We start from the raw sequence: 57,671 nt of genomic DNA on the forward strand, positions 1-57,671 counted from the left end.
CTTTCTGTGATTTACTTCAAGAAAAAGGAAAAGGCCGTTTCAAGCAACCAGAAAAAATCGCTAAAGCAATTCAACGTGCAATTACCATGAGTTACCGCCTAGGTGCTCTTGCACAAGAATCAATTAATGTTGTTTTAAGTGTTCTCGTACGAGAAATACGAGCACTTGAAAAAAATATCAAAGAATTAGATAAAGCCATCGAACAAGTAATTGTTGTCATTCCAGAATATCAATGCTTAACCAGTATTCCAGGCGTTGGTAAAGTCTATGCTGCCGGTTTAATCGCTGAAATTGGTCAAATCGAAAGATTTGAAGATCAGACAAAATTGGCAAAATACGCTGGATTAAGTTGGAAAGTGAACCAATCTGGAAACTATCAGTCGCAAAATACACCTCTGACAAAACAAGGAAATCGATATTTTAGATACTACTTAGTTGAAGCTGCCAACTCTGTAAAAAATTATCTTCCTGAATACAAAGCTTTTTATCAAAGTAAATATAAGGAGGTTCCAAAGCATCAACACAAACGTGCACTCGTCCTAACCGCAAGAAAATTTACGCGTCTGGTGGATACGCTACTACGTAAACACCAACTCTATACGCCACCAAGGAGTGTGATAGAGAAATAACAATCCGTTATTGACGCAAATCCTTGAATCAACCCGAAAAAAATTTGATTTTGATCGGGTCTAGTTTCGTGCGCTTCAAAACATATTACTCAATAAAGAAAATCTTAAATTTCATCTTGACTTATCACCATTAGACTAAACTCAGCTATATAATCCAAAACTTGCTACCCAAGCAATGATAACTCGTGGGATGCCGTTAAGAAATCTTGAATAAAGAACTGATGGTACACCTACTTCTACTGTCTCAGCTTTTGCTTCTTCCAAACCTAGACCGACTGGAATAAAATCACATGCATTTTGAGTATTGATAGCAAATAGTGCCGGTAATGCTAATTGGGGAGGAATATTTCCTTTCCCAATCTCTACACCGATCAATGTTCCAATCACTTGGCTAATAACTGCCCCTGGACCAAGCAAAGGAGATAAAAATGGCAGTGAACAAATAAAGCCAATGATTGTTAATCCAACTGCATTTCCTGCTAAAGGTGCCATAATGTTAGCAAATACATTACCGATCCCAGAACCTTGTATCACACCAATCAAAAGGGAAACGAAAGCCATAAAAGGGATCACTGTCCGGATCATCGTATCTACTGCTTCTCTTGCTGATTGATTGAATGTAGCAACTACTTTTCCCGCGCCCATTCCAATTTTTGCTATCCAGTTTTGCTGCTCTGCTTTTTGCTCGGTTATCTTTTTAGAAGTATCATATTTGTACTTTTTATCTGGAGATGCAGTATTTACTGTTTCTTTGTTATCATCAGTTTCCATTAGTGGCTGTATTTGTTCTAACCCTACTGCTGAAACATAAATATCTTCAGTGATATATTGTGCTAATGGGCCACTTTTTCCTGTGGAAACGATATTGATGGTTGGTATCCCTTTTTTAGGATAAATTCCACATCTAAGAGTCCCTCCACAGTCAACGATTGCAAGCGCGATTTCACTATCAGGTATTGATGTTTTGAACCCATTGATAGACTCCATACCTGTCAGTTCTTCTATTTTATCTACGATCATTGGCCTCTCACCTCCACCTGTGACATAGATGAACTTGTGTTTATCTTTTGTCGGCCTAATAATCAAAGGACCTCCATACCCGCCGTTTCCTCTTACGATCTTAATATCACCATACATTTAAAACTCTCCTTTCTCTAATCAACTGAAAGCTCTACTTTTTTGCTAAGAACGATTCCTTGCTGTCTGCATACAAATCCAGTAGTAAAATCAGTTATCCAACCACCAATAAAGTTCATCAGCAGTCCCACAAGCAAGTATCGGATAGCCAGCTCCATCGAATTTAGCCCTAAGGTTTCGATCCCTTGAGCAATCCCCATCCATACAAACAATTCTCCAGGATTAATATGGGGGAATACACCATTGCTCGTATGACAAAATTGAGCTTGAGCAGCATAATAGCTTGGTTTGTAGTATTCTGGAAGGAAACGAGCCATTGTAAATGACATAGGATTTCCCAACATAAAAGCAGATAAGAACGGTAACACAAGGTAACGAGTAAGCGGATTTTTCGCTGATAATTTGGCTACTTTCGTTACTCGGTCTTCACCTAAAAAAGCAATCAGCGTATTCATTGCAACCATCAGCATCAAGACAACTGGTACGATTCCTGTCATCCAGCTTATGAATGTTTCTGCACCTGTTTGGAACAGCCTCATAAATCCCTCAGCAAATTTTGTTATGATATCCATCGTTTGTCACTCCTTTTTTCTTTGATCGTACTTTTCCATATCCGAAAATTATTGAGCATAGCAATAAAAGGCAATGAAGGTTGTTCACTTTTTTCATTTCCTGCCTCTATTCGTAAGTATACTTCTCTGGCATTTTCTAAAGCTGCTTGTGTCAAACGATCTTCCGCTCGAACTGAGGGATGGTAACGATCGATGTAATGGATATCTTCACCCGCATAGACAGGTAATGAATGAAATTTTGCCAAAGATGTAACCCCTTGCATTTTTCTGACTTCTAAAACTTGATCATGATCGTCTATAGCTAGCATAACAATCGTGCCTGAACGGATTTTCCCAGGTCGTTTACCAATCGCTACTTTTCCTTTTCTTCGCAGTTCGCTATATGTTTGATTGAAATGCTTTAGTTGCTTCCAACTGATAACTGCTTGCAGCACATAAGCTGAAGCTGCGAAAACTATGAATAGATACATATCATTCATGAAGTCTCTCTCCTTTACTTTTGATTAGTTTTAAAAATGATTCTTGTGTCGGTGCTAATTCAATAAACTCATCTATTCCCATTTTTATGAGTTCAAATAGGATATCGTATAGCTCAAATAATTCATTCTCAACTTCAGCCGTCATTTCTTCAGGTATGGCAAATAAAAAAATAACTCCATTTCCTCCTGTTTCTGCTAAACCTTGATCAGTTATTAGCCCTACTGATAAAACAATGTGTTGAGATAGCTGGTTGGTTGTGTGAGGAAAAGCAAATTCTTTGTTAACAAATGTGCTTTGCTGATATTCTCTTTTCAAGATCCTTTTTTCAAATTCTTCATCCACATAATAGCCTCTGATCAAAGGAGCGACTAATTTGTTTAAATATTCTTGATACGTCTTTTTTTCTTTCCATATTTGATAGAAAAAAACAGTAGAATGAAACCCGGCTAATCGCTTTTTTTTTGCTTTTTGCCATTGTGCCCTTAACCAAGAGTCATCAAAAAGATTAGTCAAATGGATCACCGGTGTCTCTTCATTTACATTTTTTAACGGAATCGTTGTAAAAACAGCGAAATATTTGTTTAGATCTACTTTTTCATATTGTTCTTCTGAAACATGTGTTATTTGTATATCCCTCCCCAATATCCTTTTGATTTGTCTTTGGATCATTAATGCTGTTCCTTTTCCTGTCGTATGAACAATGGCTACTTTTTTAGAGGAAAAATGCTCTTTTTGATATCGAAATGCTAACTCCAAATACAACGTTAGGTAGCTGATCTCTACTTTAGAGATCTTATGTTGCAAGATAGCTTCTAATGCTTGTATGCATTCGCTAGCGATTTGGTAAGAAAAAGGATACTTTTTTTCTATCTCACCATAAAATAAATCAGTCAATCGATAACGAAAAATTACCCGATTTATCAATAAAGAGAGGTGCTGTTTCATCTCTTGATATAAGAAGGACTCATCCAGATCAATGAGATCTAATCGTCGAATACGCATCATCATGGGGTCGAAATATAAGCGCAAATCAGAGTTAGCTTTCCTTATCATCGTTATACTTGTGTTGATGATGTTCAAAGGAAAACTGATAAAATCTTTTTCATATTGGCTCAAAGTTAGTTCATAGATTTCTTCCAACTGATTGATCAGTTCATTGAATTCTTGGATATATTCAAAACACCCACTGTAACGATTGATGGGCTTCTTCAACAGATAGTTACTAGAGATTCTATTCAAAGAAATACCGATAACTTTCGTTAAAAGGGTGATTTCTTGTTTACTAGCATTCGTCTTCTTCTGAAAATGTTTGATTGCTTGTTTTTCTTCTAGAAACTGTTCTGTTTTCGTCTCTGAAAAGTAGGGAGAAACAAAATAAAATAAAAGTAGTCGTAATTCTAGCTCATCTCCTATTATTCTTAGTCCTTTATTTGGTGTGCCTGTAATCTTTACATCAAAATCATTGATCATCTCTTTTAATGTCTTTAGATCCTTGACCACTGTTCCTCTGCTGACACCGACTTCTTCAGACAAATCATCCATACGTAAGAAATCCTCTGTTTCGATCAGCCTATTTAGTAAATAAGCGATTCTTTTGGATGCCGAATTGAAATCACTGGCTGTTTTCAATTTTCCTTGCATGATCTCATCAAAAAAATCAAAATCATAAATTTCAAGTTCAAAATGTTTGTTTTTTTGGATGATTTTTGCAATACCGGCAATTTCTTCATTCAACTCCCCAATATCTTTTTTTATGGTTTGATTACTGGTTTTGATTTCTTTTTGCACTTCCTGGATTGAAACTTTCTTGTGAGTGACTAGTAATTTCAATAATTGGTACCATCTGTTTACTAGCGTCACGTGCGTCCCCCCTATCCTTTATCCTCTTGTTTTACCTCCTGAAATATTAGTCGTGACTCCAGTGATATAACTTGATCTTTCTGAAAGATAATAGCAGACTAGATCCGCCACTTCTTGCAGCTTACCACTCCTTCCTAGAGGGATCGTACTTGTTCGACTGTAACCGTTTCTCAGCTGTTCGACGCTTATACCTCTCGTATAAGAAAGAGCTTCTTCATATTCTTGTGTTCTCAAACCGGTTTCTTCCAGTATCCCTGGTGCAACACCTACCACACGAACATTCCTCTTTCCTAACTCTTTTGCCCAAGAACGAGTAAAACTGTTCATCGCTGCTTTTGTAGCAGCATAACAGCTCTGTCCTTCTGATCCTTCCAATCCTGATTCAGAAGAAAGATTCACGATCACTCCTGATCCCTTTTGCACCAAGATTCTTCCAACTGCTTGGCTCATCAAATATACACTTTTTTGATTGACAGCGATCATCTTATCAAAAACTTGTTCTGATAATTCATACTTGCTTTTTGGATGATTTCTATCTATTAGAAGAGAAGGAATATTTATTCCTGCATTATTGACTAGACCATCGATCGTCTTGAAATGTTTCATTACTTTATATATCCCTTCTTCTATGTCCGTTTTAGAAGACACATCGACTTTTAAAGATAGTAGGTTTTCATGCTGTATACGGCATTCAGTTACATCAAAATTCGCTACTTGTGCATTCTGCTTCAACAAATTTTCGACGATACTTCTTCCAATTCCTGAGGAACCTCCAGTTACAATTACTACTTTTCCTGCAATATCCAACCAATCCGACATATGTGATCCTCTCCTTCTTTTTTCTTACAAATCCAGTATAAAAGCTCACTAAAAAAAATTAAGACATGAAATTTACAGCTTCAGCTAAAAAATGTGTACTAATGGAAGAGCAAAAAAAATTTTCATCTTTTTGCATAGATTGCTAAAATTCCTGAGCGTTATATAAGCAATGTTTCTCTTTTTGATATATAATTGTTTTATCATTTAAGAAAGGAGAATTCTAATGAAAACTTTAGATGCTATTGCATTAACTTTATTGATTGTGGGAGGGTTGAACTGGCTGTTGGTAGGCTTGTTCGAACTTGATTTAGTAGCTATGATTGCTGGTGGTTCAACAACTATTTTTGCGAAGATCATTTATATCGTCGTAGGTATTTGTGCGATCTACTGCTTGAAATTTTTCCCAATGATTACTAGAAAAGTTGATGAAAGATATTAGAAAGCTATAATTATTAAAAAAGTTATTATCTTCATGAACCTTCCCTTTATTGGGAAGGTTTTTTCATTTTAAACCATCTGCTTTTCTTTGTTTAAGTGATATACTGAATAAAGATAATCTATTTTAGGAGGAGCTATCATGCATAAAGGGATTTACGCAGGCTTGTTGGGAACTGTAATACTTTTTTCTGCCTGTGGATATAAAACAAAGAATTCTGTTAAAGAATCTTCAGCAGCCATTTCAACAACTGAGGTTGGTTCAACTAAAAGTACTTCTACTACTTCCATTACTAATACTTCTACTGGTAATGTAGATTCGCAACATAGCCAATCAAGTATTCAGTCGTTTAGCATTTCTTCAACATCTGAAATGCAAGAAAGCACTGTACCTTCTCTTCCATTAGAAAACTCTGACAAAGCACTTCTATTTCTTATTGCCCACCGTTCCGAATTACAAAGTGACGATATTGTTATTAGCTTTTATCAAAAAATTGATCGAGATTATTTGTTCACAGCTTCCAGCAAACAAATCCGTTCCCAAGGAGGATCTGGAAGCGTTGGTTTTTATCGAGTGTCACCCGAAGGATCGATTACGATGACAGATGCAAATGGAACACCATTTTGATTAGATGATATTATACGGATTTACAGTACTAGCAAGTCATTATTGGTATCATTTTTTCTGAGAAAGTTATACGGAGTATAAATAAGCATTTGCATTAACCTAATAATTCGTTACAGCTATTTCTCTTATGAATATACTCACTTCTCTACTTGCTCTCTTGATAAATTTTTGGTATCTACTTCATTTTCGGTCAACTGAGTTAATGAAATTTATTGTCGGGCGGTTTTCTAGATTCAATTTTTCTATATTTGGATAGAAGAATTTACTTTTTTACCTTTTGACATATTTTCTTCTTATTATTTTAATGATCCCTTTTTCAAATTAGAAAGATAGCCTTTGTATCGTATTAGATGAAATATTCACAAAGCTAACCATTATACTTGCATTTTTTTCAAAATAGAGTTATTACGTAAATAGGGATAAATAAAAAATACTTATTGAAAGGATGATCAAAAATGGCAAATGTACCTAGCATTCGCGACATGTTCCCTGATTTCAATGACGTGTTTAGTCCAGCATTCAATGATTTTTTAGGTGTTTCAAGTTATCCAAAAGTAGATTTAGTCGAAAATGAAAAAGAATACAAACTAACTGCTGATATGCCTGGCTGTGACAAAGAAGACACGACAGTTGAATATTCAGATAATACTTTGACGATCTCCGCCAATCATGAGTCCCATACAGAAGATAAAGAAGATGGCAACTATGTACGGAAAGAAAGACATTCGGTCTCTTACAAACGTTCATTCTATCTTCCTAATGTTGATGAAGAAAAAATCACTGGAACCTTTAAAAACGGTGTGCTGAAATTGGTATTACCTAAAACAGCTTATCAGCCAAAAGAAACAAAAAAAATTGAGTTAAATTAGAACTTATCGCCTCTCGATGAATGAGGGGCGATTTTTATATATTTGGATAAGAACGAGTATGTTTAAATTTTCAAAATGAGCAAAAAAATATTTTGTTTTTACGATAAAGATGTTATGATCTCTCTTGGTAAAAAATATGGGAGTTGATCATTTGATTGTCTTAAGTAAACTTTTGTTTTGGATACCATTTATCATAATGACCAGTGCTTTCTTTTACTTATTCAAAAGGCCTAACAAATACTTACTCTTATCTGCTTGTCCGATGATCTATTTTATCCATAAGATTAGAGGATTTTATTATTACGACTCTGGTATCTCATTGTTTTGCTACGAAATCGGCTTATTAGCTTCGGCCATCTTTTTCATATTTGTGTTAGAATATTTCAGAAAAAAATAAACTTCCAGTCAGTTTTGGCTGGAAGTTTTTTATTTGGTGCAGATCTTTTCAGCTGTTATTCATACAAGTTGATCCATTTTTCTATTATTAAGTACATACCATTGTTACTCTTTGAATGTGGGGGAGAAAAAAATAAAAGGAGCTGGTATTTTGTTAGTTATGAGTAAAGCTTTGTTTTTACTTCCCTGCACGTTCATGTTTATTGTTTTATGTTATTTCAAAAGAAGAAAAAAATGGTGCTGGATCGATGTTCTACTATTCCTTCCCTTTTTCCCGCTTATTTATTTTCTTGAAGAAATATGGGATGATATGGCATGTGATTCTGCTTTTCTTTTTAGTCATTCATTGGGGCTTATGATCTCTCTTACGATCTTTGCCATTGTGCTATTTTTTTTGAATAAAAAATAATGTATTAAAATGTATTAACTCGTTTGTCCCAACTTCCAAAACATATTTTTGAAAGTTGGGTGTTATCTTTTTTGAAGTATAAAAAGATCTCAAATCAATCCACTTTACTTTCTTATTATGTTATTCATAGTAACAAAAGAGAGTATAAAATATTTTGTGTAAATGAAAAAATCCATACAAAAAAGGAAGTCCCTTCTGTAGAATAAAGTTAACGACAACCAATTCACAGAAAAGAGGACTTCCCTATGAATGATTTTACTACAGAAATTGTGCAAACTCTAGTCACTAAAGGCGATTTAAATGAATTATTCCGTTCGCACTTAGAAAAAGCGATAAACACACTCCTACGGACTGAATTAACGGCTTTTTTAGATTACGAAAAATATGATCGCACTGGTTTTAATTCAGGTAATTCGAGAAACGGTTCTTACTTTCGATCAATCAAAACCGAATATGGTGAATTAACATTGGAAATACCTAGAGATCGTAATGGTGAGTTTAAACAACAAACTTTACCAGCCTACAAAAGAACAAACGATACATTGGAAACCACTATTATCCATTTATTCGAAAAAGGTGTTACGATGTCTGAAATTGCTGATTTGATCGAAAAAATGTACGGTCATCACTATACTCCACAAACCATGTCCAACATGACTAAAGTTCTGACTGAAGAAGTAAATGCCTTTAAATCCAGAGCCTTAAATGATAAGTATGTCGCTATTTTTATGGACGCTACTTACATTCCACTAAAACGTCAAACCGTATCCAAAGAAGCGATTTATATTGCCATTGGTATACGAGAAGACGGCACTAAAGAAGTACTGAGTTATGCGATTGCTCCAACTGAATCAACATACGTTTGGAATGAGCTGCTACAGGATATTAACTCCAGAGGAGTTCAAGAAGTCTTGCTTTTTATTACGGACGGCTTAAAAGGCATGAAAGATACTATCCATCAAATTTATCCTAAAGCAAAATATCAGCATTGTTGTATCCATGTATCTCGTAATATCGCTCATAAAGTACGTGTCAAAGACCGAAAAGAAATCTGTGATGACTTTAAGGCTGTTTATCAAGCTAACTCAAAAGAAGAAGCGAATACCTTCTTATCCGGCATGATTGAGAAATGGAAGAAAAACTATCCTAAAGTGACGCAGTCACTCATAGAAAACCAAGACTTATTAACTTTTTATGATTTTCCACCTAGCATTCGTAGAACCATTTACTCAACCAATCTAATCGAGTCTTTCAATAAGCAAATTAAAAGATACAGCCGTAGAAAAGAGCAGTTTCAAAATGAAGAATCACTAGAACGCTTTCTAGTCAGCATTTTTGATACATACAATCAAAAATTTCTAAACAGAAGCCATAAAGGTTTTCAACAGGTAACCGATACATTAGTTTCAATGTTTACTGAGTAACTAATTATTTTGCAGGAGGACAATTTATTTACACAAAATTATTGACGCTCCCTAACAAAATCCCACCTACTTTATCTTATAACTTGATTTTTTGCATAAAAACTAAATAAAGAGTGCGGCATTTCGCACTTTTTTATTATATATTATTTGTCAAATTAAGCGAGACAAAACTTTCCATTTACGTAACTCAAAAAAACTTCTAATGGTGTTTGGTAATTTAGTGATTTTCTAGGGATATGGTTTCTTTTGGACGCAACGGATGAGATGAATCCTTGATTGACTTGGTTGAATTCCATTTCTTTTGGTAGTCCATCTTTTCGGAGGAGTCCGTTTGAATGTTCATTTAATCCCCGTTGGGAAGGCGTTCCTGGGTCTGCGAAATAAATATCAATATCATTCGTATTACTAATACTTTTCCAATTAGAGAATTCTTTTCCACAATCAAAGGTAATTGATTTGAAAAGATTTTTGGGTACGGATTGAAGCCATTCATTAATCGAATTTTCAATATCAACTGCCTTACGGCCTTCTGGTTTCAAGGCGATAATGGCTTTTGAAAGTCGCTCAACGAGTGTGATGACGGCACTTTTATGGTGGATGCCGACAATCGTATCACCCTCTAAATGTCCAAATTCTTCTTCGAAAACGACATAATCTTTTTTACGTTCAGAAATATTTCTTTTGAATGCCTGTTTTCCACGTTTTTCCTTATAACCATTTGGTTTTCGTTTTCCTTGCATCGGTAAATGTAAAACATTGAATTCTCCCGTCTTAAACCGGCGATAGAGGGTACTTACTGAACAAGAGAAGGTTCGCTCTGCACGGCCAATAATGACGTCTGGGGTCCAACCTTCAGTTGATCTTTTTTCAATGTATTCTTTTTCCTCAGCAGGAAAAATGATTTCGGTTCTCCCACAACGTCGCTTATTTTCTTTGTATTGTTCAAAGTATTCAAGTGCTGTTCCACCACATTTGAGAAAGTTATAGACATTGTAAATTGTTTGGCGTCCACGTTTAAGCTGCTTCGCAACGATAGCAACCGGAGTTTCTTGATGAAAATATGCTTCTATCATTACAAGCTCGTTTGGTGTAAGATGGGTATAAGTCATTTATGTTCACTCTCCTTGTATGCTTTAGCGGGTATTACAATTGGAGTGTAACATAAATGGCTTTTTTATTTGTCTCGCTTAATTATACAAACGGCGAAGATATCAATGATGATGGCTCAAGAAAAAAAGTGGAGAAAGTTGGCGGAGACACCCGACCAGAGGCCGAAGCTGCTTTACGAAAAGTTTTATCAGATATTGACGAAACAGGACAATACTTTTTAGGTACGGATACTCGAGTAAAACAATACCTTGATTTTTGGATGGAGGAATACGTTAAACTAAATCTAAAATACAATACCTATGAAAACTACCGATTTACCATCAAAAATCATATAAACGGTTATTTAGGAAAGAAAAAACTTACGGATCTCTCCCCTGCTCTTTTACAAAATTTCATCAATGCTGAATTTAAAAAGGGTTACTCGAAGAAAACAATGACTATTACTCACTCTGTCCTTAAGAATGCGCTGAATATGGCGGTTTATCCTTGGGGATTAATCAAGCAAAATCCTATGCTGTATGTAAAAATACCAAAATATGAAGCACGACCAACGACTAAAAAAGATCTAAAAATCATTTCTCTTGAGGACTTTGATCATATGCTAGAAATTACTCCTGAAGGACATCCTTTCTATATTCCTTTGAATATTGGATTTTATACGGGAATGCGCGTTGGCGAAGTTTGTGGTCTGACGTGGGATGATGTCGATTTTTCAAATGGAACAATTACTGTAGAGAAACAAATGGTAAAGAATGACGGCGCATGGGTATATGGTACGCCAAAGACAAGCAGTTCCAATCGAACGATTTTTATTGGACAAACCTTGCTAGCAATTCTGAAAAAACATAAGAAACAACAATTAGAAAATCGAATGAAGTATGGAAAGCTCTACATTGATTCAAATGCAGTATGTACGAAGGAAGACGGTGAGCTAGTTACGCCAAGTGTAGTGAAATGGAATACTAGGAGGATATCGAATGCACTCTCCCTCTCTTTTAACTTCCATTCTCTCAGACATACTCATGCTACACTTCTTCTCGAAAATGGCGCAAAAATGAAAGAAATCTCTGAACGATTGGGCCACAGCAGAATTTCAATTACGATGGATACTTACTCGCATGTAACAGATAAGATGAGAAATGAAACGGTCGATATCATGGAAAATCTTAGAAAGAATTCTTGATTTTTGCCACCGAAAAAAACCACCGGTGGCAAACCGGTGGCAAATCCATGTAAACATGGTTTATTTTTTACACTGTTTTCAAACAAACCCTTGCTATTTCTTCGGTTCGTCCTCGTCCATTTTCAGAACGGCCATGAAGGCTTCTTGCGGAACTTCGACGGAGCCGATTTGTTTCATCCGCTTCTTCCCTTCTTTTTGTTTCTCTAAGAGTTTACGTTTACGAGAAACATCTCCACCATAACATTTAGCCAAGACGTTTTTACGCAAGGCTTTGATGTCTGAACGGGCAACGATTTTTTGTCCAATAGCTGCTTGGATTGGCACCTCAAATTGTTGGCGTGGGATTAGTTTTTTCAGTTTTTCAACGATTGCTTTTCCACGTTCATAGGCAAAGTCTCGGTGAACGATAAAGCTTAATGCATCGACTTTTTCTCCATTCAGCAAGATGTCCATCTTCACTAACTTGCTTTTTTGATAACCAGACATTTCATAATCCAATGAGGCATAGCCTTTCGTGCTTGATTTCAATTTGTCGAAAAAGTCAAAGACAATTTCAGAAAGCGGAATATTATAGACGACATTTACTCGGTAATCATCTAAATAATCCATCGTAATGAATTCTCCCCGTTTTCGTTGAGAAAGTTCCATTACTGCACCGACAAAATCATTTGGGACCATGATCTGTGCTTTGACGAATGGTTCTTCTACATCCTGAATCGTTACAGGTTCAGGAAAATCTGCCGGGTTATCTACTGTAGCAGTCGTACCATCCGTTTTATTAACATGGTAAATAACGGATGGTGCAGTCGTGATCAATTCTAGATTGAATTCCCGTTCCAAGCGTTCTTGGACGACATCCATATGAAGAAGTCCGAGGAATCCACAGCGGAACCCAAAACCTAATGCTTGAGAGGTTTCTGGTTCGAATTGTAAAGCAGCATCATTCAATTGCAGTTTTTCTAAAGCTTCCCGCAAATCGTTGTAACGAGAAGTATCAATTGGATAAAGACCACAATAAACCATCGGATTCATTTTTCGGTAACCTGGTAAAGCTTCAGCGGCAGGATTGTCTGCTAACGTTACTGTATCCCCTACTCGTGTATCTTGGACAGTTTTGATACTTGCTGTGATATAACCGACATCACCGACCATCAAAAAGTCTCTAGCAACTGCTTTTGGCGAGAAGACCCCGACCTCTGTAACATCAAATGTTTTGCCATTACTCATCAGTTTGATTTTGTCTCCGGGTTTGACCATACCGTCCGTGATCCGGACATTTAGAACAACACCGCGGTAACTATCATAAATAGAGTCAAAGATCAAAGCTTTTAGCGGTGCATCTAAGTCTCCACTTGGTGCAGGAACATATTCCACGATCTGCTCGAGAATATCTTCAATCCCAATCCCTGATTTGGCACTGGCTAATACAGCTTCACTAGCATCGATTCCGATTACGTCTTCGATTTCTTGACGGACACGTTCGGGATCTGCTGCGGGTAGGTCGATTTTATTGATGACTGGCAGGATCTCCAAATCATTGTCTAACGCTAAATAAACATTGGCCAATGTTTGTGCTTCGATTCCTTGTGCTGCATCGACCACTAAAACGGCACCCTCACAGGCAGCAAGGCTTCGAGAGACTTCATAGGTGAAGTCGACGTGCCCTGGGGTGTCAATCAAGTGAAAGATATATGTTTCTCCATTTTTCGCTGTGTAATTGAGTTCTACAGCATTTAATTTAATCGTGATTCCACGTTCACGTTCCAAATCCATCGAGTCTAACAGCTGATCTTGCATTTCGCGAGACGTCACAGTGTGCGTCATTTCTAAAATACGATCGGCCAATGTAGATTTCCCATGGTCGATATGAGCGATGATCGAAAAATTACGAATCTGCTCTTGGCGTTCTTTCATTTTCTTTATATCCATAGCGTCTCCTCTTTTCATATAATCAGCACTTTCCATTATACCAACGAAAAGCAGTAATTTAAAGAGTTTTTAATTAGTCAGCTATAGAAGTTTTTTTTGTAGAATTTTGCTATACTGTTATCAAGCTAATAAATGGAGATGAAAAAATGGATCAAAAAGATTTTAGAGAAAATCTTGAATTAAAACCGGTCACTCAAGAACATATCGATCAATTCAATGAATTGCTTTCCTATGTGTTCCAAGTGACTGAAGCAGACATCGAGGAAAGCGGGTTTGAGAATAAACGAGCTTTTATCCGTTCCAAAAAACCGATTTTGGAAGTATCGAAAGTGTTCGGATGGTTCCACGAAAATAAACTGATCTCTCAAATCGCTATCTATCCTTGTGAAGTCAATATTCACGGTGCACGTTATAAAATGGGTGGTGTGACTGGAGTTGGAACTTATCCAGAATATGCTAACCATGGATTGATGCAAGATCTAATTATCGTTGCATTGGATAATATGCGCAAGAATAAGCAATGGATCTCTTATTTGTATCCTTACAGTATCCCCTACTATCGGCGTAAAGGATGGGAAATCATGTCTGATAAACTTTCCTTTAAAATCAGAGATACACAGCTACCTAAACAAATCCCAGTAAGTGGTATGGTTGAGCGATTACCAGTTGATCATCCAGACGTATTTTCCGTTTATGACAAATTTGCCCAACAAAACCATGGTGCTTTATTCCGCAGTGATTTTCATTGGGAAGAGTATTGGCGTTTCGAAAATGAAGATGAGCGCACAGCCGCTGTCTACTACGATAGCAACCATGAACCAAGAGGTGTTCTGTTCTACTGGGTAGCTGAAGAAATATTTCACGTAAAAGAAATGTTCTATCTTGATCAAGAAGCTCGAAATGGCTTATGGAACTTTATTTCCGCACATTTTTCCATGATCTACTGGGTACATGGAGATATTTATAAAAATGAGCCTTTAGCATTTTTGATTGAAGATAGTCAGATCAAAGAGCAGATCGAACCATATTTTATGGCTCGGATCGTTGATGTAAAAGAATTCCTTCAACGGTTTCCGTTTGTTGGAACAGCTGATGCTTTTCATTTCATCATTGAAGATCCTGTCGCTCCTTGGAATAATGGTGTCTTCGCTTTAACATGGGATGAACAGGGACAAGTCCGTGTCTTAAATGAACCTATAGGAAAATCCGTTCGACTGGATATCCAAACATTGACTTGCTTGATGATGAATTATCGCCGTGCTTCTTATTTGGCAAGAATCGAACGGTTAGAAACAGATGAAGAAACACTGAAGTCACTAGAGCGTATCATTCCAAACATGGAAGCTTACTTTAGCGATTATTTTTGATAAAAAGGATGATGTTTAGATGAAAATTTATTTTGCCGCACCAATGTTTGCTAAAAGTGATTTGTTATATAACCAACAGTTAGTTAAAGAAATCAGAGAGCTCTCTTCTGAGCTTTCGATCTATCTTCCTCAAGAAAATGAAGCAATCAATGACAAAACTGCTTATGCAGACAGTCGAATGATTGCTCTTGCTGACACAGAAAAAGTGTTGGCTAGTGATTTAATGATTGCTTTACTAGATGGGCTGACGATCGATGCCGGGGTAGCATCGGAAATCGGTGTGGCTTATGCGAAAGGCATCCCAGTGATCGGCTTATATACTGATACTCGACAGCAAGGCGGAACCCACCCGAAAAAAATCGCTGCACTACAAGAAACAGCTGAAAATCAATTTCACTACCTGAACTTATATACAATAGGTTTGATCAAATTGAACGGAAAAGTGGTTTCTTCAGAAATTGAGTTGCTTTCAGAAGTAAAAAGATTTTTAGATGGAGGGACTTTCAGTGATTAAAGAAATCAAAAAGGTGCAAATAGCTTTACTTGCTTTTGGTGTATTCGTTGTCTGCTATAATTTTTATGAATTTATCACACAAAAATATTCGACTTCTCAAGGAATCACATTTATCGTGGAATCTTTATTAGGGATTGCATTGATTTTCATGCCACAAGTCATTTTGAAAGTTTTCAAACTTAAAATACCAGCAGCAATCGTTTTGTTTTACTGGTTTTTCTTGTTCATCTCTGTCTTTTTAGGCACAGGGATGCATTTGATCAGTATCATCTCTTTTTGGGACAAAATCTTACATGCGGTGAGTCCAATGGTCCTGACAGCTCTTGGCTATGGATTGATTGGTTACTTGATGAAAGATGCTGAGATATCAAAAACCAGTCCTTGGTTGTTCCTCTTATTCGGCTTTGCGTTTGCTGGACTTTGCGGCGTGTTTTGGGAGTTCTGGGAATTCTTATGCGACCAGTTCTTAGGCATGAATCTTCAACGTTTTGCTGCTTCTGATGGCACACTGTTTGTCGGACGAGCAGCATTGATGGATACGATGGGCGACTTGCTGACAAATACGATAGGTGCTGCCTTAATGGGATTGTTTGCATGGTCTCAAAGTAAAAAAGATGAGCGTTACTTTGAAAGTTATAAATTAGAAAAAGTGAAAAATACCTAATAAAAGAGGTTGTGACAGAAGCGGGCAGCTTCAAGAAATTTCGGCTTATTTTTCGAAGAAACTACTTCTGGAACACTGTTTATTTGAAAAAAGGAGGTCTGACACTAGTTGTGTCAGACCCCTTTTTTCTTTTATAGTCTCAATGGAAGATTAGACGATTTCTTCTAGCTCTTCTGTTTTGAAATGAAGTTGTCCATCAAGTAAAGTAATCGTTACTTTTGATTTAGGCATAACATGTCCTGCAACGATTTCTTTAGCTAGTGGTGTTTCTACTTCCTTAGTGATAAATCGTTTCAATGGTCTTGCACCATATGCTGGTTCATAAGCATTTTCAGCAATCCACGTTTTGGCTTCATCACTGATTGTCAGCAGGATTTCTTGATGTTCCAGACGTTGTGCCAATTGCGCCACCATTTTGTCAACGATTCCTTTCACGTTGTCTAGGCTCAATGGTGTAAATAAAATCGTGTCGTCGATTCGGTTCAAGAATTCTGGTTTGAAGTTTCCACGTAATAGCGTGTTGACTTGTTCAGCCACTGCTTCTGGAATCGTTCCATCAGCAGTCACGCCTTCCAGCAGTAACTGTGAACCGATATTGCTGGTCATGATCAGAACCGTATTTTTGAAATCTACTACTCGCCCTTTTGAATCAGTCAAGCGTCCGTCATCTAGGACTTGTAACAAGATATTGAAGACATCGGGATGCGCTTTTTCGATTTCATCCAACAAGACGATTGTATAAGGATTTCGTCTGACAGCTTCCGTTAATTGACCACCTTCTTCGTAACCTACATAGCCTGGAGGAGCTCCGACTAGACGAGACACAGCATGTTTTTCCATATATTCACTCATATCGATCCGTACCATATGATCTTCTGAGTCAAACAAGTTCTCAGCTAACGCTTTCGCTAATTCGGTTTTTCCGACACCAGTTGGTCCTAGGAAAAGGAAAGAACCTAGAGGACGATTTGGGTCTTGCAATCCAGCCCGTGAACGAATTACCGCGTCACTGACCGCATCAACTGCTTCATCTTGACCAATCACTCGTTTATGAAGTGTTTCATTCAATTTAATTAGTTTTTCTCGTTCACCTTCTACAAGTTTCGTTACGGGGATACCCGTTAATCTGCCAACGACTTGAGCAATCTCATTTTCGGTAACGGACTCTTGAACCATCTTAATCTCGCTGTCTTTTGCTTTAGCTTCTAATTCCTTCAATTCTTTTTCTAATTGAGGTATCGTACCATGACGCAATACAGCAGCGCGTTCTAAATCATAGTTATTTTCTGCATCTTCTAATTCGTGTTTTGCTTTATCGATTTCAGCACGTTTTGCTGAAACAGAATTGACTTCTTCTTTTTCTGTTTCCCACTGCATCTTCATCGCATTTGCTTCTTCACGAAGTTCAGCTAATTCTTCTTGCAAATTTTTCAAGCGTTTTTTACTTGCATCATCTGATTCTTTTTTCAGTGCAGCTTCTTCGATTTCCAACTGCATCAAACGTCTAGTAACTTGATCTAATTCCGTTGGCATAGAGTTCATTTCTACCCGAATCGTTGCACTGGCTTCATCGATCAAATCGATTGCTTTGTCCGGTAAGAACCGATCAGTAATATAACGGTCAGATAAAGTAGCTGCTGCTACTAATGCGTTGTCATGGATGTTAACACCATGGTGGATCTCAAAACGTTCTTTTAATCCACGCAGAATACTGATCGTATCTTCCACTGTTGGTTCTTTGACTAATACCTTTTGAAAGCGACGTTCCAACGCTTTGTCTTTTTCCATATATTGACGGTACTCATCTAAAGTTGTGGCACCGATCAAATGTAATTCACCGCGAGCAAGCATTGGTTTCAACAGATTTCCGGCATCCATACTTCCTTCTGTTTTTCCTGCCCCTACGATATTGTGGATTTCATCGATGAACAAGAGGATACGTCCATCACTTTTTTTGACTTCTTTCAAGACTGCTTTTAGTCTTTCTTCAAATTCACCACGGAATTTTGCTCCAGCGATCAATGCACCCATATCTAATGAAAAAATCGTTTTATCTTTTAAATTTTCAGGCACATCTTTGCGTACGATACGTTGAGCAAGCCCTTCAACGATTGCCGTTTTCCCTACACCGGGTTCTCCTATCAGAACAGGATTATTTTTTGTTTTTCGTGAAAGAATACGGATGACATCACGGATTTCTTCATCACGACCGATGATTGGATCCATTTTTCCGCTTTTGACTTGCTGTACTAAATCAACGCCGTATTTTTCTAATGCTTTGTATTGTTCTTCTTGGTTTTGTGAGGTCACTCTTTCTCCTCCTCTCATCTCTTCGATGTTTTTACGCAATTCTTTTTCAGATAATCCGTTTTTATTCAAATAAACAGTTAACGGATAATTTTTTAATTTCATCAACGCTAAAATAACGACTTCCGTTGAAAGAAACTCGTCGCCGAAGCTTTCACGTATTTGGTCTGCTTCATTCAATAATCGAAAGAAATTCTGGCTGAGGTTTTGTCCATATTGGACGTTTCCACCAGAAACAACTGGATACTCATCCAGTAGACGATCAATTTCATGTTCAAAAGATTCGACATCCAATCCGGCATCCGTATAGAAATTTCGACCAAAATGATTAGATTGTAAAAAGATTTTCCATACATGGGCAATGTCGATATCTTGATGTTTTCGAGTGACCGCAATCTGTTGAGCTTCAGCAATCGCTTCTTGAAGCGTCGTAGTCATTTTCTCAATATTCATACAGGTATACCCTCCTAATTAAAGGTAAGATCACTTATTTCTTTGATCTTTACAAAAACTATTATATCGCTTTGGTCAATTTTGGTCAAAATATACACATAGTTTTTTGACTTTTTTTCTCGACTTATATAAATCTTAAAAAAACAAAATTGATTGTATGTATATAAAAAAAGAGCCAAACAAACGTAAAATTATCTTATCCATAACGTTTTTCTTTGATTTGATAAAAAGGGTAGATCTTATAAAAGACCTACCCTTGATTTTCTTTATTCTCTTTTTTTACTTCTATTATTTCTTCTTTGATCACTCTTCGCCGTTCAGCAATCACATACACAAATCCATAGAGAAATGGCAAGATAAAGGAACTGAAACGATACAGTAAAAGCGAAGAAACTGCGTCAACTGTTCCAACAACTGGTCTGAATAATAACAAATAGACAAATTCAAAGGAACCAATACCAGCAGGCGTAGGAATAACCCCTGAAAGCACTACTGCAAAGCTGATAAACGAAATGGTCAGTAGAAAATCTATTTTAGGATGGTTTTCAATCAGAATCAAATAAGGAAGTACATACCAAAATACAAGTTTTAACATATTCCATAGATAAATCCGCAATAGCGCAGTCCTGTCTTGGATAATGGTTTGGACCGTTTCCCTTAAAGAGTAGATCTGCTGATTGCATGTATCCACCCATTTCCGCAAACGCTCACTTTTAAATAACTTATTCGATAAGCTGACAAAAAATATTTGAACATTCAAGCTGACGGACATCGCCAATAAAAAGGCAACAATCACGATCGTCAAAAGGATACCAGCGATGATAAACCAGATCATTGATGGACCATTAGAATAAAAAAGAGAGAATTGGATGACCAAGCCAGCTAATGCATAAGTGATCACTGCCAGTTTGTACATAATCATATGGAGTGCTGTCACCCCTGCTCCCTGGGATAGCTTCATTCCTTTTTTGTTATAAAAATAAATCTCCGAGATCAGCGTTCCTGTACCAAACGAAACGATTCGGTAAAACGCAATATAGCTAGAGGTCAAGAACCCATCTTTCGTTGTAAAATTCGGCGCGAAAGGTTCAGCAATTTCTTTGATTGAGCGCCCTTCAGCGATTTGGTAAACTGTCCCTAATATAACAGCCGCTGCCAAAACAACAACACTGGTAGACAGCAATTCGGCAAAGATATCTGCAAATGATTGATTGATTAAATAATAAATAATGGCAAAAATCACAATCAGCAAAAGCAGATTCAGAATGATTTTAGTTTTCGTTCCTTTAGACGACATCTCCTGCTCCTTAATGGAAAAAATAAATGAGAATCAAATCAACAAGTACACCTGCAGCGAATCCTATAGTAAACTTCTTTTTCCGAGTTTTATGATGGAAAACTTTTCGAGAGATCAATCCTCCCAAACCACCGCCTAACAGGCTGACAAATATCAAATTATTCTCAGGAACACGCCAGCCGCTAGTTCTAGCCTGATGTTTATCATACCCCATCAGACAAAATAAGTAAAAATTCACAATGAAAAGGTAAAACCACAAAGGATTGTGTAACAATACATCCATTACTCTTCTTCCAACTTTCTGTTAACTACTATTTCTAAGCTTTTTCTTCTTTCTTTGGTGAATAAACTGTTAATCCTTTTGATACAACAGATAATTCAACTGGAAGATCATCTGTCGTGTCTCCATCCGTTCGAGTGCCCACAGATTTTTCCTGCGCTTGGATTTTCATGCGTTTGGCTGTGAAATAAGTAATGCCGGGGATCGTATAGAATTTGCCTCTCATGATTCTAGGCAAATAAAAAATAAATCGGAAAATATCTAAGGAAGGTACGATCGTTACATGAAATTTTCCATCATCTAGGGTCGCTGAGTCGTCAAAATTTGTAAAACCGCCCACGGAGTTAGACATCGTGACTGTCAACAGTTGGGATTTTCCTTTCCAATGCTCCTCGTCTGTTTCTAAATCCAAATGATATTTTTTCTTCTTCAGCAATAACTTAAAAAACTTCTTGATAAAGATCCACGAGCCGTAACGCTGTTTTTCTTCTTGACTGATCCAAACTGCTGTATCTGCTAAGATTCCGATTGTCAGTGTAGAGATAATGACTTCATCATTGACTTGACCATAGTCTATTTTCCGTACATTGCCTTCCAGGATCACGTCAGCAGCTTCTTCTTTTTTGAGGGGAATCTCAAGAACACGTGCAAGGTTGTTGACAGTTCCACCTGGAAGTAATCCGACATGGTATTGAGATAATGTTTTTTGGAACGCTTGGACGATATGATGAATCGTGCCGTCTCCACCTATAATTACTAAAGTATCAGCTTCTATGGCTTCTGCTTTCTTGACTAATTCCGCATCATCAATCGATGGGCCAGTTTCAGCTAGTTCTACATATAATTCTGGCTGCTTTTCTTTTACATAATCTTGAAACCAGCGTGCTAATTTCTCACCCTCATCTTTCCCTGAACTTTTGTTATAAAAAACTAGCAGCTTTTCCATTCTTTACCTCCTATTTACTCTTCAAAAAAGAGGGCGGGACAACCAATTCCATTGTCCTGCCCTTTAGCCTTAGACAGATGACATTCCATCATTGGGACGAACGCCTTGTCATAAGCTGTTCTTTTTCGATTTTAACTCTTTGTGTTCAATTCTGCAATTTTTACAATCACGTCTGTTGCTTTTTCCATTACTTGTAAAGAAACAAATTCGAATCGTCCGTGCATATTTTCTCCTCCGGCAAATAGATTTGGCGTCGGAATACCCATGTAAGAGATTTTTGAACCATCTGTTCCTCCACGAACTGGTTCGATCACTGGAGAGATACCAAGCTCGATCATTGCTTGTTTCGCTAATTCCACGATGCTCATATCTTTTTCAATGATTTCTTTCATGTTGTAATATTGATCATACATATCTACTTTGATTCGTTCTTGATCAAATCGCTGATTCAACTCTTCTTGGATATGTGTGATTTGTGCTTTGCGTGCTTCGAATTTTTCACGATCATGATCGCGAATGATATAACTCATAGAAGCTTCTTCAGGATTCCCATCCAATGCCATCAAATGGAAGAAACCTTCGTATCCTTCCGTTTTTTCTGGAACTTCATCGGCTGGAAGCTGATTATGAAAATCGATTGCTAACTGTAGAGCATTGATCATTGTATCTTTTGCCGTCCCTGGATGTACATTTTTCCCTTGGATCGTAATATTTGCTTGAGCAGCACTAAACGTTTCATACTGCAACTCACCTAAAGGACCACCATCGACTGTATAAGCAAAATCTACATCGAATTGCTCAACATCGAATTTATCCGCTCCGACACCGATTTCTTCATCAGGACCAAAAGCCACTTTGATGGTACCGTGAGGGATAGAAGGATTATTGATCAAGATCTCCATTGCAGTCATGATTTCCGCAATCCCTGATTTGTCATCTGCTCCCAGTAATGTACTGCCATCTGTTGTGATCAATGTGTGGCCTTCATAATTTTTCAAATTTGGAAAATCTTTTGTATTCAATGTATAGCGTTCTTCCGCATCTAGTACGATCGTAGACTCGCCATCATAGTTTTCAATGATTTGTGGATTGACTCCTACTGCATTAAAATCTGCTGTATCCATGTGGGAAATAAATCCAATGGAACGCACTTCATGATCAACATTGCTTGGTAATGTTCCCATAACGAATCCGTTATCTTCATTATAGAAAACATCAGCTAAGCCTAACTCTTCTAATTCTTTTTTCAATTCTTGCGCAAAAGCAACTTGTGTCTGAGTCGATGGAGTCGTTTTGCTTGTTGCATCGGAGCGTGTTTCTGTTTTGACATATCGTAAAAAACGTGGCAAAAGATTTTCGTACATAGTATTCTCTCCTTTTAATTAAATTGAAATGGGTTTGTATTTGTTTCAGAAACGAAAAAGTTAATATCCCAATTTTCTTCTTGTTTCCAAGATTCAAATTTCTCGATAAATCGTTGCTTGCATAACGATTCAATATAATGACCGGGATCAATTGCAATCAACCCAGCGCTTTGCATATCATGAGCCGTATGATAATAGATATCTCCCGTGATATAGACATCTGCTCTTTGGGCGATTGCTTGCGGATAAAATTTTTCACCGCTTCCACCGCAAATCGCAATGCGCTTCACAGAGGATTTTGCATTTTTTGGCTGGACTATTCTCAGTCCATCTAGTTGGAACGCTTCTTTTACTTGTTCTACAAATGCCTCTATAGAAATTTCTTGCGGCAATTCACCTACTCGTCCTAACCCAAACATTTCGACTGGTTCATCTATAGCGAAAAGATCATAAGCAGGTTCCTCATAAGGATGAGCTGACCGCATGGCTTGAATCACTTGTTTTTCGATAGTTTCCGGCAAAATAACCTCAACTTTTGCCTCTTGAACTTGTTCTGTCTTCCCTACTTTCCCAATCGCTGGTTGTGCACCAGCTTCCGGAGTAAATCGACCGTGTCCAATCGAGGTAAAACTTGTACCGGTATAATCACCTTGTGTACCAGCACCAGCTGCAGCTAATACTTCACGCATTTTCTGTGCATGATCCACAGGTACATAAACGGCCAGTTTTTTATAATGAATCTCATGAGTCTTTACTAAATAACTCTCCACTTCAATACCGAGAAGTTCACAAAACCAGTCATTCAGTCCATCCCAAATAATATCCATGTTCGTGTGTGCTGCATAGACGGCAATATCATGTTTCAACAAATCTGCATACATTTTTTCTTGTGGCTGATCAGTAACCAGCCGTTTTACAGGACGAAAGATTGGAGGATGTTTAGCAATCAGCAAATCGATTTTTTTCTTGATTGCTTCTTCGACCACTTCTGGACGAACGTCTAATGTCATCATTACTCGTTGGATTGGCTTATCCAATGTTCCGATATGCAGTCCGACTGGGTCTCCTTCTTCAGCTAGCCACTGAGGACAATAGCTTTCAAACTTTTGGATGAAAGTGCGTCCGCTGATTGTCATGGCTTTAAAACCTCCTCAATCATTTGGATTTCCTGCTCGATTTGTTTTTGACGTGCCTCTTGATTAGCTGCTTGTTTGAGCTGTTCACGGATAGCTTTTCTTTGTTGAAGCTCTCTTGTCCATTTTGATTTGAAGATCTCACTTTTCTCTTCAAGCAGAAATGGCCCGAACATCAGCTCCATTTCATTGTAAGTAACTGGTTTTTGTTCTTTTTCGGCTACAATGATTTCATATATTTTTTTATTTTCTTCAAGTATTTTTTCTGATTGGATTTTATACTGATTTTCTTGCAGCCAAGATCGTAATGTACGCTCTCCGATGTTTGGCTGAAGGATCAAACGTTCTTGTCCGCTTAAGCGTTGATTCAACTTGCCAGCTTCTAGGATATCTCGGATCAGTGAACCTCCCATACCCGCAATCGTGACAGCTGTAATACCATCTTGTGGCTGGATAGCATCTAGACCATTTGCAAGGCGTACGGTGATACGGTCTTCTAATCCATCTTTTTTGACTTGCTTACGTGCTGATTCATAAGGACCTTGAACGACTTCACCAGCAACTGCATATTCGATTTTTCCTCTTAATATCAATGCAACGGGTAAGTAAGCGTGATCTGATCCAATGTCTGCTAAACGAGCGGATTCAGGGACAAAGTCACCCACTGCGGCTAAGCGCTGAGATAAATCTAAATGGTTCATAGCTTCACTCCTTCTAGATAATTATAGCATTTTCCAAATAAAATAAGGAGACTAGGAATAAAAAAATTCCCATATCTCCTTAAAAAATATACCTTTTCGTTCTATAAAACAACATTTTCTTATTTTTGAAAAAATGTTATTGGTTATTTGTTCAATGAAACATCAATAATCGAATCTCCAGGAACTTGCGGTGGGATAGACATCGTCATGATCGGCATCTCAACTAATGTAAATTGGACTTTGTCACCGATTTTCAATTCATTTATGTCCACGCTTATTTTTTCAGCAGTAGCATTTAAGATCACTCCGTCATTGCTGAATGACGTTCCCATATTCGCTGGATCTTCTTTGGCCATGACATCGACGAGTTTCAACTGAAGCGTTTCTTCTTCTGCTTCTACTTGAGTGATACTTTCAATCGTTCCGACAAATATGCTTTGTCTCTCCGTTTTCGTACTGCTTGTTTTTACTGTTTGACCCGCATCAATCGAATCAACAGAACCTGTGTTGCTATCTGCGCTACCGCAGCCTGCTAAAAGAAAAAATAGACCAACTACAGATATACTAGAAAAAATAGCCCTCATAAAAAATCCTCCGTTTAAGTTTCTGCATTACTTGTTGCGGTGATTGTCTCCGGTCATTTCTGTCCATATAATGATTCGCTGACCTGCTTTTACTACTAGGTCAAATGTCAGTTGGACTTGTCAACTGTTCAACCATTGCGTCGGTTGCGACCAGTCATTTCGATTTCTTTTGTCAAATAACGTATGCGTTCCATTATCCGTTTCGCTTTTAGCGGCTCTTCATCTCCACGTTGAGTGACGGACAAATGCTGTTCCAATTCATCCATTGTAAAATTCGATGAGAAGAAGGTTGGTAACTGTTCCTGCATCCGATATTGAAGGATAACACCGAATACTTCGTCTCGTATCCAACTACTCATCGCATCTGCACCAATGTCATCGATCATCAAAATAGGTGAACGTTTCACTGCATCTAACTTTTCTGCCACTTGATCTTTTCCGATTGCCTGTTTCATCTCAACGGCAAATGTCGGAAAATGGACTAGCGTCGTGGTGAATCCAGCAATCGCTAATTCTCTCGCTGTTGCTCCTAATAAATATGTTTTTCCAATACCAAAACTTCCTACTAGATACAGTCCTTTATGATACCCTTTTGGATCAGCAGTATATTTCTCTACAAAATCTAGGGCTTCTAAGCTCGCATATCCTCGTCCATCTGTACGTTCAAAGTTTTCAAAAGAAGCCGATTGAATATCTTTTGGCATATCCATTGCTTTTACTCGGCTTCTGATTTCTTCTTGTCTTTGCCGTGCTAACAATGCTTCCGTTGGTACATAAGTGACATCCACATAATGAAAATTCAACGTCAGCTTCGGCTCATAGCCGGGAGCGATCATCGTTGGATCGTTTTTTTGATATTTACGCTTTTCTTGCACGAATTCATACAATTTAGCGTAACTTTTTTCAATATCCGCTTGTGTCAATTCTTCTTGGTGTGCGCTTAGAAAAGCTTGAACATCCGCATCATTTAAGACTTCAGCGATCATTTCAGCATACTTTTCTTGATAATTGCGTTTGCTGATGATCCTCTTCAATTCTTTGCCTACGTCTTCCACTAGATATCACCCTCCTTTTTTGCCAGGTATTCTTTAAAACGGCGGTCAATCTCTGCTTTTTTCTCGCTGCTGATCTGTTTTTCATCTTTTGGCTGGTTGACCCAATCAGGAAGCTTTTCCCGTCGAACATTTCGCTTGCCAGTTTGATAATTTGTTTGCTTCTTTTGTTTTGATTGTTTTGCTTGATTACTTATTTGCCGAATGTGCTGGATCGCTTCTTCTGCTGTGGCGATTTTCTTTTGTGCCCATTCATTTGCCACTGTATTTACATAACTGGCATTTAAGCTAGCATTATTCTTGATCACTAGTACATAATTCAGCAAAACATTGATCACGCTACTGGAAAGACCTGATTGAGAAACAAGATCTTGCAGTAACCAGTTTTCTTGTTTAGAAACATATCCGCCTTTTTCTGACTTGATTGCTTCCAGATATTTCATCGGTGGAATGCTCTGTGCTTCTTTTATCAGCTGAAGCGCTGCGTTTGTCAAATGTTCGTTTGACGAGGGTTCATTACTGTTTTCAGAAACCGCAACTGTTTCTTTTGTTTGCTTCACCGGACGTCTCTGCATTGCCAAAATGGCTTTTTGCAGTTCTTTTTCAGATACTTTTTGTTCACTAAAGTCATAAGATTGACTGATCAGTTCGCCAAGTGTCAATTCATCGAAACCGTAAAGCTGATGATACATGTCGACTTGTTTGATGATTGGATCATCAAGACTTGCAATATGTTTTTTTGCCAGCCAATCATTCAAAAACTGCCAATCGAATGTCGAATCTGCTTCAAGTAATGCTACTGATTCAGATTCTTCAAAAGATTTATTCAGCGATTCGATGTTTTCTTGATTAGCAGCGTACACTGCTTCATTGAAGCGATAAACATCTAAAAATTTTTTTGTGATTTTTTGATATCCCTCTGCTGTATGCCTTTTAGGTTCAAAGAATTGGGTAAGCTTCTGGAATCGTCGTTCACCAACTTTTTCCAGAAGAAGAAAAGCCAGAACAGAGTCTTTGAAAAATGCTTTAGGAATGAGTGGTTCTAACAGCTCATAAATAAAACGAGGTCCCAGATCACTATCTTCTTTAAAATAAACATCCAGTAAGCCGATTCCTTCTAGCTTTTTTCTTGCATCATAAAATTGCGGGATACCGCAGCCTAGACTACTAAGCAGATCTGCATGCATCCCTTCAGGACCTTTGCCAGATTCTTGAGAGATTTCTGATAACAGGGTGAAATAGATACTCAAGGCTTCTCCGCCGATTAGTGGCTGATAAAGATACAGCAAGGCGTTCTTGCTGTCTTCTCTCAGCGGAGCCGCTTTTCTTCCTTGGTAAATATTTTTTGGTTGAAGCTCTTTCCAAGCATTTTCCAAGGAAATGCCTCCTTTTTGTTTCTTAATTGTTTTCTTTATTATTCTCTTTATTATTTTCTTTTGCTTTATCCACGATATCTTGCAACTCTTTTAAGAAAACAGACATATCTTTGAACTGGCGATAAACACTTGCAAAACGAATATAAGCGATTTCGTCTAAATCAACTAAATCTTCCATCACATATTCACCAATTAGATTCGTCGATACTTCGTTTTCTCCGAGACTGCGTACGCGGTTTTCGACATGGTTGACGATTTGTTCCATTTGTTCCATAGCTACAGGTCTTTTTTCTGCTGAACGGATGAGTCCTCTTAAAATTTTATCGCGATTGAACTCTTCGCGTTCCCCGTTTTTCTTGATTACTAATAACGGAGCAGCTTCAATTCGTTCAAATGTAGTGAATCGGAACGAACAATTCTCACATTCGCGACGGCGACGGATCGCACGTCCATCATCTGCTTGACGGCTGTCGATTACTCGTGAATTATTATGTTGACATCTGGGACATCTCATTTTGTCTCACCTCTTGCATCGCATTTTATATAAAGGATGTGTCTTTCTTTACAACTAGTTGTATTATAACACGAAACAAATCACAAACGCGACTGTCCTACCCAAAAAACACGGATATAAGAACAATTTTTTCTACTTTCATGCGTAATTGTGTCCCCTGTCCTTACTAAATTTCAATTTTCCAATACTGATCACCTTGATTACTGAGAAATAACTTACACAAAAGCTGATTTAGTCATCTAGCACAAAAAACTTGAAGCAGATGAACACCTTCTCATCTGCTTCAAGTCACATCTCGATTTTTTACTATTTTATAACTTCTCTTCGATTCCTGTATAGTGTTTCATTCGCTGTTCCTCGATTTTTTGCTCATCGGGAATGTGGTCACTTTCTGGGAGCGGTGTTTTACTACGATCAGGTGTCGGATTTTTTCGTTCTTGAGTCAAATCTTGCCGCTTCGCTTCTTCTTCTGCCTGCTGGTCTTCTATTTCATCGATTCTTGCTTGGTACTGCTTTTCTTTTTCTTCTGCTGTTTCTGATTGCGTACGACCTTCATCGATTAGATTTTCTTTATTGAGCATCTCGCCGATTTTTTCTTTTGCGTTACCTACGACTTTATCCTTTTGATTTTTTAATGATCCCATCGCTATCCCTCACTTTCTATATACTCAGGATAGCAAAATTGACACAGATACTCAAAGAAAGCGATTAGCAAAAAGCCAATTTTCGATTTGTCCCACAAGTATTTCTTTTGTTCCATTGTTGTCGAACAAAATATCCGCACGCTGCTTTTTTTCTTCGATTGGAAGTTGACTACTAATTCTCTGCTGCGCTTGTTCTAGCGTCAGTTGATTACGTTTCATCAAACGCTGAAGCTGAGTTTCTGGCGTAGTATAAACGACAGCTACTGCATCCATATAGTGGTCATAATGACCTTCGTAGAGCAATGGGATATCTACAATTACTAAAGGATGATTGGAACTTAGAGAGGCGATTTGATCTTTTATCGCTTTTCGGATAAACGGATCTAATAGCTGATCAAGTTTTTGCCGTTTTTCCTTTGATGGAAAAACAATCATCCCAAGTTTCCCTCGATCTAGTTGCCCATCAGGCTGCAATACCTCTTGGCCAAACACTGATACAATTTTCCTCAGAGCAAGCGTTCCAGGCTCAACAGTTTCTCTGGCAATCACATCGCCATCGATCAAAGGAAATCCATGAGACTGAAAGACTTTGGCTGCCGTACTTTTACCGGTAGCTATTCCACCCGTCAAACCTAAAACAAATCCTACTTTGCGATTTTTAGCCTTTGACAATTCGGACAATAGTGCGTCCCCCTTTGTGCCACTTTTGTTTTCACGATCGGCGTTCCACAACGTATACATGGTTTGCCAGTTTGCTGATAGACATGCAGTGCTACTTGAAATCCGCCTGATTCTCCTAATGCATTCAAATAACTGCGAATCGTGGTACCTCCGGCTTCTATTGCACGATCCAAAACATCAATGATCGATAGACGTAATTGTTCTACCTCTTTGGGGCGCAGTGTGTTCGCCGGTTGTTCTGGATGGATCTTCGCTTCCCATAATGCTTCATCTACATAAATATTACCTAGACCAGTCACTAGACGTTGGTCTAGCAGCAATGGCTTGATTGCTTTGTGGGACTTTTTCAGTCCATTTGCGAAATCTGCTAATAAGAAGCTATCTGGCAAAGGCTCAGGTCCCAATTTCATGATTCCTCGGTAAGTTGCACTTGCTCCTTTTTCGACGATTGTCATACGACCAAATTTTCGTACATCGTTGTAGCGAAGTTGGCTTCCATCCTCAAAAAAGAAAAGTACATGCGTATGTTTATCGATTGGTGTATTTTCTTTCGTAAATTGATATTTTCCTTCCATTCGCAAGTGTGAGATCAGTTCACAATGATCGAGATGAAAAATTAAAAACTTCCCTCTACGTCCAATGGATTGGATGGTTTCGCCAACAAGAGAAGCCTCAAAGATGGGTGTCTCTGGTTGCTCGATGATCTTGGGCCACAAGACCTGAACTTTTTGAATCGTTTTTCCTACTACTAACCGTTCCAATCCTTTACGAACGGTTTCTACTTCTGGTAATTCTGGCATTTTTTCTTTTCACCTTCATTATATTGCTCTGTCTTAAACAATGTTTATTTTGCTTCGTACCACGTTTTTCCCCAACTGCTGTCAGTGATCAGTGGTACATGAAGAGAAACAGCTTGTTCCATAACTTCCTTCACCAATTTATCTAATGATTCAAGTTCTTTTTCCGGTACCTCGAAGACAAGTTCATCATGAACTTGTAACAGCATCGTAGCTTGAAGACCTGTTTCTTTTAATCGTTTATCCAATTCGATCATCGCGATTTTCAAAATATCAGCAGCACTTCCTTGGATTGGTGTATTGATAGCTGTTCGTTCCGCAAAAGAACGGATATTGTAATTTCTTGAATTGATGTCTGGCAGATATCGACGGCGGTGATACAGCGTTTCGACGTAGCCTTGGTCTTTTGCTTCGCGTACGATTCTTTCCATATATTCTTTGACACCTGGGTATTTTTCAAAGTACGTATCGATGTATTGCTGTGCTGCTTTTCGGCTGATTCCTAGATTTTGTGAAAGTCCGTAATCAGAGATGCCATACACGATACCAAAATTCACTGCTTTTGCCTGCCTACGCATATTTGGTGTGACATCCTCTGCCTTTTCGATTCCAAATACACGCATCGCTGTGCTGGCATGGATATCTTGACCTTCTAGGAAGGCAGCTTTCAAATGTTCATCATTTGAGATATGCGCAAGTACGCGTAACTCGATTTGTGAATAGTCAGAAGAATAAATCAGCCAGTCTTTTTCTCTAGGAACAAATGCCTGACGTATCTTTCTCCCTTCATCTAATCGAATCGGGATGTTCTGCAAATTAGGATCAACAGAGCTTAATCGTCCTGTTTGGGTCAATGTCTGGACATAACGGGTATGCACTTTTCCATCTGATTGGATCACTTTCAGCAGTCCCTCGACATAGGTAGATTGAATTTTTGCAATTTGACGATAGGTGAGGATATCCTCTACGATTGGTGCTTGTTCACGAAGCTGTTCCAGTACATCTACGGCTGTGGAATATCCAGTTTTTGTTTTTTTGATAACGGGTAATCCCATTTTTTCAAATAAGATCACTCCTAATTGCTTTGGTGAATTCAAATTGAATTCTTCGCCGGCTTCTTCGTAGATTTTTTGTTCGATCTCTCTTAAGCGAGCAGAGAACTCGCCCTTCATTTCTTGTAAGCGAGTCGCATCTACTTTGATCCCGCTTATTTCCATCTCTGCCAAAATGATAGACAATGGCAGTTCCATTTTCCGGAAAAGATCTTCTTGGTTTTTTTCTGCCAGTTCTTGGCTCAATTTTGGTGTCAACGCATTGATTGCAGCTACTTTTCGCGCTAAATGAGCAAAAAAGAGTTCCTCTTCTTCTGGTAAACCTTTTTTCGCCCCTTTGCCGTATACAGCTTCATCTGATTGGATATCGTTGTATCCGTAATGAGCAGCTATTCCTTCGATATCTGTGCTTTTTTCATTCGTATCGAGAAGGTATGCACCTAGCAAGACATCAAAATCGATTCCTTTCGTTTTTCCAGTATAGCGGTTTAAAGCAACATAAGTTCGTTTCGCATCATATACTTTTTTCAGCCGAGTCGGATCAGTGATCCAAGAATGGAACGCTCGGTTTTCGAATACAGATAGATCGTTCGTGACATAAATTTTCTTTTCTGTCCCCCACGCTACTCCGACGATTTCCTCTGTATGATAATTGTCGCCCATCATTTCCACGTACAACGCCATATCCGTAGTAAACATTTCCTCTTTGAATTCATGAACGACTTCAAACAAAATATCATCCATTTTTACTTCTTCTTCTACGATATTCAATTTAGAAAGGAACTGATTGAAATCCATTTCTTTATAAAACGGAACGAGTTTATCGAGATTTTTCCCTTCATACTTCAATGAGTCGATAGAGACATCCACAGGCGCTGAAGTATTGATGGTCGCCAATTTTTTCGATAAGAAAGCCTGCTCTTTGTCATTTATCAGATTTTCTTTCATTTTGCTTTGCTTCATTTCATCGATATGTTCATAAATTCCTTCGACTGAGCCATATTGTTTCAATAGCTTGATAGCTGTTTTTTCACCGATTTTAGTCACACCGGGGATATTGTCAGAGGCATCTCCGGCTAGTCCCTTCATGTCAATAATCTGTTTTGGCGTCAACCCATCATATTTTTCCGCTACATGTTCTGGTGTATAGCTTTCGATATCGCTGACACCTTTTACAGTGATATCCACTTTTACTTCTTTACTAGCTAATTGAGTCAAATCCCGATCACCTGAAAGCACGACGACATCAAATTGATCTTTGTCTACTTTTTCTGCCAAAGTACCGATAATATCATCTGCTTCATAATTGGGCAATTCGTAATACTGTACCCCTAGTCCTGTCAACAAATCACGTATATATGGCATTTGTTCTTTGAATTCGCCAGGTGTTTTGGATCTTCCACCTTTGTACTCCGCATACATTTCTGTCCGAAAAGTCGTTTTTCCTGCATCGAACGCAACCAGAACATGAGTCGGTTGCTCTTTTTGCATAACATTTTCAAACATCGTATTGAATGCATAGATTGCATTTGTATGAAGACCGTTTCTATTTTTGAAACGTTCAAGAGAATTGTGAAGCGCAAAGAATGCGCGAAAAGCCACACTGTTCCCATCAACGAGTAATAATTTATTTTTTGTCATCTTCTTAACTCCTTACTGTAAAGTTCTTATTCATTCTAACAAAGAATCCTGCGGAATGCGAAAAGAAAAAGCGGGACCATACCAAATAATTCGGTATAGCCCCAACTGATGAATTTTTTTTTTTTTTAGTTGTTCCGTCCAAAGATTCTCAGAAACGCCAAGAACAAGTTGATAAAGTCCAAATACAGCTTCAATGCCATGAATACAGCAATTCCACTATGTGCTGTTCCGTTTGTCTGGACATAGATATTACGGATGCTTTGGTTATCATAAGCTGTAATCCCTGCAAAGATGACGACTAACAGTAGGGAGATGAACAGCTCAACTACGCTACTTCTCAAAATGAAGATGTTCAAGACTAGTGCAATGATCACTCCGATTAAAGCTGCCTGTCCTGCTCTTCCAACCCCGCTAAGATCTCTTTTTGTTGTTACTCCGACAACAGACATCCCCATGAACATCAAAGTAGCTGTCAAGAAAGCTTGCGTTACTGTTCCAATATCGTAGTATGCAAGAGTAACCGCTAATGTTATGCCATTCAAAAGAGAGTAGGCAATAAATCCACCGATTGCTAAGCTCGGATTCTTTTGTGCTTTTACGCCTAGAACCATTACTAAAATCAGTTCAACGATCCACAGACCCACAAAGCCTAGTGGAAAATTATTGATAAAAGTTGCTAATTGCAAAGGAAATACCCAAAGAGCCAAGTAAGAAGTGACTGCACTAAGGGCAAGTCCCATACCTAAAAATCCATAAACTTTTGCATAAAAACGATTGATACCTGACATTGATGTACTTGGATTATTCATTCAATTCACCTTCACTTTCGATTGCTATTTCCAATTCAGGAACTTGTGGCGGTTGGACCATAACGACAGCATCCAACACACGATCTTCGTTCGTATTCTCCGCTTCTACAGAAATCGTCACCACATCCTTCATCTTATCTACTTTTATGACCTCAAACTGAAAAGTCAGTGTTTCATAATGGAAAACCGGTTCAATAAAATTGACAGAAAAATTGACAACATGTGATCCTGGTCCAGGAAGATGCTTTGAAATTGCACTTGTGATGATCCCCATCAGCATCACTGATGGAACGATTGGCTGTTGATATTCTGTTTTTTGTGCAAAGTCATGTTGGATATACAAAGGATTTGCATCATTCGTCAATCCCAAATACAGCAAAAGCTGGTTATCTTCAATAGATTCTGTTAAGGATAACGAGTCGCCTTCCTCGATTTCATTTATTGTTTTTCCTAGTTTTCTCGGCTTACCTATGTTCAAGATAGAAACCCTCCAGTTTATTTTTAATCATACATTATTGTACCAAAAGTAGCGTAAAAGGCAAGTTCTGCTCCCTTGATTTAACAGATTCCTATAGTTTACAGAGGTCGTGAAAAAGCTGTCCTGCATCAAATAATAAGAACAGCCAAGAAAAAACAGCTTCTCATGTTTTTGATTTGATTGGGCTTATTACCGCAGATGCAAGCTTTTGAACACCGTTTATCATAAGTTGCAAAAAAGGGGGCTTGGCAAGATTTTTGCCACTCCCCCTCTTTCTATTTTTATAAGGACACTGCAGTAATTGTATTACAGTACATTTTTCGTCGTGCTGCTTAAAAGTTTTTCATACGCTTGTTCAAATTTTTGAACATCTCCAGCACCCATGAAGATTACTACTGCATCATGATAATCTAACAATGGAGATACATTATTTTCTTTGATGACTTCTCCACCTTTTTTGATTTTCGCTCCAAGGTCTTCAATCTTAACGTTTCCTTGTTCTTCCCGAGCCGAACCAAAAATATCGCATAAGTAAACTTTATCAGCTAAATCAAGTGCTTCTGCAAATTCATCCATCAATGCAATCGTACGCGTAAACGTATGGGGTTGGAAAACTGCAATTATTTCTTTATCTGGATATTTTTGGCGTGCGCCATCAATCGTTGCTTTGATCTCTGCAGGGTGATGCGCATAATCATCGACTACGGTCATGTCTGCTACGATCTTTTCACTGAATCGACGTTTTACTCCTGGGAAAGTCAGCATTTCTTCTGCAACTTCTTTCAGATCCAGTTTTTCGAAATAAGCTACTGCAATAACACCTAAAGCATTTAAGATATTGTGTTTACCGAATGCTGGTACAGTGAAGTGCCCAACAAATTCATCCCCATGATAGACATCAAAAGCAGAACCAGAAGTTGTGCGTTCGATGTTTCGTGCTTGGATATCATCGTTTTCTGTGACACCATAATAATAAATCGGCACATTTGCTTTTAATTTGCGTAAATAAGCATCGTCACCATACGCAAAAATAGCTTTTTTCACTTGTCCAGCCATTGTTTGGAAAGCTGTAAATACATCGTCGATACTTGTATAATAATCCGGATGATCAAAATCGATATTGGTCATGATTGCATAGTCTGGTGAATAGGCAAGGAAATGACGGCGATATTCACAGGCCTCAAATGAAAAGAATTCCGCTTGCGGATCACCATGTCCTGTTCCATCTCCAATTAGATAACTTGTTGGACGGACACCACTCAATACATGAGAGAGCAGTCCAGTCGTACTTGTTTTTCCGTGAGAGCCTGTTACAGCGATACTCGTATAATTTTGGATAAAATGACCAATAAAGTCGTGATAGCGAATCACTTCCAAACCTAATTCTTTTGCTCGCTGGATTTCTTCATGTGAATCAGGAAATGCATTTCCTGCAATGATCGTCATCCCTGGTTTTACATTATCTGCGTTAAATGGCAGAATCGTGATATTTGCTTTTTCTAAATCTCTTTGTGTAAAGAAATATTTTTCAATGTCTGATCCTTGGACATTTAGACCTTGTTCATGTAAAACAAGAGCCAAGGAGCTCATTCCTGAACCTTTGATACCAACAAAATGATACAATTTATTTTGATTTTCCATTTGAATCCTCTTCTCTTATCTAGCGTCCATTCTTTTAGCTATTACATTCAACACGCTCCTCATTATCTTATAAACGATTGAAAATTTCAACCAAATTTATTTGGAAAGGAGGATTCGCTTGCTAAAATGGTCAAGTACGAGAAAAATCCGTTTTTATTGACTCTTTAATTCTGGTGTAAGAAGACCAAACTTCCTCTGATATATCAATGTGAGGAATAAAATCTTTTCCTTTCGGACCATAGCCGTTCTCATCGTCATGGAGACGTTCCATTTCTCCTAATACTAGCGCATGGAAATATTCCTTAGGCCATTGATGATTCAGTTCTTTTGCTGTAAAGATGATCTCTTCAGAAAAGTGAAGGATTTCCGGCACAAATGGCACAGCATTCGCGAAAATAGTTTGTTCATTTTGCCATACTTTCTCAAAAGTTGCTCGAGTCCTGCGTTGCAGTGTCGGATCATTCATCAATAAGATTTTTTCTGGTACAGCTCCTAAGGAATGAAGAATCTCCAGTGAAAAAGTGGCGTTCTCTCCAGAATTTGTAGACTTCGATTCTATCAGAAAAGCCTTATCGGGCAAATCATAGACTTCTTTTAGATACTGACGACAGATTTCACTTTCACTCATGCCATCTTCAAAATGAAATCCTTGCTTTTCAAAATTCTCATAAAGGATTCTAGTCGCATGCCCCACCCCTCCGACCAAAAACAATTGATCTACTTGGCCATTTAAATACATTTGTGCTGCTTTATCAGCTAAGATAGGAAGACAGTTTCCAGCTAAAATAAGTGTAGGTGCCGTCAGTTCCTCAAAATTTCCCTCTTCAGGTGCGGCTAAAAAATTTAATAGCTGATTCCAGTCTTTTAGATTCCTCTGCTCACTTTTTTCCAAAGGCCTTCTATCCTTTCATCTGATTTTTTGTGCTTCATTAAAGTCTTCTCTTTTTGTCTCAATCCATTTGATTTCTCCATGACATCTTCCACAACGATATTTGCGTACATCGATTCTTCTCTTGCGGCAGATCGTGGCAGAACAATCTTGGCATCGATAATACTCCATCTTTATCTGTTTCTTCGTCAAGGCTGGTGCATAGCGCAACCCTCCTGTTTTTTTCAAAAGATACTTGAAATCCATATCTTTATGCTGATACCCTCTTCCAGCTAGATGAAGATGATAATGGCAAAGTTCATGTTTGATGATTCCTGCAATCGTCTCTTCGTCTGACTCTTCAAATAGCTTCGCATTAAAATCTAAATGATGATCGTTTAAATGATAGCGCCCGCCAGTTGTACGTAAGCGTGGATTGAACATTGCTTGGTGCTTGAAAGGAAGCTGGAAGCTTTTTAATGATATCTCTTCTACTAACTGCTGCAGTTCTTCTTGTGTCAATTTTTGTTACTCCTCATTGTTACTCTTCATAAGGGGAAAGCATCGTCAAACTGATTCTGCCTTTTTTCGTATCGACTTGTTCTATCCAAACTGTTACGATATCTCCTACTGACACGACATCTGTAGGATGCTTGACGAATTTTTTGCTGAGTTTCGATATATGGACAAGTCCGTCTTGCTTCACACCGATATCAACAAATGCGCCGAAGTCAATGACATTACGGACCGTTCCAGTCAATTCCATCCCTGGTTTCAAGTCTTCCATACTCAATACATCTGTACGTAATAAGGGCGCTGGCATCTCATCACGCATATCTCGTCCAGGTTGTGTCAGCCCAGCTAAAATATCGGCTAACGTTTCTTCTCCGACTGATAGGCTTTCAGCCAGTTTCTCTACGGATAATCGTGTCAATTTTTCTACTGCTTCTTCTGTACCAAGCTCTTTTTCTGAAAGTTGGACTGAAGTTAATATTTCTTTTGCAATAGAATAACTTTCGGGATGGATACCTGTGTTGTCCAAAATGTTTTTCCCACCAGGGACTCGCAAGAATCCGATTGCTTGTTCATATGCTTTTGGTCCTAAGCGTGGCACTTTTTTCAATTGAGTTCGTGCGGTGAATTCTCCGTTTTCTTCACGATAAATGACAATGTTTTGGGCAGTTGTTTTATTCAATCCTGATATATGCTGCAAGAGCTGCGGGCTTGCTGTATTCACATCCACACCTACTTGGTTAACCGCTGTTTCCACAACAAAATCCAATTGTTCAGCCAAACGTTTTTGAGAAACGTCATGTTGGTACTGGCCTACTCCGACAGCTTTAGGATCGATTTTGACTAATTCAGCTAAAGGATCTTGCAGGCGACGGGCAATAGAAACAGCACTTCTTTCTTCAACTTGTAGATGCGGAAATTCTTTTCGTGCAATTTCGCTAGCGGAGTAAACAGAAGCGCCTGCTTCGTTGACGATAGCGTAATAGGTTTTATGGTCGGCGGATTTCAACTGCTCAGCCACAAAAAGTTCAGATTCCCGACTGGCTGTACCATTTCCGATAGCTACCATATCTACTTGATATTTATTAATTAATTGGATAAAAGCTGGTCCAGCAGCTTCTCTTTTTGCTTGCGCTGCAGGTTTATGAGGATAAATAACTTCGATTGCTAAAACTTTCCCTGTCGCATCTACGACTGCTAGTTTACATCCAGTACGATAAGCCGGATCAAATCCCAGGACAACTTTACCTTTTAGTGGCGGTTGCAACAAAAGATTACGGAGGTTTTCGCCGAAAATAGCGATTGCTTGCTCATCTGCCTTTTCAGTCAATTCATTGCGCAGTTCTCGCTCGATTGCTGGCTGAATAAAGCGTTTATAACTATCCTGATAGGCTTCTCTGACGAATGAAGAAGAAGGAGAGGCAGGATTTTTGACTATTTGGCGATCCAAGTAAGCTAAAATTGCTGCTTCATCTACTTGAAAGAATACTTTCAGAATATCTTCTTTTTCTCCACGATTAGTAGCTAATATTCGATGAGAAACCATTTTATGGACGGGTTCTGCAAAGTCATAATACATTTCATATACGCCTTTTTCATCTGCTTGCTCATCCTTGACATTGCTGACATACATACCTTTGTTATACGTATAAGACCGAATCCAAGTCCGAAATTTTGCATTATCGCTGACTTGTTCAGCAATAATCTCATGAGCACCGTGCAACGCTTCTTCGGCAGAAGAGACTTCTTTTTCTTTGTCAATATATTTTTCTGCTTCAGATTGCACCTCTCCATCTGTAAGCTGCATCAGCCACTTCGCGAGTGGTTCAAGTCCTTTTTCTTTAGCAATCGTTGCTTTTGTCCGTCGTTTTTGTTTGTATGGACGATACAAATCTTCCACTTGTTGCATTTTCACGGCTTGGGTGATTTCTGCTTCTAACTCGGGAGTCAGTTTCCCTTGTTCATCGATTAGCCGAATCACTTCAGTTTTACGTTTTTCTAAGTTTTCAAGATAGGCATACCGCTCTTCGATTTCACGAATCTGGACTTCATCAAGACTTCCAGTCATTTCTTTTCGGTAACGCGCGATAAAAGGAACAGTGTTTCCTTCATTTAACAAATTAAGTACAGTAGTCAACTGCTTAGGACGATAGTCTGAAAGTTCTTTTTGTACAAGCTGAATGATCGTCTGGTTCAAATTTTCCGTCATTAAAATGCCTCTTTTCTGCTAAAAATTGCTTCTTTATTCTATCATACTTTTTATCCTGGGTTAAACTACTGAAAGAAACAATATTCTCTATAAAAATAAAAAGAGCCGCAACAAAGTCACAGCTCCTTCATTCTTTCCATTAGTCAGATTCCATGCCAAGGTCCTTCGTTGTTCTGATATTCAATATCTTGAAGAATACCTTCCTTGTCAAAAACAACCCCATGCAATGACCCTCCGAATACAGCCCCACCGTCCATTCCGATTTTATGATCCTGAATCCAGAGGTCTGTTGTCTGCATATCTCCATGGAGCATTGGTGTAATCGTATGTCCAAATACAATTGTCTTACCTGTATTGTTTTTCCCTTCATGAAATGGTTCCCTTATCCAAATAAAGTCTCTTAGACTTGTCTTACGCCAGTCTTTCTTTGTCAAATCCACACCGGCATGGACAAAAAGATAATTTTCCCATTCATAATACAAGGGGCGCTGGACTAAAAATTTAATCAGTTCTGAATATCTCGATTGGATCATCATCGAGATTTCAGTTGGGGAGTATTCCTCCGATGCCCCTGGGTGAATCAGGCTTTCAAACGTTTCTTTTCCACCATTTCTCATATAAGGCGCATACCAGTCCTCCGGTGATTGCAGAAATTGCAAAAAATATTCTTCATGGTTTCCCCGGAGGTAAATGGCTCCTGTTTCTTCGACTAATTGCTTTCCTAATAAAAAACATTCTTTTGTACGAGGACCTCGATCATTGAGATCCCCTAATAAAACAAGCTGATGGATCTTTGGATCATAATAGTGAATAAGTTTTTCAAAAAGCTCATGTTTGCCATGGACATCCCCAATAGCATAAATCAATGATTTCATGTGGATCACCATCCTCAACGCTAGTATAGCGCATATTGGAAATGGTCGACAATCAAAACTATTGTTTTCTATTTAATTAAAGCTGTAAACCGCAGTTCTGCTTCTTCTGGAGAGATTCCATGGTCTTGAACATAGCGATTGCGCGGATGTTTCGCACACTCTATGCTACATGCTCCTAAATGTTTTTCTTCATTTTCAATGGAAGCAAGAATCTGACGATTGCACTCAGGATTGCTACAATTGATATATCGTTCACATGGTGTTCCGTCAAACCAGTCGCGACCGACGATTTGTTTATCTACTTGGTTGATATCGACAGCGATCCGTTCATCAAACACATACATCTTGCCGTCCCATAATTCTCCTTGGACTTCAGGATCCTTACCATAAGTAGCAATACCGCCATGCAGCTGTCCGACATCTTTGAATCCTTCACGGACAAGCCAACCAGAAAACTTCTCGCAACGAATGCCACCAGTACAGTAGGTCACTACCCGTTTTTCCATAAATTCTTCTTTGTGCTCGCGGATCCAGTCTGGAAGCTCTCGAAAACTGCGTATATCTGGGCGTACAGCCCCTCGAAAATGTCCCAAGTCATATTCATAATCATTCCGTGCATCAATCACCACTGTCTGTTCATCTAAAATAGCTTCTTTAAATTCTTGCGGTGAAAGATAGGCACCTGTCACTTGGTTTGGATCAATGTCCTCTTCTAGCTTTAAACTTACAAGCTCTGGACGGTATCTTACAAACATCTTCTTAAAGGCATGTCCTTCGCTTGGATCGATCTTGAACATCGTATCAGCAAATCGAGGATCAGCTTTCATTGCTTTCATATAGGCAGTCGTGTTTTCAACGGTTCCAGACACAGTACCATTTATTCCTTCTTCAGCTACTAGAATACGACCTTTAAGATCCAAAGATTTGCAAAAGGCTAAATGATTTTTGGCAAATTCCTCTGGTTCTTCGATTTTTGTATAATTGTAATAAAGCAGTACTTGATAATCCATGTATTTCTTCCTTCCTTCTTTTCGTTCCTAAACAGTATAAAGAAGGCGTTCGCATTTGACGATTTATTTGCTTGTGTATAATTACGCATGGAAAGTTTTTTGTTTACATAATATTATTATTTGAATTAAAAAGACTTCGCTTTCCTGTTTCGCACAGAAAAACAAAGTCTTTATTTCTATTATTTACCTGTAACCGCAAAGTAGTTGCCATCGGGATCAGCAAAGTTAAAGACATATTCTTCTCCAAGCTGTACCATATCACCTAATGTGACTGATTGCGTCTGCATTTTTTTATATAGTCCAAAGATATCTTTACTGTAAAACATCAAAGATGGGGCACTAGTAGCTGTGCCAGGTGAATGGGACTCAACAAATGCTCGATCATATAACAGAAATGAGGTTTGACTGTCCTCAACTCCTACTTCAATTATAAGCGTCCCATCCATTTCTTGACGATCTTTTTCCGCAAAGCCAACTGCTCTCCAAAACGTTGCATTTTTTTCTACATCGTCCACATAAAGCATGATTTTTATTTCATTCGTAAACATCTGTTTCCTCCTAAACGATCTGTTCTAACATTCTCAACTTTGTCAGTTTACCATAGGAAAATGGGAAAATCTACGAAAGCTCTCAACAGAATCGTCCTACTTAAATACGCTTTTCTTTAATAATAAATAAGTTGGTTGTTTTTGTTATTTGCGCTTTCACTTTTCGGAATAAATAATGTGTATTTATATGGAATAAATAAAAAAAGAGGTCGTGACTAAAAACAAGTCACAACCTCTGGTAAACGGTGTTCTCCTGACAACTCCTCGGTCACAAGACACAATATTCAACAAACATGAGAAGCTATTTTTTGAAATTGCTCTTTGTGACTCAGAGTGAAACGGCAGGCTCACGACCTCTTTCTTAAACGGTGTTCAAAAGCTTGCATCTGCGGTAATAAGCTCAACCAAACGTAAAATATGAGGAACTATTTTTGTTTGGCTGTTCTTATTACTTGATGCAGGGCAGCTTTTTCACAACCTCTTATTCACGGTGTTTCAGAAGTAGCTTCTCGGAAATAAGCCGAAATTTCACAAAAATTTGAGAAACTATTTTTAGGAAACTTCTTCTTATTTCTTAAAGCTGACCACTTCTATCACAACCTCTTTTTGACTATGCATTCACATCGATCACTTTAGAATCATCATTGATGACATCGCGATCTAAATCTTTGATGCGTGCACTTGTCACGATACCAGCTACCATGCTACCGCTGACGTTTACTGCTGTACGTGCCATATCGATTAATGGTTCAACAGAGATAACTAACCCAACGATTGCTACTGGCAAGTTCATTGCCCCTAAAACGATCAGTGAAGCAAATGTTGCGCCCCCACCGACTCCAGCTACACCAAAAGAACTGATTGTTACAATTGCCACAAGCATCAAAATAAATTCCAAACTAAAGACATTCACTCCAGCTGCTGGTGCGACGATCGTTGCCAACATAGCTGGATAAACGCCAGCACAGCCGTTTTGTCCAATAGACAAACCAAAACTTGCTGAGAAATTAGCTGTTGCATCATCTACTCCTAAAGCTTTTGTCTGAGTCTCGATATTCAATGGCAAAGCTCCAGCACTTGAACGTGAAGTAAACGCAAAGCTCAATACCGGAAAGGCTTTTTTGAAATAGTTGATTGGATTGACTTTTGCACCAATCAAAATCAGTGAGTGGACAATCAAAACAGCAAGCAATGCTACGTAAGAAGCAACGACAAATTTACCTAAATTGACGATAGCTGCAAAATCACTTGTTGCCAAAACGTTTGTCATCAAAGCAAATACTCCATAAGGTGTCAAACGCAAAACAAGCGTCACGATCCGCATAATGATTTTATACAGACTGTCGACTAAATCTGAAAAGAATGCTGCTTCTTTTGGCGCTTTTCTTTTCACGCCTAGATAAGCGATTCCGACAAATGCCGCGAAAATAACGACTCCAATCGTACTTGTTGCACGACTACCTGCTAAATCAGCAAAAACGTTTTTAGGGATAAAGGATAAAATCTGCTGTGGAATCGATAAGTTTTCAACTGTTTCCTGACGTGTTGCCAGTTCAGAGATTCGTGCTGTTTCTGCAGCTCCTTGTGTGAATTTAGCTCCTTGGAGTCCGAACAGCATTGTTGAACCAATTCCGATCAATGCTGCAATAGCTGTTGTTCCAAGTAAAGAAGTCAATACAGTCGCACTAATTTTCCCTAGCTTTTCAGAAACTTTCATTTTTGTGAATGCACCAATGATCGAAATAAACACTAAAGGCATAACTAGCATTTGCAAGAATGATACATATCCTTGACCTACAATCCCGATCCATTCCATTGATTGAGTAACGACTTTGTCGTCTACACCAAAGATCAATTGAAGCAGACCGCCAAAGACGATACCAACTCCTAATGCTGTAAAGACGCGTGTTGAAAATTTTGTATGGCGCTTTTGCATACGATAGAACACATATAATAATGCCGCAAAAACTAGAACCACTAAAACTGTGATGAGTGTTGTCATTTTTCTCCTCCTCATATTATTAATGACAAGTCCATCGAAGGAAGTAAAGGTTCCCGAGAATGATTCTTCAACCATCCTCCTGAAAAAATTTTTTTCAGTGACTTTTATATTTTAGACGATTTTTATCGAAATGACATTCTTTTTGCTTACAATTAGTAATAAAAAAACATACCTGTGATAGCTTTAATCTATCGCAGGTATGTTTTTACTGTCTATTCTTGTTTTTCTGATTGAAAATTCAATTTTACCCCAGGCTGATCTAAGGCGATCTCTGTCACCTCATAAGACATTCGGCGTACGATATCGAATAACGGTGCTACTAGCTCGTCCACTTCTTCTTGTGTGACATCATTTTGACCTTCAATTTTCCGATTGAGGATATGATTGATCTGACTCACACTTCCAGATAAAACATATGTATCAAACACTAAACGGAACTCTAAGCGTGCTCCTACGATGCTATGTTCTTTCGGATAGTTTTCGATCGTTTCTTTTAAAGGCGAGAAGCCTACTTTCAAATCTGTTTCTACTTCTTGGTTCGGCAATCTCATATCATAATGAAATGCTTCTACAACTTCTTTTTGTCTTCTGATTTCCATATAATTTTATCACTCCTTTATGAAAATTATAACATATCTCCTTTGAAAGGGGATACTACTTTTTAATGATGCTCTGCAAGGTAAGGATTTCATTCAGATTTCCTACCACATAATCTGCCGGGATCTCACCCAGAAAATGATCGATGTCGTAAAGACAAGTAGCGACTCCTGCATTTTTCCCTGCTTCGATATCTAAACGACGATCGCCGATCATCATCGTGTCTGTTCTTTCTAAATGAAAAGTATCGATCAAATAATTTAAAGATGCTGGATCAGGTTTACGAGGAAAGTCCTGATCGATCCCTACTACTTCCTCAATCAGATGTGCCAATCGATGTTCTTTTAACAGGCCCCATGTTGATTCTGTCAAACGGTGGGTCAGGATGAAATGACGACCGCCGTTGTCTTTTAGCATTTCCAGTACTTGTTTCGTTTCTGGAAATGGACGGGAAACTTCCGTACTTTCTTTTTCATATCGGTGAAATAATTCATTAAACTCTCTGGCATTCAAGTTTGATTCATTGATCAAATAACTAGTAGAATACTTTTTCATTTTGAAGTAGATTTCTTTTTTGTCCATACTGATACCAAAATCTTTTAGTGCTTGCCATGCACCATCTACCATTGCGGGATACGTATCAAACAATGTACCATCAAAGTCCCATATATAATTTTTCATGTTCCTTTTGTTCCATTCCTTTGCTTCTTTTTTCTATCTCTCACTTTTAGATAAAGGTGTTCTTTAAAGTATTTTTTTGTCCAGAATTGTCAAATCATCTGCTAATGTATACTGGATTGGTTGTGCATTTGGGATATCGATCGTATCCATTTGATCTTCAGGAACATCTTCTAAATATTTTGTCAGTGCTCGGATGCTATTACCATGACCCACAACTAGTAAATCTTGCCGATCTTTTAGTTTTGGTGCTAGATGATCTTGCCATAAGGGAATGATCCGATTCACTGTCATTTCCAGACTTTCTCCGTATGGGATCAAATGCGGATCCAAGTGATCATATCTGCGGTCAAATCTATTTTCTGCGGTTAACGGCGGAACTTCCGTATATCCTCTGCGCCATGTTTTTACTTGATCTTTTCCGTATATTTCTTTCATCTTATCTTTGTTTTTACCCACAAGATCCCCATAATGCCGTTCATTTAGACGCCATGTTTTTATTATAGGAAGCCATAACTGACCCATTTCTTCTAGTGCGACTTGTCCGGTAAGAATCGCACGTTTCAAAACAGAGGTATAAACGGCATCGAATTGAAGTCCGGCTTCAAGCATTTTTTGACCGGCAACTGCTGCTTGTTCTTTTCCTTTTTCTGTTAAGGCGACATCTAGCCATCCTGTCCAGTAATTTTCAAAATTTGCTTCGCTTTCGCCATGACGTAATAATACTAATTTCATTCTTTTCTCCCTTAAACATTCGTTTCGAATTTTATACCACATGTTTTGCATGTCACACGTATTCGTCCTTTTCCTTTAGGTGCACGCTGCTTTTGATGACAATTCGGGCACTCAAAAAAAGTATAACTTTTTCGATCCATTTTGACTTGCTTTTTGTTTTTTATCTGATGATATTTTTCTTTGACTCTATCAAGATATTTCAAATAACGTTGATTCTCATTTAGTCTGGGGTAGATTTTTTTTGATAGGAAACGAAATATCATCCATCCGAAAAAGACGATGAACAACAATTGTCCGATTCTATAGGGCAACCAACGACTTAGCAAACTAAAGACAAGCGCAGCGATCAATAGACCGCGATTCAACTGATCAAATTTCGCATATCTTCCCTGCATAAGTTTGTGATAGTTCTGCTGAAATCGTATTAGCCTTTCTAACCATGTTTGCATCATATTATCTCCTCCATCATCTAATATTTATTATGACAAAAAAATCCAAAAAGAAAAAGCCTTAATTGGCCTTTTCCATTGCAACTTGGTGAAGGACATTCCGATTTCTGGTAAAGTCAATCACAATCACTTTCTTTTTATCTTCTCTGTTGACTACTCGAAATGTGTCCGTCAATGGAAGAAACAGCTTCTTAGATGGTAGCTGTTGCATACGTATAAAACGATGGATCATCGTAATCAATTGAGGAAATTGAATAGACGTGTGAAGCAGACCTGGATATTTTTTCAACAGCTGTGTCGTTTTGATCAGATTCCGTTTTTTACTGATCACTTTTAAAAAGCTTTTTAGAATCTTTTGCTGACGTCTAAAAATAGAAAAAGAATTTTCGTCATCTATTTGATAACGCATTTGTTTTTGCAGTTCTGCTGCAGTCAGATGGATCTTCCCATCGTTTGTATCGATCATTAAACCTTCTGGAAACAGTTCAACCACTGCTCGATCCCAAGATTCAAGAGAAAGCTCGATATAATCTTTTACTGGTAATTCCAATTCTACCTTAAAAAAGTGCAAAACAGCCGACAGCCCTTCTGCTTGATAGATTTCTCCTAATGTTAGCCCCTCTAGATGGAACTCTGGTGAAAAATGCAGCAATGTTTTATTTTCCTGCAATTGAACATATAGAAATGTAGATCGCTCAATCAGAGTATCTTTTAAAACAACTAAAAAATTCATTTTTCTCCCCCTTTTTTCATCATTTGTGAACTACTCACCACTTAGCTAAACCTGACGGTTCTTAACGCTTGAAGTGGGAGCTTCTTGGGAATAGAGCATACTTGATAGCGTATTTCTTTACTAACAGCGGTGTCTCTTATTTACCAAGCTATCCCCGTAGTTCCTACGGTTCTTGATGATTGGATCTAAGCCAATCCCATAGAATGTAGTCTTAGACCTTCGGTCAGAATATTGATACTAGCATTGATATCACGATCATGATGAGTATGACGAACAGGACAAGTCCATTCTCGAATTTCAAGAGATTTCTTGCCATCTTTATGTCCGCACTCTGAACAAATCTGACTAGACGGAAACCATTTATCTACTTTGATGATTTTTCGTCCATACCAGTCAGCCTTGTATTGTAATTTAGTCACAAACTTTGACCAAGAAACATCAGAAATACTTTTAGCTAATTTATGATTTCGCAACATACCTTTTGTGTTTAAGTCTTCAATACAGATAATATCGTGATTTTTGATCATTTCTGTACTCAACTTATTCAGAAAATCAGTACGTTGATTCATTACTTTTTCATGCAATCTAGCTACTTTGCGTTTTTGTTTTTGATAATTTTTAGCTTCAAATAGATTGGTACCTTTATTTTTAGCCAATAAAGCACGCCTAGACAATTTGCGTTGTTCACGCTTTAGTTTCTTTTCCATTTTGGACGTGAATTTATTATTATCAATTTTTTGTCCATCAGAAAGAATCGCAAAGTCCATAATACCTAAGTCAATACCAATTGTGGAATTAGTTTTAGGTAATTCGATAATTTCTTCTTTACACAACAAAGAAATATAGTATTTACCGCTAGAATGACGTGATATTGTAGCGGATTTGATAATCCCTTTTGGTTGTCTATGAAGCTTAATTCTTACTAATGACTTCAATTTAGGAACTTTGATGAATTTACTATCAATCAAAGCAACTGTACCATTTTGATTATTCGTTGTATAACTCTGAACAGGATTTTTCTTACTTTTGAAACGTGGAAATCCAACGGATTTATCCCGAAAAAAATTCTTGTATGCTTTATCTAAATTAAGTTGGGCATTGGCTAAAGCAAGGCTATCAATTTCTTTCAAAAACGGAAATTCTTTCTTGTATTTAGCTGGTGTCGGAAAAGTCATTTTTTTAGAAGAATCATTTTTAACTTCTTCATACGCCTTTTTTCGGTCATCAAGCATTAGATTGTAGACCTTACGGACACAACCAAAAGATTTGGCAAAGAAGATTTCTTGTTCCTCTGTTGGATAGATTCTGAATTTGTATGCTTTTAGTTGTTCCATAAAGTTCACCTACTTTCTATTTATGATTGTTTCCTTGATTTTGGATATACTTCTTAATCACATCAATTGGTGCGCCACCAGTTGTCAGAAGACAAAAACTTTTAGACCAGAACATTTCTTTCCAAAGAAATTGTTTGACTCTTGGAAAGTCACGTTTTATCAATCTTGAGCTGGCACTTTTATAGGCATTGATGAATTTTGTCAATTCTGTTTTAGGTTGAGCTTTGAACATAATATGAACGTGGTCTTTATCATGATTCCACTCCACTAAAGTAATGTGATACGATTCTGAAATTCTTTCAAAAGTAGTTTTGGCATAATCAGATATTTCATCATCAATCACTTGTCTACGATATTTCGTTACTAAAACAAGGTGGTAATAAAGAAGAAATACTGAATGATTATTTGTATCTAATTCCATGTTATATCAACTCATTTCTTGTATAGACTGATTGTAACATGGAACAAAATAAAAAGGCAATACGCCTTAGTTGTCGGTCTTCGAGTTACCAACGGTAACCCTCATACCGAACGGCATTCATCACCCACCTATAGAGGATGGGCGACTTCTGCCTAATTCTGTTAAAATAGCATATTTTGAAAAGAAAGTCTGATGCTTAGAGTAGAATTTCATAAAAATTTACTATTTCATAAGTATTCACGAGAAAAATACAAACAAAAAAGCGGAAATAACGCTCATCCGCCTTCTTGTTTGTGTTTATTTCCTCTTCAAACGCTTGTCTATGATTCAGACTTTTCTCTATCGTTATTTTCATCTAAAAGTTCTTGCATTCCGATAATTTCTCGATATTGATGAATCTTAGTGATACCAATGACTTTGTCTACATCAATACTAAAACAAATACCATTACCTGGAATATCGATGTTGATGCCTTGACCAATCGCATCCATTACTTTATTCGTCAAACTATCGGGTACTAATGTCAACACAATATCTTTTTCTGGCGAAATGTCCAAACCTAAAAATTTCCCTGAATCATGTACACCAGAACCTCTTCCATGTAAGATCGTTCCGCCTGCTGCACCTGCTTCTTTTGAAAAGTCGATAACATCTTCGCCCATTCCTCCGTCAACGATCGTCACAATCATGTGAAGATTCAATGCTACAAGATCTTTCATTTGCTTTCCCCCAATTTTTGCAATCTTTCTTTTTCGATTCTGTCTTTTTCATCTTTTCGTTTATAAATATATCCTAGTACTAAAGTGGATAATATTGGTGTCAATGCAATCATTGCAACCACACCAAACCCGTCAATGATCGGATCTCTTCCTTCAATTTGTGCAGCGATTGCCACGCTCATTGATAAAATAAATGTCGAACACATCGGGCCCGTTGCTACTCCACCGTTATCAAAAGCCATTGCTAAAAAGATCTTGTCCACTTTTCGTCCTAAAATAAATGCTAGCCCGTATCCTGGGATCAAGAAATAATAAAGAGAGAATCCGACGAGCAAACGCCACATAGACAATCCTACTGCTGCGCCGATCCCAATTGAAATTACCATCAGCATGATTTTCGATCGGATTCTCCCCTCGCTCAATTCTTCAACCTGTTTGATCATTACATGAATCGCCGGCTCAGCAAACCCTACTAAGAACCCCATTAAAAAGCCAAGGGGAACCAGTATATAATTGTAAGGCAATCCCGCAATAGCACTGCCTAAATGCTGTCCTACCGGTACATAAGCCATATTGACTCCGTGCAGGAAAAGGATCAACCCAATAGTCGTTATCAAGAAACCTTTCATAATGTCAAAGAAACGCTTTTTGCGCATACGAAAACTAATGATATTCATTAAAACAAATAGGATTACGATAGGTGCCACTGCCAAAATGACTTCCATGGTAACGATTTCGATTCCATCTATCACTTGCTGCCAGAAACTCATTGGAAGATCACCCCCAAAATCATCACGGCAAGAATCGGCCCTAACGAAGCAATACCGACCATTCCAAAACTGTCATTTTCATTTTTCTTTTGTTTGATCATACTAGTCATCCCTCCGGCAAGGGCCAAGATAAATGGAACAGTTACTGGACCAGTAGTCACTCCCCCCGAATCAAAAGCAATCGGCATAAATTCGGAACTGGTGAAAAATGAGGCGATCAAAACGCCTATGTAGCCTATAGCCATCAATTGATAATAGGATAGCTTGAATACGACCCGAAGCAGCGCAAAGGCTAGAAATACTCCAGTGCCGACGCTGACGATCCCAATCAGCAACACTCTGCCAATCTCTCCGTCAGATATATCATATACTTGTTGTCCCAAAACTTGCACGGAAGGTTCAGCAATCGTGATCACGATCCCGATAGCAAATCCCAAACTGACCAAAACGGTCAAACTTTTCTTTTTGATCATATATTTCCCTACTAGATCTCCGACTTCCATCATAGAATAATCTGCTCCAAACAAAAAGAGCGTCATTCCGATCATCATGATTGCCGCACCAACCAGAAATGAAGCGAGGTCTTCTCCTTCTAACGGTGCAAAAACAAACGTTAAAATGACAATCAGGACAGTCATCGGCAATATAGCAGCAATCACTTCTTTAAAATTTTTTAGCATGTATCCTCCTCCTTTACTCTTTAAGTTTACCTTAAAATGAAAGAGTTTTCGAGCACAAACTTAAAACGTTATCATTTAATTTTTCTCAACATAAAATAACACACGTCCCAAAAGTATCTTTTTACTTGGAAAAATGACTTTGAAGGAACGCGCTTATTGTGTTTTTTTATTTTACAGAGCCGATCATTCCTTGAACGAATTGCTTTTGCAAAACAAAAAATACGATGGCAGTTGGTAAAGTAGCGATGACTAATCCAGCCATGATCATTCCATAGTCTGGTGTATAGGAAGCACCCATAGCAGATAAAACAAGCGGAACCGTCCGTTTATCAGGAGATTGCAAAGCTACTAAGGGCCATAAATAATTGTTCCAGCTACTCATGAATGTGATGATTGCAGCCGCGGCATAGGTATTTTTAGCCGTCGGCATATACACTCTAAAAAAAATACTTAGTTCTTTTAGACCGTCTAATCGAGCGGCTTCTACTAGATCTTTTGGAAAAGATTTAACATTTTGTCGAAAGAAGAAGATCAAAAAAGCAGTGCTAACAGATGGCAGGATGACAACCAAGAAACTGTTGATTCCCAAAACCGTTCCGTTCAATTGTGAAAACATTCGATATAAAGGGATCATCAATGCCGCAAAAGGAACCATCATCGATAGCAGTAGAATATTGAAAATTAGGTCTTTTCGTTTACTTTGATAAATCTCAAATCCATATCCTGCCATTGACGAAATCAGCAATGCAAACACAGTGGTCACCAAAGCGATCATCGCTGAATTCCAAAGGGAACGAGTAAAATTCAGCTCATTGGAAAACAAATTTTGAAAATTGATGATCAAGTTACTGCCAATCTTTATTTTTCCCGATGTGATATCCACGGGTGTATTCGTCATTCCCAAAACCATCCAGACAAAAGGGAAAATGGAAATAAATGATAGGATGCTTAATGCTGTATACTTTAATACTGACCCAATTGTCGAACGAAGTTCTAATGCTTGTTTTTTGACGTTGGGGCGTTCGATTGTTTCTTTTTCTACCATATTTTTCATCGACTTTCTCCTCCTACTTTCGTTTGGATTATCGACAATATCACAATAAAGGAAACAATAACAAAGGAAACTGCTGCCGCATATCCAAAATTAGGCGTGAATTTATAACTCAAATTATAGATGTATTGAGATAGGGTGGTCGTTGCATTTGCTGGTCCCCCGCCAGTAATATTTTGTACTTCATCAAAAAGCTGCAATGTCCCGATCGTCGAAGTAATGGAAGTAAACAAAATGATTGGTTTTAAATTTGGGATCGTCACTTTGATAAACTGCTGCCATTTAGAAGCACCGTCAATAGATGCTGCTTCATAAATCTCCGAATCAATATTTTGCATGCCTGAAAGGAAAAAAATCATATTGTATCCAGTCCAACGCCAAGTGATCGAAAGAATGATCAGAACTCTCGCCCAAATTGGATGAGTCAACCAGCCAATCGGTGTGTCAATCATACCAATGCCCAACAACAAGTTGTTTACAAGGCCAGATTGAGAAAATAGACTTTTCATGATCAGAGAATAACTGACCATCGAAGTGATACATGGAAGAAAGATAGCGGTTCGAAACAACCCTTTATATTTCAACTTTTTATCATTTAAAAGGTTGGAAATAAAAAGTGCTAGAAACAACATGATCGGTACTTGTACAAGTAAATACAGGAATGTATTAAAAAAAGCTTTTTTAAAAGTTGCATCTGTCAACATCCGCTGATAATTACCTAACCCGTTAAATGTCATATTGACAGGGGGACCACTTTGAAAAGACGTGATCAAAGCCAAAACCATCGGAATAAAAACCATGATTGATATCAAAATGACTGGCAAGATTAAAAAAGCATGCCCGTTTTTGAATAAATCTTTCTGCTTCATTCTTTTCCCTCCAATTCTATCATTGATTATCTACATGAAAAGACAAGAAAGACAATATCTGTAAGGCAGACGTGATCTTTTTTGTCTTTTCGTTTGTCTGATGAAAAAGCGAAGAAATTCACTTTTTTACCACCGATCAATTAGCCAATTGTGCTTCTACTTGTTTTTGTGTATCTGCTAGTACCTTGTCTGTCTCTTCTCCATTGATGATTCGATGAAGAGCTTCAGCTACGACTGCTTCAATTGCATAGGTCTCATGTCCGTAATTCACTTCTGGTATTTCAGATGTCCATGTTGAAAAATCGTCAAAGATCTTTTGACCACTGTAAAATTCAGAAGCTTCTTGATAAGCTTCTTGTTCATTCGCGCTAAGCATCGTAGATACTAGTCCGATTTCTTTCGCAAGAGTGCCCATCAGTTCTTCATTCGAAGCAAACGTTGCTTCTAGGAAATCTTTCGCTGAATCTTCTCCAGCTACTCCTTTGATCACATACCAGCCAGCGCCGCCAAGGTTAGAAGCTTGCGCTTTTTGCAGATTTTCTGGAAGTGCAGGTATTGGTGCAATCTTCCATTTTCCAGATTGGTTTTCTGCTCCTTGGATCGTTGAAGAATACCAAGCGCCAGTTGGGCTAGAAGCTACTGCTCCTGATTGTATCGCAGTTACTCCAGCATTCCAGTCAGAGGTTTGTTCGACTAGATCTTCTTTCAAAAGAGTGGCAAACAATTCAAGACCATACTTTAAAGATGCATTGTCTTGGATCGTGACTGTCTCCCCATCTTCAGATGTATACCATTCTCCTGCCTGTTGCATAATCATCCTTACTCGACCAAGGTCAGAAGGATTGACTTCAGCGATTTTCTTTCCCGTCTTTTCTTTGACATCTCGCGCTACTTGAATATACTCGTCCCACTTCAGATTCTCCATATCCTCTTCTGTATAACCTGCTTCTGCCATCAGATCCGTACGATAGAAGTTTGCTGTTACGCCCGAATCGAAAGGAACACCGTATATTTTATCTCCTACTTTGTTTACCGCAAATTTATACGGTGCAAAATGATCTTCCTTTACAATAGCAGACAAATTAGCGAATGCATCTGGATAAGAAGTCAAATAGCCTTGTATCCTATAATCTTCAATCAAGACGATATTGGGCAATCCTTCTGTATTCCCGCTCGCTAAAGCGGTGTTCAGTTTCTGAACGATATCATCCTGAGACATCGTAACAACTTCTATCTCTGTTTCTTCGTTCTCATAAACTTTTTTTGCTTCATTCACTGCTTTGATATTGAATGTCTCATCCCACGCCCAGACAGTGACTTTTTCTTCTTTGTCTGCTGTACTACTAGCACTTCCGCATCCTGTTAAGAAACCTGATGCTGCCGCTAAACAAACGACTCCAGCAATTAACTTTCTGATGTTCATTTTTATCCGCTCCTTTTCCATCCATTAGTTGTTTACGTTTGCTACATTCATCATACCAAAATTTGAAAACGGTTTCTTTATTATTCAGATACTTCAAAAATTTCTCCTAAAATAATAAAAAAATACAAATCAACTATGACAAAAGGAATAATCTTAGCATCTAGACCAAAGATCGAAATGGTGAGGTTTCTTTAAAATAAAAATATCCTTGCATTTTCTCCTAGAAATAAGTATTTTTAAATTACAAGACTATTCTTAAGGCGGGTAAAAAAATGCCAATACGCGTAATTCTTATCGATGATGAACAGACGATTTTAGATGGAATGAAACAGTTGATCAATTGGTCTGAGCACGGGTTTCAATTAATAGGGACTTTTTCCAGTCCGCTGAAAGCGCTTGATTTTTCTTTGGTACATGCAATCGATATCGTGGTCACAGATGTAATGATGCCTGAATTAAATGGAATCGAATTATCGCGGCTATTAAAACAGCAACAACCTGAAACACAGATCCTTATCCTCTCTAGCTATGATGAATTTGATATGGTTAAAGATTCTTTTAAAGAAGGCGTCGCTGATTATCTTTTAAAGCCTCGATTGAGTCCTGATTTTTTTCTAAATTCCTTAACTGCCGTTTCACAAAAAATCAAAAAAAAGCCCAACAAAAGCCCAATCACCAATCGTTATGAGCAGATCTGCGAGAATCTTTCACAGCAGATTGCTGGACAAACTCGTCCATTGCTTGACCCTCTTCTTTTTGAACACACCTTGTTTTTCTGTTATATACCGAAAAACGGCCATTCAGTTCAAAACAAGGCTCTAAACAAAAACAGTCGATCACCCATTCATTGATGGATAGCGACGATTCGTTTACTATTTATCCTGTTTCTACCTTTTCGGAAGAATCCGGCTATGTAATCAATACTGATTCCAAAGATACACTTAGGAAGTTTGTTCAAAAGTTTCGTCAAGAAGTTTTTCCAGGTGATTTTTTTGTTGTTTCTGATTCTTTTGCAATCCAAGATATCAATGAAATATTCCAAGAGATCAGAAATTGCACCAAAGGACAACGTTTCTATCATAAGGGAAAGAACCTTGCTTATCAGCATGAACTTCTTCCGTTATTAACCAACCACGAGCAGCAAGCAAGTAGTTATTTAACAAAAATCGTTCATAAAGACTACGCTTTAGCTGTCAAAGAACTTGAGAATTTCTTCACGACGATATTGGAACAGCCTATTGATCCAGCTTATTTGAAACATGAGGCAATCAATCGTTTCTATGCATTACTCAACGCTTTGGCTGACGAGCATGTTGGGAATGAAGAACTTTCTTTGCTCAAGATCGCCCTTCCTTCTTTATTAGCCGATGCTGAGTATTTCGAAGATTTTTCTATTCTTGTCAAAGAAACACTTGAGAAACTCACCCACTTTTCTGCAAATGCAAAAAAAGACAATTTCGATATCTTGACTTTGATCTACGAGTTCGTCCAGGAAAATTATGAGAAAGAAATCAATTTACAACTTTTATCCGAAAAATATCATTTTTCATATAGCTATCTCTCAGCCATCTTTACTGAAAAATTTGGTATCAACTTTTCAAAATATCTAAAAAAAGTCCGTATCAGTAAAGCCAAGCTCTTTTTGACGGAAACACGGCTTACTTTGACGGAAATCTGTGAGAAAGTCGGCTATACCGAACTGGGTTATTTCTCCAGAGTTTTTAAAGAAGAGACAGGAATGACACCTTCTCAATACCGTAAAGGAACTTTTGTAAAATGAGAAAAAAAATCAAAGAGCATGAACTCTTTGCCAAACTTCTGTTCATTTTGTTCATCGGTCTTTTTCTGCAAGCCATCGTCATTTCTTTGTTTATTTATCATCGATCAAGGGATGCCTATATCCAGCTGTTCAATCAATCGAATGATGTGGTACTAAAAAAGATTCAATCTGAATTTGAAAGTTTGAATGATACAATCGAGAATACATTAGCCGCTTTTGATTCTAATCCAGCTGTCAAAAGCTATTTTTCCAATGATCCAGCCCAACATATGGAACAGCTTCAGCAACTAAGAACAATCCAAAAAATGAATGACTCTCTTTCAAAAATCCATCCAATGATCGATTACGATGTATTGATCTTTGGAGAAAATGGAAGAACTTTTGTCGGAAACGACATGCTCACTGCCGTATCTGCCGATTCTTTTTTTCAATCTGCGATTGCTCAGAGAGTGAATGAACGTGCTGCTGATACACAAATGCTTTTTGCACACCACGGATTGACTCTTCGCGATAAGAAAGCACCCAGCGTCTTCTTTGTCAAAAAACTGAAAAATACATTGAATCACGTTTACGGATATGCTGTTTTATCGATCTCATCCAAGCAACTAGCGAATCTTTTTCAATCTGTAGTAAATCCTGAGATATCGAAGATCTCCTTCATGAACGAAGAACAGACGATCATCGCATCAAATGAAGAAAATACAATTGGGAGCCGATCAATGATTTTCAAAAAACTAACAGTAGGTGAAACAACGATTTCAAATGGACAGCAGTTGACCCGTCTTCCTCTGTACCGCCAGGATTGTACATTACTCAGTCAAGTCGATCTTCATTCTTTATCTAACCAAATGGGCGTGATTTTTCCGATTATTTTGTATAATATCGTGACACTTGCTTTTGCTGGCTCATTGGTATTTATGTATTTGGATCGACACACAAAATCGATCTACCGCTTGATTGATTCGCTAAAACGGCTAGAGGAAGATGGCTTAAAAGCTACTGTTCCTGTACAAGGAAGCCATGAAGTCCAATTGCTAGGGAATACGATCAATCAATTGCTAAGTAATGCTCAGCATCATTATGAACAGACGATCCAAGACGAAAAGAAGAAACGTTCGCTTGAAATCCAAACTATGCAAGCACAGATACAGCCCCATTTTATTTATAATACGCTGACTAGCTTGAAATTTTTGATTTGGCAGAAAAAAACAGATGAAGCAGTTCAAGGAATC

59 protein-coding genes (2 of these 59 only partly in view) are annotated in these 57,671 nt (G+C 38.0%); 14 read left to right on the forward strand and 45 right to left on the reverse strand.

Annotated features, from left to right (window positions below; genetic code table 11):
* A protein-coding gene (locus ACIFUW_RS07395) for an IS110 family transposase (RefSeq protein ID WP_002297404.1) crosses the window boundary here: on the forward strand, positions 1–629 show its 3' portion. The gene continues 622 nt to the left of window position 1, outside the view; only the last 629 of its 1,251 coding nucleotides appear in the window; the start codon falls outside the window, past its left edge; it ends in the stop codon at positions 627–629.
* Positions 630–770: 141 nt separating this feature from the next.
* On the opposite strand, the gene srlE is transcribed toward ACIFUW_RS07395, so the two are convergent.
* The 5 genes from srlE to ACIFUW_RS07420 are packed head-to-tail and all read right to left on the reverse strand — an operon-like array spanning position 771 to position 5,497.
* Positions 771–1,766, reverse strand: coding sequence for a PTS glucitol/sorbitol transporter subunit IIB (gene srlE, locus ACIFUW_RS07400; RefSeq protein WP_002296760.1), 996 nt, complete (start codon positions 1,764–1,766; stop codon positions 771–773).
* Between the two features lie 17 nt (positions 1,767–1,783).
* Positions 1,784–2,338 (reverse strand): PTS glucitol/sorbitol transporter subunit IIC, encoded by a 555-nt coding sequence (srlA, locus tag ACIFUW_RS07405; protein WP_002289423.1) that lies wholly within the window; start codon positions 2,336–2,338, stop codon positions 1,784–1,786.
* Positions 2,326–2,817 carry a transcriptional regulator GutM gene (locus ACIFUW_RS07410; RefSeq protein WP_002289422.1) on the reverse strand — a complete coding sequence of 164 codons (492 nt, stop codon included), beginning with the start codon at positions 2,815–2,817 and terminating at the stop codon, positions 2,326–2,328. The genes srlA and ACIFUW_RS07410 overlap by 13 nt, the downstream gene beginning before the upstream one ends.
* On the reverse strand, positions 2,810–4,678 hold the full coding sequence (locus ACIFUW_RS07415; protein ID WP_002289421.1) for a BglG family transcription antiterminator: 1,869 nt from the start codon (positions 4,676–4,678) through the stop codon (positions 2,810–2,812). The genes ACIFUW_RS07410 and ACIFUW_RS07415 overlap by 8 nt, the downstream gene beginning before the upstream one ends.
* An 18-nt stretch (positions 4,679–4,696) precedes the next feature.
* Positions 4,697–5,497 (reverse strand): SDR family oxidoreductase, encoded by an 801-nt coding sequence (locus ACIFUW_RS07420; protein ID WP_002289420.1) that lies wholly within the window; start codon positions 5,495–5,497, stop codon positions 4,697–4,699.
* Positions 5,498–5,720: 223 nt separating this feature from the next.
* Between ACIFUW_RS07420 and ACIFUW_RS07425 the strand changes: the two genes are divergently transcribed.
* The 6 genes from ACIFUW_RS07425 (at position 5,721) to ACIFUW_RS07450 (ending at position 9,658) form a co-directional block, all read left to right on the forward strand.
* Positions 5,721–5,936: a DUF378 domain-containing protein gene (locus ACIFUW_RS07425; protein ID WP_002289418.1), complete on the forward strand. Its 216-nt coding sequence runs from the start codon at positions 5,721–5,723 to the stop codon at positions 5,934–5,936.
* 138 nt (positions 5,937–6,074) lie between these two features.
* Positions 6,075–6,560 (forward strand): hypothetical protein, encoded by a 486-nt coding sequence (locus tag ACIFUW_RS07430; protein ID WP_002303864.1) that lies wholly within the window; start codon positions 6,075–6,077, stop codon positions 6,558–6,560.
* A 455-nt stretch (positions 6,561–7,015) separates the two neighbouring features.
* Positions 7,016–7,429 (forward strand): Hsp20/alpha crystallin family protein, encoded by a 414-nt coding sequence (locus tag ACIFUW_RS07435; protein ID WP_002289415.1) that lies wholly within the window; start codon positions 7,016–7,018, stop codon positions 7,427–7,429.
* Positions 7,430–7,565: 136 nt separating this feature from the next.
* Positions 7,566–7,826, forward strand: a complete 261-nt coding sequence (locus ACIFUW_RS07440; protein WP_002322258.1) for a hypothetical protein — start codon at positions 7,566–7,568, stop codon at positions 7,824–7,826.
* Positions 7,827–7,943: 117 nt separating this feature from the next.
* A complete protein-coding gene (locus ACIFUW_RS07445; protein WP_002321532.1) occupies positions 7,944–8,234 on the forward strand; it encodes a hypothetical protein in 291 nt (96 codons plus the stop codon).
* A 245-nt stretch (positions 8,235–8,479) separates the two neighbouring features.
* On the forward strand, positions 8,480–9,658 hold the full coding sequence (locus tag ACIFUW_RS07450; RefSeq protein WP_000997695.1) for an IS256-like element ISEf1 family transposase: 1,179 nt from the start codon (positions 8,480–8,482) through the stop codon (positions 9,656–9,658).
* Between the two features lie 155 nt (positions 9,659–9,813).
* On the opposite strand, the gene ACIFUW_RS07455 is transcribed toward ACIFUW_RS07450, so the two are convergent.
* Positions 9,814–10,767 carry an IS30 family transposase gene (locus ACIFUW_RS07455; RefSeq protein ID WP_000222572.1) on the reverse strand — a complete coding sequence of 318 codons (954 nt, stop codon included), beginning with the start codon at positions 10,765–10,767 and terminating at the stop codon, positions 9,814–9,816.
* A gap of 56 nt (positions 10,768–10,823) precedes the next feature.
* On the opposite strand from ACIFUW_RS07455, the gene ACIFUW_RS07460 reads away from it, so the two are divergent.
* A complete protein-coding gene (locus tag ACIFUW_RS07460; RefSeq protein WP_002288357.1) occupies positions 10,824–11,951 on the forward strand; it encodes a tyrosine-type recombinase/integrase in 1,128 nt (375 codons plus the stop codon).
* A 93-nt stretch (positions 11,952–12,044) separates the two neighbouring features.
* Here ACIFUW_RS07460 and lepA read toward each other — a convergent pair whose 3' ends face one another.
* Entirely contained in the window at positions 12,045–13,880 is a 1,836-nt protein-coding gene (gene lepA, locus ACIFUW_RS07465; RefSeq protein WP_002288355.1) for a translation elongation factor 4, read from the reverse strand.
* 146 nt (positions 13,881–14,026) lie between these two features.
* Between lepA and ACIFUW_RS07470 the strand changes: the two genes are divergently transcribed.
* The 3 genes from ACIFUW_RS07470 to ACIFUW_RS07480 are packed head-to-tail and all read left to right on the forward strand — an operon-like array spanning position 14,027 to position 16,425.
* Positions 14,027–15,247, forward strand: coding sequence for a GNAT family N-acetyltransferase (locus ACIFUW_RS07470; RefSeq protein WP_002288353.1), 1,221 nt, complete (start codon positions 14,027–14,029; stop codon positions 15,245–15,247).
* Positions 15,248–15,266: 19 nt separating this feature from the next.
* A complete protein-coding gene (locus ACIFUW_RS07475; protein ID WP_002288352.1) occupies positions 15,267–15,761 on the forward strand; it encodes a nucleoside 2-deoxyribosyltransferase in 495 nt (164 codons plus the stop codon).
* Entirely contained in the window at positions 15,739–16,425 is a 687-nt protein-coding gene (locus tag ACIFUW_RS07480; RefSeq protein WP_002321495.1) for a hypothetical protein, read from the forward strand. Before ACIFUW_RS07475 ends, ACIFUW_RS07480 begins: the two co-directional genes overlap by 23 nt.
* Positions 16,426–16,575: 150 nt before the next feature.
* On the opposite strand, the gene clpB is transcribed toward ACIFUW_RS07480, so the two are convergent.
* From clpB to ACIFUW_RS07670, 38 genes are all read right to left on the reverse strand, one after another.
* Complete coding sequence (gene clpB / locus ACIFUW_RS07485) at positions 16,576–19,185, reverse strand: ATP-dependent chaperone ClpB (RefSeq protein ID WP_002288348.1); 2,610 nt, start codon at positions 19,183–19,185, stop codon at positions 16,576–16,578.
* A gap of 250 nt (positions 19,186–19,435) precedes the next feature.
* Entirely contained in the window at positions 19,436–20,482 is a 1,047-nt protein-coding gene (locus ACIFUW_RS07490) for a lysylphosphatidylglycerol synthase transmembrane domain-containing protein (RefSeq protein WP_002288347.1), read from the reverse strand.
* Between the two features lie 10 nt (positions 20,483–20,492).
* The gene (locus tag ACIFUW_RS07495) at positions 20,493–20,765 is read right to left on the reverse strand and encodes a DUF1294 domain-containing protein (protein ID WP_002288344.1); all 273 of its coding nucleotides are present in this window, start codon (positions 20,763–20,765) and stop codon (positions 20,493–20,495) included.
* Between the two features lie 34 nt (positions 20,766–20,799).
* Positions 20,800–21,708: a diacylglycerol/lipid kinase family protein gene (locus tag ACIFUW_RS07500; RefSeq protein ID WP_002288343.1), complete on the reverse strand. Its 909-nt coding sequence runs from the start codon at positions 21,706–21,708 to the stop codon at positions 20,800–20,802.
* A gap of 131 nt (positions 21,709–21,839) precedes the next feature.
* The gene (gene pepT, locus ACIFUW_RS07505; protein ID WP_002288340.1) at positions 21,840–23,072 is read right to left on the reverse strand and encodes a peptidase T; all 1,233 of its coding nucleotides are present in this window, start codon (positions 23,070–23,072) and stop codon (positions 21,840–21,842) included.
* Positions 23,073–23,086: 14 nt separating this feature from the next.
* Positions 23,087–24,208, reverse strand: a complete 1,122-nt coding sequence (locus ACIFUW_RS07510; protein WP_002288338.1) for a Nif3-like dinuclear metal center hexameric protein — start codon at positions 24,206–24,208, stop codon at positions 23,087–23,089.
* A complete protein-coding gene (locus tag ACIFUW_RS07515) occupies positions 24,205–24,906 on the reverse strand; it encodes a tRNA (adenine(22)-N(1))-methyltransferase (protein WP_002288335.1) in 702 nt (233 codons plus the stop codon). The genes ACIFUW_RS07510 and ACIFUW_RS07515 overlap by 4 nt, the downstream gene beginning before the upstream one ends.
* A 143-nt stretch (positions 24,907–25,049) precedes the next feature.
* Positions 25,050–25,490, reverse strand: coding sequence for a lipoprotein (locus tag ACIFUW_RS07520; protein ID WP_002288333.1), 441 nt, complete (start codon positions 25,488–25,490; stop codon positions 25,050–25,052).
* 128 nt (positions 25,491–25,618) lie between these two features.
* A complete protein-coding gene (dnaI, locus tag ACIFUW_RS07525) occupies positions 25,619–26,545 on the reverse strand; it encodes a primosomal protein DnaI (protein ID WP_002288331.1) in 927 nt (308 codons plus the stop codon).
* Complete coding sequence (locus ACIFUW_RS07530; RefSeq protein ID WP_002288329.1) at positions 26,545–27,918, reverse strand: replication initiation and membrane attachment family protein; 1,374 nt, start codon at positions 27,916–27,918, stop codon at positions 26,545–26,547. The genes dnaI and ACIFUW_RS07530 overlap by 1 nt, the downstream gene beginning before the upstream one ends.
* A 22-nt stretch (positions 27,919–27,940) precedes the next feature.
* A complete protein-coding gene (gene nrdR / locus ACIFUW_RS07535; protein WP_002288327.1) occupies positions 27,941–28,432 on the reverse strand; it encodes a transcriptional regulator NrdR in 492 nt (163 codons plus the stop codon).
* A 311-nt stretch (positions 28,433–28,743) separates the two neighbouring features.
* Positions 28,744–29,076 carry a hypothetical protein gene (locus tag ACIFUW_RS07540; protein WP_002288325.1) on the reverse strand — a complete coding sequence of 111 codons (333 nt, stop codon included), beginning with the start codon at positions 29,074–29,076 and terminating at the stop codon, positions 28,744–28,746.
* A 51-nt stretch (positions 29,077–29,127) separates the two neighbouring features.
* Entirely contained in the window at positions 29,128–29,757 is a 630-nt protein-coding gene (gene coaE / locus ACIFUW_RS07545; RefSeq protein WP_002340385.1) for a dephospho-CoA kinase, read from the reverse strand.
* Entirely contained in the window at positions 29,721–30,557 is an 837-nt protein-coding gene (gene mutM / locus ACIFUW_RS07550; RefSeq protein WP_002288323.1) for a DNA-formamidopyrimidine glycosylase, read from the reverse strand. The genes coaE and mutM overlap by 37 nt, the downstream gene beginning before the upstream one ends.
* Before the next feature lie 44 nt (positions 30,558–30,601).
* Positions 30,602–33,247, reverse strand: a complete 2,646-nt coding sequence (gene polA / locus ACIFUW_RS07555; RefSeq protein WP_002296395.1) for a DNA polymerase I — start codon at positions 33,245–33,247, stop codon at positions 30,602–30,604.
* A 125-nt stretch (positions 33,248–33,372) separates the two neighbouring features.
* Positions 33,373–34,056 carry a Bax inhibitor-1/YccA family protein gene (locus ACIFUW_RS07560; protein ID WP_002296397.1) on the reverse strand — a complete coding sequence of 228 codons (684 nt, stop codon included), beginning with the start codon at positions 34,054–34,056 and terminating at the stop codon, positions 33,373–33,375.
* Positions 34,049–34,534 (reverse strand): MaoC/PaaZ C-terminal domain-containing protein, encoded by a 486-nt coding sequence (locus ACIFUW_RS07565; RefSeq protein WP_002296398.1) that lies wholly within the window; start codon positions 34,532–34,534, stop codon positions 34,049–34,051. Before ACIFUW_RS07565 ends, ACIFUW_RS07560 begins: the two co-directional genes overlap by 8 nt.
* Before the next feature lie 306 nt (positions 34,535–34,840).
* Positions 34,841–36,175, reverse strand: coding sequence for a UDP-N-acetylmuramate--L-alanine ligase (gene murC, locus ACIFUW_RS07570; RefSeq protein WP_002296400.1), 1,335 nt, complete (start codon positions 36,173–36,175; stop codon positions 34,841–34,843).
* Between the two features lie 130 nt (positions 36,176–36,305).
* Complete coding sequence (locus ACIFUW_RS07575; RefSeq protein WP_002296401.1) at positions 36,306–37,067, reverse strand: YdcF family protein; 762 nt, start codon at positions 37,065–37,067, stop codon at positions 36,306–36,308.
* A 15-nt stretch (positions 37,068–37,082) separates the two neighbouring features.
* Positions 37,083–37,565: a SprT family protein gene (locus tag ACIFUW_RS07580; protein WP_002296402.1), complete on the reverse strand. Its 483-nt coding sequence runs from the start codon at positions 37,563–37,565 to the stop codon at positions 37,083–37,085.
* 19 nt (positions 37,566–37,584) lie between these two features.
* Complete coding sequence (locus ACIFUW_RS07585; RefSeq protein WP_002296403.1) at positions 37,585–39,765, reverse strand: Tex family protein; 2,181 nt, start codon at positions 39,763–39,765, stop codon at positions 37,585–37,587.
* A 143-nt stretch (positions 39,766–39,908) separates the two neighbouring features.
* Complete coding sequence (locus ACIFUW_RS07590; RefSeq protein WP_002296404.1) at positions 39,909–40,640, reverse strand: metallophosphoesterase; 732 nt, start codon at positions 40,638–40,640, stop codon at positions 39,909–39,911.
* Between the two features lie 68 nt (positions 40,641–40,708).
* The gene (gene trhO / locus ACIFUW_RS07595) at positions 40,709–41,650 is read right to left on the reverse strand and encodes an oxygen-dependent tRNA uridine(34) hydroxylase TrhO (protein WP_002296405.1); all 942 of its coding nucleotides are present in this window, start codon (positions 41,648–41,650) and stop codon (positions 40,709–40,711) included.
* A 179-nt stretch (positions 41,651–41,829) separates the two neighbouring features.
* Entirely contained in the window at positions 41,830–42,198 is a 369-nt protein-coding gene (locus tag ACIFUW_RS07600; RefSeq protein WP_002296407.1) for a lactoylglutathione lyase, read from the reverse strand.
* Positions 42,199–42,808: 610 nt separating this feature from the next.
* On the reverse strand, positions 42,809–44,200 hold the full coding sequence (locus ACIFUW_RS07605; protein WP_002295194.1) for an L-cystine transporter: 1,392 nt from the start codon (positions 44,198–44,200) through the stop codon (positions 42,809–42,811).
* Positions 44,201–44,412: 212 nt separating this feature from the next.
* Entirely contained in the window at positions 44,413–44,799 is a 387-nt protein-coding gene (locus tag ACIFUW_RS07610) for a DUF1149 family protein (RefSeq protein ID WP_002291995.1), read from the reverse strand.
* A 55-nt stretch (positions 44,800–44,854) separates the two neighbouring features.
* Positions 44,855–45,478 carry an HAD-IA family hydrolase gene (locus ACIFUW_RS07615; protein WP_002295196.1) on the reverse strand — a complete coding sequence of 208 codons (624 nt, stop codon included), beginning with the start codon at positions 45,476–45,478 and terminating at the stop codon, positions 44,855–44,857.
* Positions 45,479–45,541: 63 nt separating this feature from the next.
* Positions 45,542–46,210 (reverse strand): 2,3-bisphosphoglycerate-dependent phosphoglycerate mutase, encoded by a 669-nt coding sequence (locus tag ACIFUW_RS07620; protein WP_002295197.1) that lies wholly within the window; start codon positions 46,208–46,210, stop codon positions 45,542–45,544.
* Positions 46,211–46,221: 11 nt separating this feature from the next.
* Positions 46,222–46,662, reverse strand: a complete 441-nt coding sequence (locus ACIFUW_RS07625; RefSeq protein ID WP_002322028.1) for a hypothetical protein — start codon at positions 46,660–46,662, stop codon at positions 46,222–46,224.
* Positions 46,663–46,720: 58 nt separating this feature from the next.
* On the reverse strand, positions 46,721–47,392 hold the full coding sequence (locus tag ACIFUW_RS07630) for a transcriptional regulator (RefSeq protein WP_002295199.1): 672 nt from the start codon (positions 47,390–47,392) through the stop codon (positions 46,721–46,723).
* Positions 47,393–47,577: 185 nt separating this feature from the next.
* Positions 47,578–48,726, reverse strand: a complete 1,149-nt coding sequence (gene tnpB, locus ACIFUW_RS07635) for an IS200/IS605 family element RNA-guided endonuclease TnpB (protein ID WP_342605889.1) — start codon at positions 48,724–48,726, stop codon at positions 47,578–47,580.
* 16 nt (positions 48,727–48,742) lie between these two features.
* On the reverse strand, positions 48,743–49,147 hold the full coding sequence (tnpA, locus tag ACIFUW_RS07640; protein ID WP_002287522.1) for an IS200/IS605-like element ISEfa4 family transposase: 405 nt from the start codon (positions 49,145–49,147) through the stop codon (positions 48,743–48,745).
* 320 nt (positions 49,148–49,467) lie between these two features.
* Positions 49,468–49,866, reverse strand: coding sequence for a P-II family nitrogen regulator (locus ACIFUW_RS07645; RefSeq protein ID WP_002295200.1), 399 nt, complete (start codon positions 49,864–49,866; stop codon positions 49,468–49,470).
* Positions 49,863–50,636 carry a DUF1538 domain-containing protein gene (locus tag ACIFUW_RS07650; RefSeq protein WP_002296408.1) on the reverse strand — a complete coding sequence of 258 codons (774 nt, stop codon included), beginning with the start codon at positions 50,634–50,636 and terminating at the stop codon, positions 49,863–49,865. The genes ACIFUW_RS07645 and ACIFUW_RS07650 overlap by 4 nt, the downstream gene beginning before the upstream one ends.
* Entirely contained in the window at positions 50,633–51,316 is a 684-nt protein-coding gene (locus ACIFUW_RS07655) for a DUF1538 domain-containing protein (RefSeq protein WP_002296409.1), read from the reverse strand. The genes ACIFUW_RS07650 and ACIFUW_RS07655 overlap by 4 nt, the downstream gene beginning before the upstream one ends.
* A 166-nt stretch (positions 51,317–51,482) precedes the next feature.
* Complete coding sequence (locus ACIFUW_RS07660; RefSeq protein ID WP_002289130.1) at positions 51,483–52,370, reverse strand: carbohydrate ABC transporter permease; 888 nt, start codon at positions 52,368–52,370, stop codon at positions 51,483–51,485.
* The gene (locus ACIFUW_RS07665; RefSeq protein WP_002289132.1) at positions 52,367–53,236 is read right to left on the reverse strand and encodes a carbohydrate ABC transporter permease; all 870 of its coding nucleotides are present in this window, start codon (positions 53,234–53,236) and stop codon (positions 52,367–52,369) included. Before ACIFUW_RS07665 ends, ACIFUW_RS07660 begins: the two co-directional genes overlap by 4 nt.
* Positions 53,237–53,372: 136 nt before the next feature.
* Entirely contained in the window at positions 53,373–54,659 is a 1,287-nt protein-coding gene (locus ACIFUW_RS07670; protein ID WP_002289133.1) for an ABC transporter substrate-binding protein, read from the reverse strand.
* Positions 54,660–54,931: 272 nt separating this feature from the next.
* Between ACIFUW_RS07670 and ACIFUW_RS07675 the strand changes: the two genes are divergently transcribed.
* The 3 genes in view from ACIFUW_RS07675 to ACIFUW_RS07685 are tightly spaced (each overlapping or abutting the next) and all read left to right on the forward strand, a layout consistent with a single transcriptional unit that may run on beyond the window.
* Positions 54,932–55,510 carry a response regulator gene (locus ACIFUW_RS07675; RefSeq protein WP_002289134.1) on the forward strand — a complete coding sequence of 193 codons (579 nt, stop codon included), beginning with the start codon at positions 54,932–54,934 and terminating at the stop codon, positions 55,508–55,510.
* Entirely contained in the window at positions 55,510–56,439 is a 930-nt protein-coding gene (locus tag ACIFUW_RS07680) for a helix-turn-helix domain-containing protein (RefSeq protein ID WP_002289135.1), read from the forward strand. The genes ACIFUW_RS07675 and ACIFUW_RS07680 overlap by 1 nt, the downstream gene beginning before the upstream one ends.
* A protein-coding gene (locus tag ACIFUW_RS07685; protein WP_002289136.1) for a cache domain-containing sensor histidine kinase crosses the window boundary here: on the forward strand, positions 56,436–57,671 show its 5' portion. Its footprint extends 501 nt past the window's final position; 1,236 of the gene's 1,737 nt are visible here — the first part of the coding sequence; its start codon is at positions 56,436–56,438; its stop codon lies off the right edge, out of view. Before ACIFUW_RS07680 ends, ACIFUW_RS07685 begins: the two co-directional genes overlap by 4 nt.

This window comes from Enterococcus sp. PLH-Efm8 (genome assembly GCF_053011625.1).

Bases quoted from the DNA above. Each gene is read 5' to 3' on its own strand.
- mutM (WP_002288323.1), bottom strand. From the start codon at position 30,557: ATGCCAGAATTACCAGAAGTAGAAACCGTTCGTAAAGGATTGGAACGG.
- ACIFUW_RS07585 (WP_002296403.1), bottom strand. From the start codon at position 39,765: ATGACGGAAAATTTGAACCAGACGATCATTCAGCTTGTACAAAAAGAA.
- ACIFUW_RS07655 (WP_002296409.1), bottom strand. From the start codon at position 51,316: ATGCTAAAAAATTTTAAAGAAGTGATTGCTGCTATATTGCCGATGACT.
- tnpB (WP_342605889.1), bottom strand. From the start codon at position 48,726: ATGGAACAACTAAAAGCATACAAATTCAGAATCTATCCAACAGAGGAA.
- ACIFUW_RS07680 (WP_002289135.1), top strand. From the start codon at position 55,510: ATGGATAGCGACGATTCGTTTACTATTTATCCTGTTTCTACCTTTTCG.
- ACIFUW_RS07560 (WP_002296397.1), bottom strand. From the start codon at position 34,056: ATGAATAATCCAAGTACATCAATGTCAGGTATCAATCGTTTTTATGCA.
- ACIFUW_RS07420 (WP_002289420.1), bottom strand. From the start codon at position 5,497: ATGTCGGATTGGTTGGATATTGCAGGAAAAGTAGTAATTGTAACTGGA.
- lepA (WP_002288355.1), bottom strand. From the start codon at position 13,880: ATGGATATAAAGAAAATGAAAGAACGCCAAGAGCAGATTCGTAATTTT.
- ACIFUW_RS07470 (WP_002288353.1), top strand. From the start codon at position 14,027: ATGGATCAAAAAGATTTTAGAGAAAATCTTGAATTAAAACCGGTCACT.
- ACIFUW_RS07455 (WP_000222572.1), bottom strand. From the start codon at position 10,767: ATGACTTATACCCATCTTACACCAAACGAGCTTGTAATGATAGAAGCA.
- ACIFUW_RS07650 (WP_002296408.1), bottom strand. From the start codon at position 50,636: ATGAGTTTCTGGCAGCAAGTGATAGATGGAATCGAAATCGTTACCATG.
- pepT (WP_002288340.1), bottom strand. From the start codon at position 23,072: ATGTACGAAAATCTTTTGCCACGTTTTTTACGATATGTCAAAACAGAA.
- ACIFUW_RS07520 (WP_002288333.1), bottom strand. From the start codon at position 25,490: ATGAGGGCTATTTTTTCTAGTATATCTGTAGTTGGTCTATTTTTTCTT.
- ACIFUW_RS07665 (WP_002289132.1), bottom strand. From the start codon at position 53,236: ATGAAGCAGAAAGATTTATTCAAAAACGGGCATGCTTTTTTAATCTTG.
- ACIFUW_RS07480 (WP_002321495.1), top strand. From the start codon at position 15,739: ATGGAGGGACTTTCAGTGATTAAAGAAATCAAAAAGGTGCAAATAGCT.
- ACIFUW_RS07435 (WP_002289415.1), top strand. From the start codon at position 7,016: ATGGCAAATGTACCTAGCATTCGCGACATGTTCCCTGATTTCAATGAC.
- ACIFUW_RS07605 (WP_002295194.1), bottom strand. From the start codon at position 44,200: ATGACAACACTCATCACAGTTTTAGTGGTTCTAGTTTTTGCGGCATTA.
- ACIFUW_RS07460 (WP_002288357.1), top strand. From the start codon at position 10,824: ATGGCTTTTTTATTTGTCTCGCTTAATTATACAAACGGCGAAGATATC.
- tnpA (WP_002287522.1), bottom strand. From the start codon at position 49,147: ATGGAATTAGATACAAATAATCATTCAGTATTTCTTCTTTATTACCAC.
- ACIFUW_RS07475 (WP_002288352.1), top strand. From the start codon at position 15,267: ATGAAAATTTATTTTGCCGCACCAATGTTTGCTAAAAGTGATTTGTTA.
- ACIFUW_RS07450 (WP_000997695.1), top strand. From the start codon at position 8,480: ATGAATGATTTTACTACAGAAATTGTGCAAACTCTAGTCACTAAAGGC.
- ACIFUW_RS07515 (WP_002288335.1), bottom strand. From the start codon at position 24,906: ATGAACCATTTAGATTTATCTCAGCGCTTAGCCGCAGTGGGTGACTTT.
- ACIFUW_RS07440 (WP_002322258.1), top strand. From the start codon at position 7,566: ATGGGAGTTGATCATTTGATTGTCTTAAGTAAACTTTTGTTTTGGATA.
- ACIFUW_RS07495 (WP_002288344.1), bottom strand. From the start codon at position 20,765: ATGGATGTATTGTTACACAATCCTTTGTGGTTTTACCTTTTCATTGTG.
- ACIFUW_RS07425 (WP_002289418.1), top strand. From the start codon at position 5,721: ATGAAAACTTTAGATGCTATTGCATTAACTTTATTGATTGTGGGAGGG.
- trhO (WP_002296405.1), bottom strand. From the start codon at position 41,650: ATGGATTATCAAGTACTGCTTTATTACAATTATACAAAAATCGAAGAA.
- ACIFUW_RS07620 (WP_002295197.1), bottom strand. From the start codon at position 46,210: ATGAAATTAGTATTATTACGTCATGGCGAAAGCGAAGCAAATTTTGAA.
- srlE (WP_002296760.1), bottom strand. From the start codon at position 1,766: ATGTATGGTGATATTAAGATCGTAAGAGGAAACGGCGGGTATGGAGGT.
- murC (WP_002296400.1), bottom strand. From the start codon at position 36,175: ATGGAAAATCAAAATAAATTGTATCATTTTGTTGGTATCAAAGGTTCA.
- ACIFUW_RS07615 (WP_002295196.1), bottom strand. From the start codon at position 45,478: ATGAAAAATTATATATGGGACTTTGATGGTACATTGTTTGATACGTAT.
- ACIFUW_RS07430 (WP_002303864.1), top strand. From the start codon at position 6,075: ATGCATAAAGGGATTTACGCAGGCTTGTTGGGAACTGTAATACTTTTT.
- ACIFUW_RS07610 (WP_002291995.1), bottom strand. From the start codon at position 44,799: ATGGAAATCAGAAGACAAAAAGAAGTTGTAGAAGCATTTCATTATGAT.
- ACIFUW_RS07675 (WP_002289134.1), top strand. From the start codon at position 54,932: ATGCCAATACGCGTAATTCTTATCGATGATGAACAGACGATTTTAGAT.
- ACIFUW_RS07500 (WP_002288343.1), bottom strand. From the start codon at position 21,708: ATGGAAAAGCTGCTAGTTTTTTATAACAAAAGTTCAGGGAAAGATGAG.
- srlA (WP_002289423.1), bottom strand. From the start codon at position 2,338: ATGGATATCATAACAAAATTTGCTGAGGGATTTATGAGGCTGTTCCAA.
- ACIFUW_RS07625 (WP_002322028.1), bottom strand. From the start codon at position 46,662: ATGATGCAAACATGGTTAGAAAGGCTAATACGATTTCAGCAGAACTAT.
- polA (WP_002296395.1), bottom strand. From the start codon at position 33,247: ATGACAAAAAATAAATTATTACTCGTTGATGGGAACAGTGTGGCTTTT.
- ACIFUW_RS07660 (WP_002289130.1), bottom strand. From the start codon at position 52,370: ATGAAAAATATGGTAGAAAAAGAAACAATCGAACGCCCCAACGTCAAA.
- ACIFUW_RS07410 (WP_002289422.1), bottom strand. From the start codon at position 2,817: ATGAATGATATGTATCTATTCATAGTTTTCGCAGCTTCAGCTTATGTG.
- ACIFUW_RS07490 (WP_002288347.1), bottom strand. From the start codon at position 20,482: ATGTCGTCTAAAGGAACGAAAACTAAAATCATTCTGAATCTGCTTTTG.
- clpB (WP_002288348.1), bottom strand. From the start codon at position 19,185: ATGAATATTGAGAAAATGACTACGACGCTTCAAGAAGCGATTGCTGAA.
- ACIFUW_RS07510 (WP_002288338.1), bottom strand. From the start codon at position 24,208: ATGACAATCAGCGGACGCACTTTCATCCAAAAGTTTGAAAGCTATTGT.
- ACIFUW_RS07600 (WP_002296407.1), bottom strand. From the start codon at position 42,198: ATGTTTACGAATGAAATAAAAATCATGCTTTATGTGGACGATGTAGAA.
- ACIFUW_RS07645 (WP_002295200.1), bottom strand. From the start codon at position 49,866: ATGAAAGATCTTGTAGCATTGAATCTTCACATGATTGTGACGATCGTT.
- ACIFUW_RS07670 (WP_002289133.1), bottom strand. From the start codon at position 54,659: ATGAACATCAGAAAGTTAATTGCTGGAGTCGTTTGTTTAGCGGCAGCA.
- nrdR (WP_002288327.1), bottom strand. From the start codon at position 28,432: ATGAGATGTCCCAGATGTCAACATAATAATTCACGAGTAATCGACAGC.
- ACIFUW_RS07630 (WP_002295199.1), bottom strand. From the start codon at position 47,392: ATGAATTTTTTAGTTGTTTTAAAAGATACTCTGATTGAGCGATCTACA.
- ACIFUW_RS07590 (WP_002296404.1), bottom strand. From the start codon at position 40,640: ATGAAATCATTGATTTATGCTATTGGGGATGTCCATGGCAAACATGAG.
- ACIFUW_RS07540 (WP_002288325.1), bottom strand. From the start codon at position 29,076: ATGGGATCATTAAAAAATCAAAAGGATAAAGTCGTAGGTAACGCAAAA.